Annotated in this window: 51 protein-coding genes and 1 pseudogene (1 of these 52 running past the window's edge); 36 read left to right on the top strand and 16 right to left on the bottom strand. The window is 71.5% G+C overall.

Annotated elements, in window-relative coordinates; all coding sequences use genetic code 11:
- Together ACIPSE_RS36035 and ACIPSE_RS36030 are read right to left on the bottom strand one after the other, a co-directional pair.
- Positions 1-555 carry the 5' portion of a response regulator transcription factor gene (locus tag ACIPSE_RS36035; RefSeq protein WP_004002520.1) on the bottom strand. Its footprint begins 117 nt before the window's first position, so the window shows 555 of its 672 coding nt (coding positions 1-555); it begins with the start codon at positions 553-555; its stop codon lies beyond the left edge, outside the window.
- A gap of 14 nt (positions 556-569) precedes the next feature.
- Positions 570-1,529: a RecB family exonuclease gene (locus tag ACIPSE_RS36030; protein WP_401671275.1), complete on the bottom strand. Its 960-nt coding sequence runs from the start codon at positions 1,527-1,529 to the stop codon at positions 570-572.
- Positions 1,530-1,701: 172 nt separating this feature from the next.
- On the opposite strand from ACIPSE_RS36030, the gene ACIPSE_RS36025 reads away from it, so the two are divergent.
- Positions 1,702-3,276 carry a site-2 protease family protein gene (locus ACIPSE_RS36025; protein ID WP_401671272.1) on the top strand — a complete coding sequence of 525 codons (1,575 nt, stop codon included), beginning with the start codon at positions 1,702-1,704 and terminating at the stop codon, positions 3,274-3,276.
- A 336-nt stretch (positions 3,277-3,612) separates the two neighbouring features.
- Here ACIPSE_RS36025 and ACIPSE_RS36020 read toward each other — a convergent pair whose 3' ends face one another.
- Positions 3,613-4,350, bottom strand: coding sequence for a ferritin-like domain-containing protein (locus tag ACIPSE_RS36020; RefSeq protein WP_401671269.1), 738 nt, complete (start codon positions 4,348-4,350; stop codon positions 3,613-3,615).
- A 118-nt stretch (positions 4,351-4,468) separates the two neighbouring features.
- On the opposite strand from ACIPSE_RS36020, the gene ACIPSE_RS36015 reads away from it, so the two are divergent.
- Together ACIPSE_RS36015 and ACIPSE_RS36010 are read left to right on the top strand one after the other, a co-directional pair.
- Positions 4,469-5,368: a tRNA (adenine-N1)-methyltransferase gene (locus ACIPSE_RS36015; protein WP_401671266.1), complete on the top strand. Its 900-nt coding sequence runs from the start codon at positions 4,469-4,471 to the stop codon at positions 5,366-5,368.
- A gap of 229 nt (positions 5,369-5,597) precedes the next feature.
- The gene (locus ACIPSE_RS36010) at positions 5,598-6,197 is read left to right on the top strand and encodes a hypothetical protein (RefSeq protein ID WP_401671264.1); all 600 of its coding nucleotides are present in this window, start codon (positions 5,598-5,600) and stop codon (positions 6,195-6,197) included.
- A gap of 148 nt (positions 6,198-6,345) precedes the next feature.
- Here ACIPSE_RS36010 and ACIPSE_RS36005 read toward each other — a convergent pair whose 3' ends face one another.
- On the bottom strand, positions 6,346-6,651 hold the full coding sequence (locus ACIPSE_RS36005) for a ferredoxin (RefSeq protein WP_401671261.1): 306 nt from the start codon (positions 6,649-6,651) through the stop codon (positions 6,346-6,348).
- A 433-nt stretch (positions 6,652-7,084) separates the two neighbouring features.
- Here ACIPSE_RS36005 and arc point away from each other — a divergent pair, with 433 nt between their 5' ends.
- The 6 genes from arc to prcA all read left to right on the top strand — a co-directional run bounded on the left by arc (position 7,085) and on the right by prcA (position 13,218).
- The gene (arc, locus tag ACIPSE_RS36000) at positions 7,085-8,851 is read left to right on the top strand and encodes a proteasome ATPase (RefSeq protein ID WP_401671259.1); all 1,767 of its coding nucleotides are present in this window, start codon (positions 7,085-7,087) and stop codon (positions 8,849-8,851) included.
- Between the two features lie 245 nt (positions 8,852-9,096).
- The gene (dop, locus tag ACIPSE_RS35995; protein WP_401671257.1) at positions 9,097-10,608 is read left to right on the top strand and encodes a depupylase/deamidase Dop; all 1,512 of its coding nucleotides are present in this window, start codon (positions 9,097-9,099) and stop codon (positions 10,606-10,608) included.
- Positions 10,609-10,797: 189 nt separating this feature from the next.
- Positions 10,798-11,016, top strand: coding sequence for a ubiquitin-like protein Pup (locus tag ACIPSE_RS35990; RefSeq protein ID WP_109500007.1), 219 nt, complete (start codon positions 10,798-10,800; stop codon positions 11,014-11,016).
- 9 nt (positions 11,017-11,025) lie between these two features.
- Positions 11,026-11,616: an endonuclease VII domain-containing protein gene (locus ACIPSE_RS35985; RefSeq protein ID WP_401671255.1), complete on the top strand. Its 591-nt coding sequence runs from the start codon at positions 11,026-11,028 to the stop codon at positions 11,614-11,616.
- Positions 11,568-12,413 carry a proteasome subunit beta gene (gene prcB / locus ACIPSE_RS35980; protein ID WP_401671252.1) on the top strand — a complete coding sequence of 282 codons (846 nt, stop codon included), beginning with the start codon at positions 11,568-11,570 and terminating at the stop codon, positions 12,411-12,413. Before ACIPSE_RS35985 ends, prcB begins: the two co-directional genes overlap by 49 nt.
- Before the next feature lie 64 nt (positions 12,414-12,477).
- Positions 12,478-13,218: a proteasome subunit alpha gene (gene prcA, locus ACIPSE_RS35975; protein WP_401671250.1), complete on the top strand. Its 741-nt coding sequence runs from the start codon at positions 12,478-12,480 to the stop codon at positions 13,216-13,218.
- Positions 13,219-13,286: 68 nt separating this feature from the next.
- Here the strand turns inward: prcA and ACIPSE_RS35970 are convergent, their stop codons facing one another.
- Entirely contained in the window at positions 13,287-14,303 is a 1,017-nt protein-coding gene (locus tag ACIPSE_RS35970) for a LacI family DNA-binding transcriptional regulator (protein ID WP_401671247.1), read from the bottom strand.
- Positions 14,304-14,410: 107 nt separating this feature from the next.
- Between ACIPSE_RS35970 and ACIPSE_RS35965 the strand changes: the two genes are divergently transcribed.
- The 12 genes from ACIPSE_RS35965 (at position 14,411) to ACIPSE_RS35910 (ending at position 26,736) form a co-directional block, all read left to right on the top strand.
- Positions 14,411-15,670 (top strand): MFS transporter, encoded by a 1,260-nt coding sequence (locus ACIPSE_RS35965; RefSeq protein WP_401671245.1) that lies wholly within the window; start codon positions 14,411-14,413, stop codon positions 15,668-15,670.
- Positions 15,671-15,679: 9 nt separating this feature from the next.
- Positions 15,680-17,041 (top strand): Pup--protein ligase, encoded by a 1,362-nt coding sequence (gene pafA, locus ACIPSE_RS35960; RefSeq protein ID WP_153291526.1) that lies wholly within the window; start codon positions 15,680-15,682, stop codon positions 17,039-17,041.
- 169 nt (positions 17,042-17,210) lie between these two features.
- Complete coding sequence (locus ACIPSE_RS35955) at positions 17,211-18,215, top strand: FKBP-type peptidyl-prolyl cis-trans isomerase (protein ID WP_401671241.1); 1,005 nt, start codon at positions 17,211-17,213, stop codon at positions 18,213-18,215.
- A 60-nt stretch (positions 18,216-18,275) separates the two neighbouring features.
- Positions 18,276-18,647, top strand: coding sequence for an FKBP-type peptidyl-prolyl cis-trans isomerase (locus ACIPSE_RS35950; protein ID WP_401671239.1), 372 nt, complete (start codon positions 18,276-18,278; stop codon positions 18,645-18,647).
- Positions 18,648-18,795: 148 nt separating this feature from the next.
- Positions 18,796-19,749: a helix-turn-helix transcriptional regulator gene (locus tag ACIPSE_RS35945; protein ID WP_401671237.1), complete on the top strand. Its 954-nt coding sequence runs from the start codon at positions 18,796-18,798 to the stop codon at positions 19,747-19,749.
- Between the two features lie 18 nt (positions 19,750-19,767).
- Complete coding sequence (locus ACIPSE_RS35940; RefSeq protein ID WP_401671235.1) at positions 19,768-20,748, top strand: helix-turn-helix transcriptional regulator; 981 nt, start codon at positions 19,768-19,770, stop codon at positions 20,746-20,748.
- Positions 20,749-20,819: 71 nt separating this feature from the next.
- Positions 20,820-21,110 carry a hypothetical protein gene (locus ACIPSE_RS35935; RefSeq protein WP_401671232.1) on the top strand — a complete coding sequence of 97 codons (291 nt, stop codon included), beginning with the start codon at positions 20,820-20,822 and terminating at the stop codon, positions 21,108-21,110.
- A 63-nt stretch (positions 21,111-21,173) separates the two neighbouring features.
- Positions 21,174-21,368, top strand: coding sequence for a hypothetical protein (locus ACIPSE_RS35930; RefSeq protein ID WP_401671229.1), 195 nt, complete (start codon positions 21,174-21,176; stop codon positions 21,366-21,368).
- A 261-nt stretch (positions 21,369-21,629) separates the two neighbouring features.
- Positions 21,630-21,917, top strand: a complete 288-nt coding sequence (gene tatA, locus ACIPSE_RS35925) for a Sec-independent protein translocase subunit TatA (RefSeq protein ID WP_401671226.1) — start codon at positions 21,630-21,632, stop codon at positions 21,915-21,917.
- A 47-nt stretch (positions 21,918-21,964) separates the two neighbouring features.
- A complete protein-coding gene (tatC, locus tag ACIPSE_RS35920; RefSeq protein WP_401671223.1) occupies positions 21,965-22,918 on the top strand; it encodes a twin-arginine translocase subunit TatC in 954 nt (317 codons plus the stop codon).
- 31 nt (positions 22,919-22,949) lie between these two features.
- Positions 22,950-23,840, top strand: coding sequence for a diacylglycerol kinase (locus tag ACIPSE_RS35915; RefSeq protein WP_401671221.1), 891 nt, complete (start codon positions 22,950-22,952; stop codon positions 23,838-23,840).
- Between the two features lie 40 nt (positions 23,841-23,880).
- Positions 23,881-26,736, top strand: coding sequence for a DEAD/DEAH box helicase (locus tag ACIPSE_RS35910; RefSeq protein ID WP_401671219.1), 2,856 nt, complete (start codon positions 23,881-23,883; stop codon positions 26,734-26,736).
- A gap of 402 nt (positions 26,737-27,138) precedes the next feature.
- Here the strand turns inward: ACIPSE_RS35910 and atzF are convergent.
- The 4 genes and pseudogenes from atzF to ACIPSE_RS35890 form a co-directional block, all read right to left on the bottom strand.
- Positions 27,139-28,803 (bottom strand): annotated as a pseudogene (gene atzF, locus ACIPSE_RS35905) (allophanate hydrolase); the annotation flags it as partial.
- Between the two features lie 13 nt (positions 28,804-28,816).
- Positions 28,817-32,323: a 5-oxoprolinase/urea amidolyase family protein gene (locus tag ACIPSE_RS35900; RefSeq protein ID WP_401671217.1), complete on the bottom strand. Its 3,507-nt coding sequence runs from the start codon at positions 32,321-32,323 to the stop codon at positions 28,817-28,819.
- Entirely contained in the window at positions 32,320-32,916 is a 597-nt protein-coding gene (locus tag ACIPSE_RS35895; protein ID WP_401671214.1) for an urea amidolyase associated protein UAAP2, read from the bottom strand. Before ACIPSE_RS35895 ends, ACIPSE_RS35900 begins: the two co-directional genes overlap by 4 nt.
- Positions 32,913-33,737, bottom strand: a complete 825-nt coding sequence (locus ACIPSE_RS35890; RefSeq protein ID WP_401671212.1) for an urea amidolyase associated protein UAAP1 — start codon at positions 33,735-33,737, stop codon at positions 32,913-32,915. The genes ACIPSE_RS35895 and ACIPSE_RS35890 overlap by 4 nt, the downstream gene beginning before the upstream one ends.
- Positions 33,738-34,026: 289 nt before the next feature.
- Between ACIPSE_RS35890 and ACIPSE_RS35885 the strand changes: the two genes are divergently transcribed.
- The 6 genes from ACIPSE_RS35885 to ACIPSE_RS35860 all read left to right on the top strand — a co-directional run bounded on the left by ACIPSE_RS35885 (position 34,027) and on the right by ACIPSE_RS35860 (position 39,435).
- Positions 34,027-34,653 (top strand): TetR/AcrR family transcriptional regulator, encoded by a 627-nt coding sequence (locus tag ACIPSE_RS35885; RefSeq protein WP_401671210.1) that lies wholly within the window; start codon positions 34,027-34,029, stop codon positions 34,651-34,653.
- A 247-nt stretch (positions 34,654-34,900) separates the two neighbouring features.
- Positions 34,901-36,490, top strand: a complete 1,590-nt coding sequence (locus ACIPSE_RS35880; protein ID WP_401671207.1) for a sensor histidine kinase — start codon at positions 34,901-34,903, stop codon at positions 36,488-36,490.
- On the top strand, positions 36,487-36,894 hold the full coding sequence (locus ACIPSE_RS35875) for a roadblock/LC7 domain-containing protein (RefSeq protein WP_401671204.1): 408 nt from the start codon (positions 36,487-36,489) through the stop codon (positions 36,892-36,894). Before ACIPSE_RS35880 ends, ACIPSE_RS35875 begins: the two co-directional genes overlap by 4 nt.
- A complete protein-coding gene (locus tag ACIPSE_RS35870; protein ID WP_401671201.1) occupies positions 36,891-37,286 on the top strand; it encodes a DUF742 domain-containing protein in 396 nt (131 codons plus the stop codon). The genes ACIPSE_RS35875 and ACIPSE_RS35870 overlap by 4 nt, the downstream gene beginning before the upstream one ends.
- Positions 37,267-37,887, top strand: a complete 621-nt coding sequence (locus tag ACIPSE_RS35865; protein WP_401671198.1) for a GTP-binding protein — start codon at positions 37,267-37,269, stop codon at positions 37,885-37,887. The genes ACIPSE_RS35870 and ACIPSE_RS35865 overlap by 20 nt, the downstream gene beginning before the upstream one ends.
- Positions 37,888-37,929: 42 nt before the next feature.
- The gene (locus ACIPSE_RS35860) at positions 37,930-39,435 is read left to right on the top strand and encodes a cytochrome P450 (protein ID WP_401671196.1); all 1,506 of its coding nucleotides are present in this window, start codon (positions 37,930-37,932) and stop codon (positions 39,433-39,435) included.
- Here the strand turns inward: ACIPSE_RS35860 and ACIPSE_RS35855 are convergent.
- From ACIPSE_RS35855 to ACIPSE_RS35840, 4 genes are all read right to left on the bottom strand, one after another.
- Positions 39,429-40,376, bottom strand: coding sequence for an RluA family pseudouridine synthase (locus ACIPSE_RS35855; protein WP_401671193.1), 948 nt, complete (start codon positions 40,374-40,376; stop codon positions 39,429-39,431). The two genes, ACIPSE_RS35860 and ACIPSE_RS35855, sit on opposite strands and share 7 nt — an antisense overlap.
- Positions 40,377-40,480: 104 nt before the next feature.
- On the bottom strand, positions 40,481-42,025 hold the full coding sequence (locus tag ACIPSE_RS35850; protein WP_401671191.1) for an amino acid permease: 1,545 nt from the start codon (positions 42,023-42,025) through the stop codon (positions 40,481-40,483).
- 188 nt (positions 42,026-42,213) lie between these two features.
- Positions 42,214-43,056, bottom strand: a complete 843-nt coding sequence (locus tag ACIPSE_RS35845; protein WP_401671189.1) for a siderophore-interacting protein — start codon at positions 43,054-43,056, stop codon at positions 42,214-42,216.
- A 223-nt stretch (positions 43,057-43,279) separates the two neighbouring features.
- Entirely contained in the window at positions 43,280-44,209 is a 930-nt protein-coding gene (locus ACIPSE_RS35840; protein WP_401671319.1) for a 5'-3' exonuclease H3TH domain-containing protein, read from the bottom strand.
- A gap of 203 nt (positions 44,210-44,412) precedes the next feature.
- On the opposite strand from ACIPSE_RS35840, the gene ACIPSE_RS35835 reads away from it, so the two are divergent.
- The 4 genes from ACIPSE_RS35835 to ACIPSE_RS35820 all read left to right on the top strand — a co-directional run bounded on the left by ACIPSE_RS35835 (position 44,413) and on the right by ACIPSE_RS35820 (position 49,699).
- Positions 44,413-45,528, top strand: a complete 1,116-nt coding sequence (locus tag ACIPSE_RS35835; protein ID WP_401671188.1) for a glycine betaine/L-proline ABC transporter ATP-binding protein — start codon at positions 44,413-44,415, stop codon at positions 45,526-45,528.
- Positions 45,521-48,133, top strand: coding sequence for an ABC transporter permease/substrate binding protein (locus ACIPSE_RS35830; protein ID WP_401671186.1), 2,613 nt, complete (start codon positions 45,521-45,523; stop codon positions 48,131-48,133). Before ACIPSE_RS35835 ends, ACIPSE_RS35830 begins: the two co-directional genes overlap by 8 nt.
- A gap of 286 nt (positions 48,134-48,419) precedes the next feature.
- Complete coding sequence (locus ACIPSE_RS35825) at positions 48,420-48,989, top strand: helix-turn-helix domain-containing protein (protein WP_401671183.1); 570 nt, start codon at positions 48,420-48,422, stop codon at positions 48,987-48,989.
- Positions 48,986-49,699 (top strand): helical backbone metal receptor, encoded by a 714-nt coding sequence (locus ACIPSE_RS35820; protein WP_401671180.1) that lies wholly within the window; start codon positions 48,986-48,988, stop codon positions 49,697-49,699. Before ACIPSE_RS35825 ends, ACIPSE_RS35820 begins: the two co-directional genes overlap by 4 nt.
- Here ACIPSE_RS35820 and ACIPSE_RS35815 read toward each other — a convergent pair.
- The gene (locus tag ACIPSE_RS35815; RefSeq protein WP_401671177.1) at positions 49,647-50,780 is read right to left on the bottom strand and encodes a TDT family transporter; all 1,134 of its coding nucleotides are present in this window, start codon (positions 50,778-50,780) and stop codon (positions 49,647-49,649) included. The genes ACIPSE_RS35820 and ACIPSE_RS35815 overlap by 53 nt on opposite strands.
- Positions 50,781-50,850: 70 nt before the next feature.
- Between ACIPSE_RS35815 and ACIPSE_RS35810 the strand changes: the two genes are divergently transcribed.
- Complete coding sequence (locus tag ACIPSE_RS35810) at positions 50,851-51,834, top strand: LysR family transcriptional regulator (RefSeq protein WP_401671175.1); 984 nt, start codon at positions 50,851-50,853, stop codon at positions 51,832-51,834.
- 362 nt (positions 51,835-52,196) lie between these two features.
- On the opposite strand, the gene ACIPSE_RS35805 is transcribed toward ACIPSE_RS35810, so the two are convergent.
- Both ACIPSE_RS35805 and ACIPSE_RS35800 read right to left on the bottom strand, forming a co-directional pair.
- On the bottom strand, positions 52,197-52,886 hold the full coding sequence (locus ACIPSE_RS35805) for a gamma-glutamyl-gamma-aminobutyrate hydrolase family protein (protein ID WP_401671172.1): 690 nt from the start codon (positions 52,884-52,886) through the stop codon (positions 52,197-52,199).
- Between the two features lie 100 nt (positions 52,887-52,986).
- Entirely contained in the window at positions 52,987-53,721 is a 735-nt protein-coding gene (locus ACIPSE_RS35800) for a FadR/GntR family transcriptional regulator (RefSeq protein WP_401671169.1), read from the bottom strand.
- Positions 53,722-53,815: 94 nt separating this feature from the next.
- On the opposite strand from ACIPSE_RS35800, the gene ACIPSE_RS35795 reads away from it, so the two are divergent.
- From ACIPSE_RS35795 to ACIPSE_RS35780, 4 genes are all read left to right on the top strand, one after another.
- Complete coding sequence (locus ACIPSE_RS35795; RefSeq protein WP_401671166.1) at positions 53,816-55,174, top strand: glutamine synthetase family protein; 1,359 nt, start codon at positions 53,816-53,818, stop codon at positions 55,172-55,174.
- Between the two features lie 11 nt (positions 55,175-55,185).
- Positions 55,186-56,562, top strand: a complete 1,377-nt coding sequence (locus ACIPSE_RS35790) for an aldehyde dehydrogenase family protein (RefSeq protein ID WP_401671163.1) — start codon at positions 55,186-55,188, stop codon at positions 56,560-56,562.
- Positions 56,559-57,350 (top strand): 3-oxoacyl-ACP reductase, encoded by a 792-nt coding sequence (locus tag ACIPSE_RS35785; RefSeq protein ID WP_401671160.1) that lies wholly within the window; start codon positions 56,559-56,561, stop codon positions 57,348-57,350. The genes ACIPSE_RS35790 and ACIPSE_RS35785 overlap by 4 nt, the downstream gene beginning before the upstream one ends.
- Positions 57,351-57,370: 20 nt before the next feature.
- On the top strand, positions 57,371-57,671 hold a 301-nt coding region (locus tag ACIPSE_RS35780; RefSeq protein WP_401671317.1), incomplete at its 3' end, for a DUF2510 domain-containing protein.

Genomic DNA, 57,671 nt, shown 5'->3' with positions numbered 1-57,671 from the left:
GCTGACGAACAGATCCGCCGCGATCTCCGCGTTGGACAGCCCGCGCGCCACCAGCTTCAGCACCTCGACCTCACGATCGGTCAACGTGTGCAGCGTGTCCGGGACGGGCTCCTCGCCGGACGGCAGATGCGTGGCGTACTTGTCCAGCAGCCGCCGCGTGATGCTCGGCGCGAGCATCGCCTCACCTGCGGCCACCACCCGGATCGCCTGCACCAGCTCGTTGGCCGGGGCGTCCTTCAGCAGGAAACCGCTCGCCCCCGCCTTCAGCGCCTCGACGACGTACTCGTCCAGGTCGAAGGTGGTCAGCACCAGGACCTTCGCCGGGCCGTCCCGCCCGGGCCCGGTGATCTGCCGGGTCGCCTCCACCCCGTCCATCCGGGGCATACGGATGTCCATCAGAACCACGTCGGGCTGAAGAGCCCGCACCTGATCGAGGGCCTGCAGACCGTCACCGGCCTCACCCACGACCGCGATGTCCTGCTCGGCCTCCAGGATCATCCGGAAACCGGTGCGCAGCAGGGGCTGGTCGTCGACCAGTAGGACGCGGATGGCCACGTAATTCTCCTTCGCTAGTCCGGCCCCATTCTGCCCTGCTCGCCCACCCCGGCCCCGGCCGCCCTCACCGGCAGCGGATAGGGCGGGGGAGTACCGCCGAACTCCGGGCAATGCGCCTGGTGGTCGCACCAGCCGCACAGTTTCGTCTGCCGGGGCCGCCACTCGCCCGACTCCGTCGCCAGCCGGATCGCCTCCCACAGCGCCAGCAGCTTCCGCTCCACCCGCTCCAGATCCGCGAGGACCGGGTCGTACGTCAGGACGTCACCACTGCCGAGATAGACCAGCTGAAGCCGGCGCGGGATCACGTTCTTCAGCCGCCACACCACCAGCGCGTAGAACTTCATCTGGAACAGCGCGCCCTCGGCGTACTCCGGTCTCGGCGCCTTGCCCGTCTTGTAGTCGACGATCCGCACCTCACCCGTGGGCGCCACGTCCACCCGGTCGATGATCCCGCGCAGCCTCAGCCCCGAGTCCAGCTCCGCCTCGACGAACAGCTCCCGCTCCGCCGGCTCCAGCCGCGTCGGATCCTCCAGGTTGAACCAGCGCTCCACCAGCCGCTCGGCCTCCCCGAGCCAGCGCGCCAGCCGCTCACCCTCCGGATCGTCGGCGAACAGCTCCACGACCTCGGGGCGCGACTCCCGCAGCCGGTCCCACTGCCCCGGGATCAGCGACTTGGCCCGCGGCGGCGTCCGCTCCGCCGCCGGAGCGTCGAACAGCCGCTCCAGCACGGCATGCACCAGCGTCCCCCGCGTCGCCGCCTCGCTCGGCTTCTCCGGCAGCCGGTCGATCACCCGGAACCGGTACAGCAGCGGGCACTGCATGAAGTCACTGGCCCGCGACGGAGACAGCGAAGCGGGCGCCACCGCCGCGACCGGCGCTATGGCCACGACCGGCCCGTCCACGCCCGCCGTGTCCTGTGCCGCCGCGATCTCCTCGCCGGCGGCATCCGTGCTGCCCTCGGTGCTCGTCTCCATGCCCCAGACCATACGGCCCACCACTGACAGTGACCCACCCACGGCCGCACCCCCGTGACACCTGAGGAAACTGAGGGGGTGCCGGGGCGGAACGCGCCACCGCCGCCGCATACCATCGACCCCAGACGCTTCCGCCGCCAGGCGCGGAAGACGCTTCGAACGAGGGGACACCGTGGACGAGAGCGGCGGGAGCGGGCAGCCGCGGCCGGACGACACCGAGCCGCCCCAGCCCCACGCAGGCCGTACGACACAGGCCGCCGACCCCGACCCCACCACGACCCCCGAACCGGCGTCCAAGACGTCCGAACCGGCGTCCACGGCCCCCGAATCGGCGTCCAAGACGTCCGAACCGGCGTCCACGGCCCCCGAATCGGCGTCCAAGACGCCCGAACCGTCGGACGCGCCGCGCGACCCCGCGGCCGGGACACCCGCCCCGGAGGCCGACCCCGAGGGCAGGGCCCCCGCCCCGGCGGACCCCCCGAAGGACGGCACCCCGCCCGAGCACCCCGGCGGCACCCACCCCTTCGGCGACGCGCACGGCGAACGCTCCCTCGCCCACTCCGCCACCCCCAGGAAGCGCCCGCCGCAGCGCCGCGAACCCGGCGGCGGACTCCTCATGGGACGCCCCTTCGGCGTCCCCGTGTACGTGGCACCCAGCTGGTTCCTCGTCGCGGCCCTCATCACCTGGGTGTTCGGCGGCCAGCTCGACCGCGTCCTGCCCGAACTCGGCGCCGCCCGCTACCTGGTCTCCCTCTTCTTCGCCGTCGCCTTCTACGCCTCGGTCCTCGTCCACGAACTCGCCCACACGGTCGCCGCCCTCCGCTTCAAGCTGCCCGTCCGCCGCATCCAGCTCCAGTTCTTCGGCGGCGTCTCCGAGATCGAGAAGGAGGCCGAGACCCCCGGACGCGAATTCGTCCTCGCGTTCGTCGGCCCGCTGCTCTCCCTCGTCCTCGGCGGCGTCTTCTACCTCGGCGTCCAGGCCGTCGAACCCGGCACCGTCCCCGGCGTCCTCCTGGCCGGCCTGATGATCTCCAACCTGATCGTCGCCGCCTTCAACCTCCTGCCCGGCCTGCCCCTCGACGGCGGACGCATGCTCCGCGCCGTCGTCTGGAAGATCACCGGCAGGCCCATGAGCGGCACCATCGCCGCCGCCTGGGTCGGCCGCGCCCTCGCCGTCTCCGTCCTCATCGGGCTCCCCCTGCTCACCCAGTCCGGCGCCCTCGGCTCCAACGCCGAGGACAACGTCGGCATGGACACCGTCATGGACGCCCTGCTCGCCGCGATCCTCGCCGCGATCATCTGGACCGGCGCCGGCAACAGCCTCCGCATGGCCCGGCTGCGCGAGCACCTCCCCGAACTGCGCGCCCGCAACCTCACCCGCCGCGCCGTCCCCGTCGAGACCGACACCCCCCTGTCCGAGGCCCTGCGCCGCGCCAACGAGGCCGGCGCCCGCGCCCTCGTCGTCGTCGACGCCGACGGCGAACCCCTCTCCCTGGTCCGCGAGGCCGCCATCGTCGGCGTCCCCGAACACCGGCGCCCCTGGGTCGCCGTCAGCGGACTCGCCCAGGACATCACCGACGACATGCGCGTCTCCGCCGAACTCGCCGGCGAGGACCTCCTCGACGCCCTGCGCGCCGCCCCCGCCACCGAATACCTCGTCGTCGAGGAGACCGGCGAGATCTACGGCGTCCTGTCGGCGGCCGACGTGGAACGCGCCTTCGTCAAGGCGATGGCCCGCCCCAGCTGACCGCGCCTTCGGCGGGCCGACGGCTCGCTCCGACTTCCTGCGCCTTCGGCGGGTGACGGCTCGCTCCGACTGCCTGAGCGTTCGGTGGGTGTCGGCTCGCTCCGGTTGTCCGTGTCCTCGGCGGGGCGACGGCTGGCTCCGGCTGCCTGCGCCTTCGGCGGGGTGATGACGCGCTCCGGGTGTTCGTGTCGTCTGCGGGTGTCGGCCCGCTCCGGCTGCCTGCGCCTTCGGCGGGGCGATCACGCGCTCCGGGCGTCCGTGTCGTCGGCGGGGTGACGCCCCGCCCCGGCCGCCCGCCCCGCCGTCAGGCCGATGCCCGGCCCCGGCCGCCCGCCCTCACCCCACCCCGCCGCGCGGGGACCCGCCAGGACCGGACCCCAGCACCGCCGACGTCACCCCACCGGCCGAGGCCATGACATCGGCCAGGAAACGCAGACGGCCGACCCCCAGCCGGCGCAGCCCCCGGCCGTGGTCGACGACCACGACCGCACAGGCCACCAGGAGCACCAGCCGCCACACGGCCATCACCGGACGCCGCACCAGGCGCGGGAGTTCCCCCAGGGACACGTTCAGACGGTCGCAGTGGAACGGCACATGACGCTCCTCGTCCGCCAGGATCCGCGCCGCCACCTCGCACGCGAGCGGATCACCACCGCCGTCCCGCAGCGCCCGGTAGTACCGCAGCGCCACCACCTCCGCGATCATCAGCACCAGCAACTCCGTCCGCAGCCCCATCAGACGCCGCAGCCGGACGAAGACCGTGTCGCTCCAATGACCGCTCAGCCCCGGCCGTTTCCCGGCCGCCAGCAGCAGCGCGAGCATGCGCGCATGGTTGCGCTCCTCCGCCACGAAGAGCCGCACCGCCTGCGCGTAGTCCGTGTCACCGGCCCGGTCCGCCTTCGCGAGCAGGTTCGCGCCGTCACCGTCCTCACCGACCTGGAACCGCTGCACCCCGGCCCACACCGCGGGATGCAGCCGTGCCCCCAGCGACCAGTCCGGATCGCCCCGCACACGCCGGCGCTCCCGCTCGTCCTCGAACCGCCGCGTCCACTTGTCGAAGCCTCCCGGACCCACCCCGCACACCCCTCTCCCGGCACGGCCACCGTGCCCCGGACAGGGACGACGCCACCCGGCGCCGAACCGTTCCCCACCCGTGGTCGGCGGACCCGGGAACCCCCGGTAGGCTGTTCACATGTCCGAACCGACCGGTGCCGCCCGCAGGCGCGGGCCCTTCAAGGTCGGGGACCAGGTTCAGCTGACCGACCCCAAGGGCCGTCACTACACGTTCACGCTCGAAGCCGGGAAGAACTTCCACACCCACAAGGGTTCCTTCCCGCACGACGAACTGATCGGCTCGCCCGAGGGCAGCGTTGTCCGCACCACCGGTAACGTCGCCTACCTCGCGCTGCGCCCCCTGCTCCCCGACTACGTCCTGTCCATGCCCCGCGGGGCAGCCGTCGTCTACCCGAAGGACGCGGGGCAGATCCTCGCCTTCGCCGACATCTTCCCCGGCGCACGCGTCGTCGAAGCCGGCGTGGGCTCCGGCTCGCTCAGCAGCTTCCTGCTCCGGGCCATCGGCGACCAGGGCATGCTGCACAGCTACGAGCGCCGCGAGGACTTCGCGGACATCGCCCGGCAGAACGTGGAGCGCTACTTCGGCGGCCCCCACCCCGCCTGGCAGCTCACCGTCGGCGATCTCCAGGACAACCTGTCCGACACCGAGGTCGACCGCGTCATCCTCGACATGCTCGCCCCCTGGGAGTGCCTGGAGGCCGTCTCCAAGGCCCTCGTCCCCGGCGGCATCGTCTGCTGCTACGTCGCCACCACCACCCAGCTCGCCCGGACCGTCGAGTCCATCCGCGAGATCGGCTGCTTCAACGAGCCGAGCGCCTGGGAGTCGATGATCCGCAACTGGCACATCGAGGGCCTGGCCGTACGCCCCGACCACCGGATGATCGGCCACACCGGCTTCCTGCTCACCGCCCGCCGCCTCGCGGACGGCGTCGAGCCGCCCATGCGCCGCCGCCGCCCCGCCAAGGGCGCCTACGGCGAGGACTACGAAGGCCCCAACGCCGCCGGAGGCGGTCGCTGAACCGGCGAGAGCCCTCACCGCACACGACGTGACCGCGCCGTGGCCGAGACCCCGACACCAGCTCCGGGACCCGGCCACGGCGCGGTTTCGTAGCGGTCGCCCCGCCGCACCCGGGCCCCGCCTCCCCGCTCGATCCCACGGTTCCCGACCCCGCCGTTCCCCACCCCTGTGACGTGTGGCACCATGCGGGACACCCCCACCGGTACAGCCCTCACGGGAGACACTCCTAGTGCAGCAATCCGCCGTTCCGGAACTGGCACACACGCACACCCGACCGATCCACTGGGTCGCCACCGCAACCGCCGTCGCCGGTGTCGTCGCCCTGTCCTCGATCCTCCAGCCCGACCCCGCCACAGCCGCCCAGGCCGCAGGCCCCGGGCCCGCCACCGGCAGCAGCGCGCCCGCCGCCACGGCACCCGCCGCCACCGCACCGGACCCCACCGGCGTCGACTTCCCGATCGACTGCGGCCCCGTCAAGGCCCTCGTCGTGAAGAAGGCCACCGGCGACCTCGACGGCGACCACACGCCCGAGACCGTCGTCGTCGTCCACTGCGACGCCCCCATGGGCACCCCGCCCGACGGTGTCTACGTCCTCACCCGCACCACCGGCACCAAGACCCCCCGGGTCGTCGCCACCCTCGTCGACCCCAAGGACCGCATCACCGTCCAGGCGCTCACCGTCAGTGACGGCACCGTGAACGCCGACATGGTCGGATACTCCTCGGACTCCGTGCCCAGCTGCTGCCCCGACGTGAAGTCGAGCGCCGCCTGGCAGTGGAAGGACGGCACCTTCGTCCGCTCCACTCCGGCCGACACCCAGAGCGTCTGAAACCCACGGTCAGCCGAAACCCACGGTCCACTGAAACCCGCGATCGGCTGAAACCTGCGGTCCGCTGAAACCCGCGGAAATCCCGCGGCACGACGAGCCGGGCGCTCACCCCGAGCGCCCCCCTCGCACGACCCGCACCCGCCCCTCGCTACTCCGCGTCCGGCCCGTACACCTCGACCCGGTCCGACACCCGGCGCACATGGATGCACTCACCCGGACACTCCCGCGCGGAATCCACGACATCCGTCAGCAGCGGCAGCGGAACCGGCGTCGTCGCGCCCTTGTCCTGCAACAGCAGCTCGTCGCCGCTCTTCACATACGCCAGACCGTCGATGTCCAGTTCGAAGACCTCGGGGGCGTACTGGACGCAGATGCCGTCACCGGTACAGAGATCCTGATCGATCCAGACCTCCAGCGCCTCGCCGTCGGTCCCGGCCTCCTGCCGCACGCTCATCTCTCCCGCCAATCCCACTCGAGAACACCTCGACCCTACCCCTGGAGGCGGCCCCCGGACGGGGCGCTCAGGCCCTCCTCGAGCGTGACGCAACCGGCACTCCCGCACACGCTCCGTCAGCGCCTCACCAGCCCTCGCACGCCCGTACGGTCACCCGGCAGAGTGGCCGCCGGACCCGCCCGGCCGGCCCGTCCCGAGGCCCTCACCGGCGGCGCTGCGCGCAACTCGCGCACCCCGTGGAAGATTTCGAGCACTCCTGCCTTGGAACAGTCGGCTTCTGAATCACGTTGACTGGGTATTCAGACGGCAGTGAGGGATGGCGCAGGGTGACCGACGACACACCTTGACACTCTTTGTGATCTAGGGGTTTCAATGGCCACCCACCCAGGTAGGGTCTGGAAGCGTCCAGCTCCCCTTGGAGGAGGTGAGGACCGTGGCAGCCCACGACGACGACATGAACCGCGGCATCCGCCCGGGACGAGGGTCCGACGACCCGGCCGGGCAGATCGCTTACCTTGAGCAGGAGATCGCCGTCCTGCGGCGCAAGCTCGCCGACTCTCCGCGGCACACGAGGATCCTCGAAGAGCGGATCGTCGAGCTGCAGACGAACCTGGCCGGCGTGTCCGCCCAGAACGAGCGACTGGCGAACACGCTCCGCGAGGCCCGCGACCAGATCGTGGCCCTCAAGGAAGAAGTCGACCGCCTGGCACAGCCACCGGCCGGCTTCGGAGTCTTCCTGCAGGCCAACGAGGACGGCACGGCCGACATCTTCACCGGGGGCCGCAAGCTCCGGGTGAACGTCAGCCCCAGCGTCGACCTCGAAGAACTCCGGCGCGGCCAGGAACTGATGCTCAACGAAGCGCTCAACGTGGTCGAGGCCATGGAATTCGAGCGCGTCGGCGACATCGTCACCCTCAAGGAGATCCTTGAGGACGGCGAACGAGCCCTGGTGCTCGGACACACCGACGAGGAACGCGTCGTACGGCTCGCCGAGCCGCTCCTGGGCGTCAACATCCGCCCCGGCGACGCCCTGCTCCTCGAACCCCGCTCCGGATACATCTACGAGATCGTCCCCAAGAGCGAGGTCGAGGAACTCGTCCTCGAAGAAGTCCCCGACATCGGCTACGAGCAGATCGGCGGTCTCGGCGGCCAGATCGAGGCCATCCGCGACGCGGTCGAACTGCCCTACCTCTACCCGGACCTGTTCAAGGAGCACGAACTCCGCCCGCCCAAGGGCGTCCTGCTCTACGGACCCCCCGGATGCGGCAAGACGCTCATCGCCAAGGCCGTCGCCAACTCGCTGGCCAAGAAGGTCGCCGAAGTCACCGGCCAGGCCCAGGGCAAGAGCTTCTTCCTCAACATCAAGGGCCCCGAACTCCTCAACAAGTACGTCGGTGAGACGGAGCGCCAGATCCGCCTCGTCTTCCAGCGCGCCAGGGAGAAGGCCAGCGAGGGTACACCCGTCATCGTCTTCTTCGACGAGATGGAATCCCTCTTCCGCACCCGCGGATCCGGCGTCAGCTCGGACGTGGAGAACACCATCGTCCCGCAGCTCCTCGCCGAGATCGACGGCGTGGAAGGCCTCCAGAACGTGGTCGTCATCGGCGCCTCGAACCGCGAGGACATGATCGACCCCGCCATCCTGCGCCCCGGCCGCCTCGACGTGAAGATCAAGATCGAGCGTCCGGACGCCGAAGCGGCCAAGGACATCTTCGGCAAGTACCTCACCGAACGCCTCCCGCTCCACGCGGACGACCTCGGTGAGCACGGCGACAGCAGGTCGACCACCGTCGAGAGCATGATCCAGACGACGGTCGAGCACATGTACGCCGAATCCGAGGAGAACCGCTTCCTGGAAGTCACCTACGCCAACGGAGACAAGGAAGTCCTCTACTTCAAGGACTTCAACTCCGGCGCCATGATCGAGAACATCGTCGGCCGCGCCAAGAAGATGGCCATCAAGGACTTCCTCGACCACAACTCCAAGGGCCTCCGCGTCTCCCACCTCCTCCAGGCCTGCGTGGACGAGTTCAAGGAGAACGAGGACCTCCCCAACACCACCAACCCCGACGACTGGGCCCGCATCTCCGGAAAGAAGGGCGAACGGATCGTCTACATCCGTACCCTCATCACCGGAAAGCAGGGCGCCGACACCGGACGCTCCATCGACACGGTGGCCAACACCGGTCAGTACCTGTAAAAGACAGGGCGGCTGCGGGTGCCCACAGCGGGTACCCGCAGCCGACTGTTTTCCAGGACACGAACCCACCAGCAGCCATACAAGGCAATGACGCAAATGATCTCCCCACCAGCGCAAAGGCGTTCTAGGCTCTTCGGTACCGCCGAGTCGCGCAGTGCGGGGACGGGCACCGCACACGCACCGGAGCGCCAGCGGTACTTGAGCGCCGCCCCCGACCGAGGGCGCCGCCGGGCAAGGAGGGCCGCATGACCGTACGGCGAGTAATGGGCATCGAGACGGAGTACGGGATCTCCGTCCCCGGTCACCCCAACGCCAATGCCATGCTCACCTCGTCCCAGATCGTCAACGCCTACGCGGCGGCGATGCACCGGGCCCGCCGGGCCCGCTGGGACTTCGAGGAGGAGAACCCGCTGCGGGACGCGCGAGGCTTCGACCTCGCCCGCGAGGCGGCCGACTCCACCCAGCTCACCGACGAGGACATCGGCCTCGCCAACGTCATCCTCACCAACGGCGCCCGTCTGTACGTCGACCACGCACACCCCGAGTACAGCGCCCCCGAGGTCACCAACCCCCGGGACGCCGTCCTGTGGGACAAGGCCGGCGAACGCATCATGGCCGAGGCGGCGGAGCGGGCCGCCCAGCTGCCCGGGGCCCAGCCGATCCACCTCTACAAGAACAACACCGACAACAAGGGCGCCTCCTACGGCACGCACGAGAACTACCTGATGAAGCGGGAGACCCCCTTCTCGGACATCGTGCGCCACCTCACGCCCTTCTTCGTCTCCCGCCAGGTCGTCACCGGCGCGGGCCGCGTCGGCATCGGTCAGGACGGCCACGAGCACGGGTTCCAGATCAGCCAGCGCGCCGACTACTTCGAGGTCGAGGTCGGCCTGGAGACCACCCTCAAGCGCCCCATCATCAACACCCGCGACGAGCCGCACGCCGACGCCGAGAAGTACCGCCGCCTCCACGTGATCATCGGCGACGCCAACCTCTCCGAGATCTCGACCTACCTCAAGCTCGGCACCACGGCCCTCGTCCTGTCCATGATCGAGGACGGCTTCATCGCCGTCGACCTCGCCGTGGACCAGCCCGTACGCACCCTCCACCAGGTCTCCCACGACCCCACGCTCCAGCGCCTGGTCACGCTCCGCAGCGGCCGTACACTCACCGCGGTACAGCTCCAGATGGAGTACTACGAGCTCTCCCGCAAATACGTCGAGGAACGCTTCGGAGCCGACGCGGACGACCAGACCAAGGACGTCCTCGCCCGCTGGGAGGACACTCTCAACCGCCTGGAGAACGACCCCATGAGCCTCGCGGGCGAACTGGACTGGGTCGCCAAGCGCGAGCTCATGGAGGGCTACCGGCGCCGCGACGGCCTCGACTGGGACGCCGCCAAGCTCCACCTCCTCGACCTCCAGTACGCCGACGTACGCGCCGAGAAGGGCCTCTACAACCGTCTGGCGGCCCGTGGCCGCATCAAGCGGCTCCTGGACGAGACCGAGGTCGAGCGAGCCAGGTCCAAGCCCCCGGAGGACACCCGCGCGTACTTCCGCGGACGCTGTCTGGAGCAGTACGCCGACGACGTCGCGGCGGCCTCCTGGGACTCGGTCATCTTCGACCTCCCCGGCCGGGACTCCCTCCAGCGCGTTCCAACCCTCGAACCGCTTCGCGGAACGCGAAATCACGTCAAGGAGCTCCTGGACCGCTGCCGCACGGCAGAAGACCTGGTCAGGGTGCTTTCGGGCAACTGAAACGACCCCCGGACGGCGACCGCCCCGCAGGGTGGAAAACCCGCCGTCCGGGAATCATCGAGGTGACCCCCGTACGTTGAGCGAACTGCGGGGCCGATGTCAGACCTGGCTTGTAGGGTCTGATCATCACCGATCGGCGGATAAGCCGACCTGGCGACCATGTCGGGCGAAACGAGCGGGGTGAAGGTTATGGCAACCAAGGACACCGGCGGCGGCCAGCAGAAGGCGACGCACTCCACCGAGGAGGTCGAGGAGCAGACCGCGGAGGCGCAGGGCTCGGAAGACCTCAAGGAACGCCACGAAAAGCTCAGCGACGACGTGGACTCGGTCCTGGACGAGATCGACGACGTCTTGGAAGAAAATGCCGAGGATTTCGTTCGAAGCTTCGTTCAAAAGGGTGGACAGTAAGTCACATCCGTGAACGACGGGGGATCGAAGAAGTGCTCGGCCTGTCAGCAGTTCCTGTCGGCCCGCGCATTCGCGAGCAATCGGTCGCGGCCTGACGGTCTGCAGGCCAACTGCCGTGAATGCGCGGCCGAGTACTACCGTCGGCGACAGGAGGCGCGGGGCAAGACGGTTCGGGGGAAGGTGGACGTGCCTGACGGGCACAAACTCTGCCGAACCTGCGGCGAGATCAAGCCCCACGCCGAATGGCATCGCAACGCGACCGCGTCCGACGGCCTGTCCACACGCTGCAAGGCGTGCAGGGCGATCCAGGGTCGGCAAGGGCACCTGAGGCGCCAGTACGGCATCACCGAAGCCGAGCGTGACGAGTTGATCGCGTCTCAAGGGGGTGTCTGCTGCATCTGTTTGGCGGCTCTGCCGGAGCATGTGGATCACTGCCACAAGACGGGTAGGGTCCGAGGCGTACTGTGCTTCAGCTGCAACGCCGCACTGGGGCAGTTCAAAGACCGGCCCGATGCCATAAGGCGGGCTGCCGCATACGTGGAAGGAATCGCGTGGAAGCCAACACTCGTAGCACCGGGCGTCTACCAGCTGCCTTCCTGACGCCTGGGTCCTCGTCCTTCATGGACTTCCTCTCCGAGCACCAGCCCGAGCTGCTGCCCGGCAAGCGTCAACTCCCGCCCACGCAGGGTGTGATCGAGGCGCCGCACGGGACGACGATCGTGGCCGTCACCTTCCCCGGCGGTGTCGTGCTCGCCGGTGACCGGCGGGCCACCATGGGGAACGTCATCGCGCAGCGGGACATCGAGAAGGTGTTCCCGGCGGACGAGTACTCGGCCGTCGGCATCGCCGGCACGGCGGGTCTCGCCGTGGAGATGGTGAAGCTGTTCCAGCTGGAGCTGGAGCACTTCGAGAAGGTCGAGGGCGCGCAGCTCTCCCTGGAGGGCAAGGCGAACCGTCTGTCGACGATGATCCGGTCGAATCTGGGGATGGCGATGCAGGGCCTCGCGGTCGTGCCGTTGTTCGCCGGGTACGACGTGGACCGTGAGCGGGGCCGGATCTTCTCGTACGACGTGACGGGCGGCCGTTCCGAGGAGCACGGGTACGCGGCGACCGGTTCGGGTTCGATTTTCGCGCGCGGTGCGATGAAGAAGCTGTTCCGCAGGGACCTGAGCGAGGCCGAGGCCACGACGCTCGTGGTGCAGGCGCTGTACGACGCGGCCGACGACGACTCGGCGACCGGTGGTCCCGATGTCGCCCGTCGGATCTACCCCATCGTCACCGTGATCACCGAGGACGGCTTCCGCCGGCTCGGCGACGACGAGTCCTCCGAGATCGCGCGTTCCATCCTGGAGCGGCGTCTGGAGCAGCCCGACGGTCCGCGGGCGGCGCTGCTCTAGCGGGGCGGCGCGTCGTCTTGTCAAGGTGATCGCAGTGACTTCGACAGAAAGGGACGGATAACCGGTGTCGACGCCGTTCTATGTCTCCCCCCAGCAGGCGATGGCGGACCGGGCGGAGTACGCCCGTAAGGGCATCGCTCGTGGTCGCAGCCTCGTGGTGCTGCAGTATGCCGACGGCATCGTGTTCGTCGGTGAGAATCCGTCCCGTGCGCTGCACAAGTTCAGTGAGATCTATGACCGGATCGGTTTCGCGGCCGCCGGCAAGTACAACGAGTACGAGAATCTGCGGATCGGCGGTGTGCGGTACGCGGATCTGCGTGGATACACCTATGACCGTGACGATGTGACGGCGCGTGGTCTGGCCAACGTGTACGCGCAGACGCTGGGCACGATCTTCTCCTCGGCGGCCGAGAAGCCGTACGAGGTGGAGCTGGTCGTGGCCGAGGTGGGTGACACGGCGGAGGGTGATCAGATCTACCGGCTGCCGCATGACGGTTCGATCGTGGACGAGCACGGTTCGGTCGCGGTCGGTGGCAATGCCGAGCAGATCAGTACGTATCTCGATCAGCGGCATCAGGACGGGATGAGCCTGGCCGAGGGGCTGAAGCTCGCGGTCCAGGCGTTGTCGCGGGACACCAACGGTACGCAGCGGGAGATTCCCGCGGAGCGTCTCGAGGTGGCGGTGCTGGACCGTACGCGTCCGCAGCAGCGGAAGTTCAAGCGGATCGTGGGCCGTCAGCTGTCCCGGCTGCTGGAGGCCGAGGGTGCGGCGACGGAGGCGGAGAGCGCCGACGACGAGGAGTAGTCCGCGGTTCGAGGTGTGACCCTTTCTATGTGCCCCGGCCGGGTTGATCCGGCCGGGGCACAGGGCGTTCAGGGGGTGCGGGGCGGCGCGGTGGAGCCGCGGACGATGAGTTCGACGGGGATGTCGCCCTGGTCGGGTGTGCGGCCGTCCAGGACGGCGAGGAGGGCGCGCATGCCGTGTTCGCCGAAGCGTTCGGCGTCGAGCCGCAGGGTGGTGAGTTCGGGGTCGAGGGCGGTGGCGAGGGTGATGTCGTCGACGCCGGTGACGGAGACGTCCTCGGGGATGCGCAGCCCGTGGCGGCGGAGGGCTTTGTAGACGCCGGCGGCGAGTTTGTCGTCGTCGCAGATGACGGCGGTGGGCCGGGGTCCCGGGGCGGTCAGGGCGGTGTCGGTGGCGGTGACCGCGTCCTCGATGGTGAGGGGTGCGGCGGTGGTGGTGAGGGTGGTGCCGGGGGTGGCCCGGATGCGTCGGTGGAGGGCGTCGGCGCGGACGTCGAAGGTCCAGGAGGGCACGTCGGCGGCGAGGTGGAGGAAGCGCCGGTGGCCGAGGGCCAGGAGGTGGTCGGCGATCTGGCGGGCGCCGTCGGCGATGTCGAGGTTGACGGTGGCGGCGCCGTGGCTGCCTTCGGGGTCGCTGTCGAGCATGACGAGGGGGAGCTGGTCGCCGCGGATGGCGGTGAGGGCGTCGGCGGCCATGGAGGAGGCGATGACGCCGTCGAGGGCGGCGGAGGCGGAGGCGAAGGGGTCGGGGGCGGGGCCGACGCCTTCGGGGGAGGGGTAGAGGACGACGCCGAAGCCGTGTTCGGCGGCGACGCGGGCGGCGCCGGTGTAGACGCCGGGGAAGAACTCGGTGGTGAGCGCGGGGACGACGAGCAGGACGGTGCGGGTGCGTCCGAGGCGGAGGTTGCGGGCGGCGAGGTTGGGGCGGTAGCCGAGGTCGCGGGCGGCCTGGCGGACGCGTTCGGCCGTGGTCTCGGAGACGCGTCCGCGCCACTTGTCGCCGAGGACGAGGGAGACGGCGGCCTGGGAGACGCCCGCGGCCTGGGCGACGTCCCGGCTGGTGGGCCGGGTACTGCTGCGTGCCACCGTGTGCCTGCCTTTTCGCCTGGACTGGTGAACAGCGCACATGGTACGTATGACCGTGGACGTTATACGTAAAACTTGAGCCGGTGGCGGTGCGGGAGAGGCGGATCATGGCTGCGGGGTACCTGGAGATCCTCCGGGCGAGGCATGCGACACGGCTGCTGGTCGGGACGCTGGTGGGCCGGCTGCCGAACGCCATCGCCGCGATCGCGATCGTGCTGTTCGTGCGCGAGGAGGGCGGTTCGTACGCTCTCGCGGGGGTGCTGGCGGCGGTGTACGGCGTCGCCAACGCCGTGGGGCAGCCGGTGCTGGGGCGGCTCGTCGACCTGTACGGGCAGCCGAGGGTGCAGCTGCCCGCGGCGGTGGCCTCGGCGCTTGCGATGGCCCTCTTCGCGTTCACGGGGCCGGACCGGCTCGTGCTCGCCTCGGTCGCGGTGGCGGCGGCCGGGCTCTTCACGCCGCCGCTGGAGGGCGGCCTGCGGGCGCTGTGGCCGGGTGTGCTGGGCAAGGAGGAGCGGGTGCACACGGCGTACGCGATGGACGCCGTGGCCCAGGAGGTCATGTTCACCGTCGGGCCGGTGCTGGTGACGGTCTGCGTGTCGCTGTGGTCGGCGCAGGCGGCGCTGCTGGTGCTGAACGTGGTGGGGGTGCTGGGGGCGCTCTCCGTGGTCGTGTCGCCGCCTTCGCGCGCGTGGCGTTCGGAGCCGCGCGAGGCGCACTGGCTGGGGGCGCTGCGCTCGCCCGGGCTGCTGGCGCTGCTGGGCGCGTTCCTGTTCGTCGGGATGGCGATGGGGTCGATCACGGTGGCGTCGGTGGCGTACGCGGACGCGCACGGCGGGGACGCGGTGTACGGCTGGCTGATGGCGGCGATCGGGCTGGGCGCCCTGCTGGGCGGGTCCGTGTACGGGGCGCGGCAGTGGACGGGGGAGGCGTCGCGTCGACTGCGGGTGCTGGTGGCGCTGCTGGCGGTGTGTTATCTGCCGTTGATGCTGATGCCGGGGACGGTCGCGATGGTGCTGCTGACGGTGCTGGCGGGTGTGTTCCTGGCGCCGGCGATCGCGTGCGCGTTCGTGCTGGTGGACCGGCATGCTCCGGGCGGGACGGTGACGGAGGCGTTCTCGTGGCTGGTGACGACGTTCACGGTGGGCGCGTCGGTGGGAACGGGCCTGGCGGGGCCGGTCGTGGAGGCGGGCGGGGCGGTGTGGGGGTTCGCCGTGCCGGGTGTCGCCGGCGGGGTGTCGCTGCTGGTTCTGCTGGCCACGGGTCGGGTCCTCGCAGCTCCCGGTGGACGCGGGGTGGTTGCGGCTTCATCGGAAAATGATCCAAACCGTGCGGCCGAACCCCGTTTCAGCGCAGGGGATCGGGCGTAATGTTCAGTCATGGACCGCCGCATTTTCGGGCTGGAGAACGAGTACGGCGTCACGTGTACGTTCAGGGGACAGCGGCGCCTGTCTCCCGACGAGGTGGCGCGGTACCTCTTCCGCCGTGTCGTGTCATGGGGCCGCAGCAGCAATGTCTTTCTGCGAAACGGCGCCCGCCTCTATCTCGATGTCGGGTCACATCCGGAATACGCGACACCCGAATGTGACAACGTGACCGAACTGGTCACGCACGACAAAGCAGGCGAGCGCATTCTCGAAGGACTCCTGGTGGACGCCGAACGACGCCTGCACGAGGAAGGAATCGCGGGCGACGTCTACCTCTTCAAGAACAACACCGACTCGGCGGGCAACTCCTACGGCTGCCACGAGAACTATCTCGTCGCACGCCATGGTGAGTTCTCCCGGCTCGCGGACATCCTCATCCCGTTCCTCGTCACGCGACAGCTGCTCTGCGGCGCCGGCAAGGTGCTCCAGACGCCGCGTGGCGCGGTGTACTGCGTCAGCCAGCGCGCCGAGCACATCTGGGAGGGTGTCTCCTCGGCGACGACCCGCTCGCGTCCGATCATCAACACGCGTGACGAGCCGCACGCGGACGCCGAGCGCTACCGCCGGCTCCACGTCATCGTGGGCGACTCGAACATGTCCGAGACGACCATGCTGCTGAAGGTCGGCGCGACCGACCTGGTGCTGCGCATGATCGAGGCGGGCACCGTGATGCGTGATCTGACCCTGGAGAACCCGATCCGGGCGATCCGTGAGGTCAGCCATGACATCACCGGCCGGCGCAAGGTGCGTCTGGCCAGCGGCCGGGAGGCCTCCGCGCTGGAGGTGCAGCGCGAGTACTACGAGAAGGCCGTGGACTTCGTCGAGCGGCGCGGTATCCGTACCGGCACCGTGGACCAGGTCCTGGAGCTGTGGGGCCGGGTGCTGGACTCGATCGAGGCGGAGGACCTCGACCGGATCGGCACCGAGATCGACTGGGTCATGAAGTACAAGCTCATCGAGCGGTACCGGGCCAAGCACAACATGACCATGTCCCACCCGCGGGTCGCGCAGATAGACCTCGCGTATCACGACATCCACCGCCGTCGCGGGCTCTATTACCTTCTGGAGAGGAAGGGGCAGGCGGCCCGTATCTGCAACGACTTGAAGATCTTCGAGGGCAAGTCGGTGCCCCCGCAGACCACTCGGGCGCGGTTGCGCGGCGACTTCATCCGCAGGGCGCAGGAACAGCGCCGGGACTTCACGGTTGACTGGGTGCATCTGAAGCTCAACGACCAGGCGCAGCGCACCGTGTTGTGCAAGGACCCGTTCCGTTCGGTGGACGACCGGGTGGAAAAGCTGATCGCCGGTATGTGATCGGGTGAGTGCGATCGCCCGTGGGTGATCGCCCGTTGTCGAGCGTTGTGTTCCGGCCGGGTTCCGGAACGCAACACGGGCGCCGTACGTTTCCCGTACGGCGCCCTTCGCACGCCGTAGAGTTGCGCGCACGCCAACAACAAGATCGACCGATTACGAGGCCTTTACCGTGCGCCGACGCTCACTGCTCATCGCCGTGCCCGCAGGACTGACCACGCTCGCCGCCTGCGGTGAGGACAAGTCCGACTCGTCGAGCGGGGCGAGCGACAGCGCGTCGCCGTCGACGTCGGCGACCTCCGCCGCGCCGGCGCCGAAGATCGTCGACGGTCCGCTGCCGAAGATCACGGCGGGCACGAAGTTCGACGAGAAGCCGACGATCGCGAAGGGCAGCGGTGACCCGTCCGACCAGCTCGCGGTGCAGACGGCCATCGCGGGCAACGGCCAGACGGTCGCGGAGAACGACTTCATCCAGGCGAACTACCTCGGTCAGATCTGGACGACGGCGAAGGTCTTCGACAACTCCTACGACCGCAAGACGCCACTGGTGATCCAGCTCGCGCAGAACAGCATCATCGACGGCTGGCGCTACGCCCTCACGGGCAAGAAGGCCGGCAGCCGGGTCCTTTTCTCCGTGCCGCCCACGTGGGGCTACGGCACCGAGGGCAACTCCCAGGCGGGCATCAAGGGCACGGACACGCTGGTGTTCGCCGTCGACATCCAGGGCACCTTCAACGCCAAGAGCTCCGCCAAGGGCACCGACGTGGCGCAGGACGACGCCGATCTGCCGAAGGTGGGCACCAACACCGACGGCAAGGCGCCCAGCATCGACGTGCCGAAGGCCGACGCGCCGAAGAAGCTCGTAGCGAACTACGTCATCGAGGGTGACGGTGACGAACTGACGGCCGAGAGCACGGTGCTGGTCCAGTACAAGGGCGTGCTGTGGGACTCCGGCAAGGAGTTCGACTCGACGTACGGCCGCAAGGCGCTCACCTCGTTCTCGTTGCAGCAGGTCGTCAAGGGCTGGTCGCAGGGGCTGACCGGCAAGAAGGTCGGCAGCCGGGTCCTCATCGTGGTCCCGCCGGACCTGGGCTACGGCGACAACCCGCCGAGCGGCAGCGGCATCGAGAAGGACTCGACGCTCGTCTTCACCGTGGACATCCTCGCGAAGATGTGATGCCCCGAAGATGTAAGACTGTGCGTGTTGCCTTTCAGCGGACAAGCAGGAGCTAGTGACGTGAGCATCGACAAGCCCGAGATCGACTTCCCCGACGGCGCGCCCCCGGCGGACCTCGAGATCAAGGACATCTGGGAGGGCGACGGCGAGGTGGCCCAGGCCGGCCAGACCGTCACCGTGCACTACGTGGGCGTGTCCTTCAGCACCGGCGAGGAGTTCGACGCGAGCTGGAACCGCGGCGCCCCGTTCCGCTTCCCGCTGGGCGGCGGCCGGGTCATCAAGGGCTGGGACCAGGGCGTGCAGGGCATGAAGGTCGGCGGCCGTCGCCAGCTGACCATCCCTGCCCACCTCGCCTACGGCAACCAGAGCCCGACCCCGGCCATCAAGCCGGGCGAGACGCTGATCTTCGTGGTCGACCTGATCGCCGTCTGATCATCCGGTCCGGCGACTGATCGTCGTACGATCACTCCCGATCGGTCGGGGCCCATGCCTGTCCAGGCATGGGCCCTCGGCTTTTGCCGCGCCACCCGGGGACGGTACGGTCGACCTTGTCAAGGACATAGGGAGGCGAAGGGCGTCGATGGCCATTGCCAAGGCCGAGCGGCTGATGAACCTGGCGCTGTGCCTGCTGGGGACGCGCAGGCCGCTCAGCAAGCGTGAGCTGCGGGAGTCGATCGAGGCTTACCTCGAAGCGGGCTCCGACGACTCCTTCAACCGGATGTTCGAGCGGGACAAGGACGATCTGCGCGAACTCGGCCTGGTCATCGAGACCGTGGAGAACCTCGACGGCGAAGTCGGCTATCTCGCCCGCCGGGACAGCAACCGGCTGCCCGCCATCACGCTCGACGCCGAGGAGGCCGCCGCGCTCGGCCTCGCCGCCAAGGTGTGGCAGCAGGCGCGGCTCGCGGGCGCGGCCAGCGGGGCGTTGCAGAAGCTGCGCGCGGCCGGGCTGCCCGAGGACGTCGACCCGTACGAGGCGCACGGTGCGCTCGAACCCCGGATCCCCGTGCACGAGGTGGCGTTCGAGCCGCTGATGCTGGCCTGCCGGGACCGTCGGCCGGTCGTCTTCGACTACCGCAAGGCCACCGCCGCCCGCCCCGAGACCCGGCAGGTGGAGCCGTGGGCGCTGGAGTGCTGGCGCGGCCACTGGTATCTGGCGGGCTGGGACCGTGACCGGGGTGCCGAGCGGGTGTTCCGGCTGTCGCGGATCACCGGCAAGGTGCGCTCGCGCGGTGCGGCGTTCACCGCGCCGATCCCGGATGTGGTCACCGTCCGCGAGACGGTGGCGAGCTGGGCGGGGGAGACCGCCGACCGCAGCGCGCTGATCCGGCTGCGCACGGACGCCGGGTACCCGCTGCGGGCGAAGGCCACCGCGGTGCGGGAACTCGGCGGGGGCTGGGACGAGTTGGAGATCCCGTACGGCCATGGTCTGGACGCGTGGCTGGTGGAGTTCGGGCCGGACGTGGTCGTCCTGGAACCGGCCGAGCTGCGGGCCGACGTGGTGGACCGGCTGCGTGCCGTGGCCAAGGGCTGAGGGGGAGCGAGCAACACAGTGGCAGGCAAACCGGTCAGGCCCGCGAGCGCCATCGACCAGACCCGGCGGATGCTGTCCCTGGTGACGTATCTGAAGGAGCGGCCCGGCGCCCGCGTCGAGGACGTGGCCCGCGCGTTCGGGATCACCGAGGACGAGCTGGTCTCCGACCTCGACGTGCTGCCGATGTGCGGCACCAGTTTCCGCGGCGGCGACCTCCTCGACATCGACACCGACGGCGAGCGGATCTGGTGGCACAACCCGGACGACGTCGCGGCGCCGCTGCGGCTGGCCGCCGACGAGGCGACCGCGCTGCTGGTCGCCGCGCGCGCGGTGGCCACGCTGCCGGGGCTGCGCGAGGGCGACCGGCAGGCGCTGCTGCGGGCGACGGCGAAGGTGGAGGCCGCGGCGGGCGAGCAGGCAGGGGCCAGCGCGCGGCTGTCGGTGACCTTCGAGTCCGAGGGCGGGGTCTTCGCGGACGTCGACCGGGCGATCTCCGAGCGGCGCCGGCTGTGGATCCGCTACTACTCGCCGGCCCGTGACGAGCTCTCGGAGCGGGAGATCGACCCCATCCGGCTGGTCAGCGTCGGGCACACGTACGTCGAGGCCTGGTGCCGGCGTTCCGAGGCGCGCAGGACCTTCCGGCTGGACCGGGTCGCCGAGATCAAGATCCTCGACGAGCCGTCCGCGCCGCCCGAGATGGAGCTGCGGGACCTGTCCGAGGCGCTGGTGCAGCCGGCCGCCGAGGATCCCGAGGTCGTCGTCGAGGTGGGGCCCGGTGGGCGCTGGGTCGCCGAGTACTACCCGCACGACAGTGCGGATGAGCTTCCGGACGGCGGGCTGCGTATTACCCTCCGCACCCCTGACCCGGCGTCCCTGCGCCGGCTGGCGCTGCGGCTGGGCGCCGACGGCCGTATCGTCTCGCCGCCCGAGCTGGCCGACAGCGCGCGCAGCGCGGCCCGCGAGGCGCTGGCGGCGTACGACGGGGCCGCACAGGCGTGAGCGGTACGCCCTGCCCGGCGCCGACCGTGGCGGCCCGGAGGCGAACGACCCATGGAAGGAGCGCGAGGGCTTTGAGCGAGTCGGTCATGTCTGGGGTGCAGGGGATGTCGGTGGCGGCTGCCTTCGCGGGGATGAGAAGCGTGGCGCCCACGTTGTTCCGGGCCGGGTGCCCCGACTGCCGCGGCCGGTTCGAGCTGGCCGCGAGCGCGCTGCGGCTGGCGATCGGCGGCAGCAGCAGGACGACGTTCTACTCGTTCACCTGCCCCGAGTGCGGCTCCGCCGTGCGCAAGCCGGCGGGCGAGCGGGTCGTGGAGCTCCTCACCGGCGGCGGCGTGCGGACGCTGCGGCTCCACACGCCCTAGGGCATCTGTGGCGGACGGGTCCTGGTCGTCCGGCTTCGGTCGGGAGCCTCTAGGCTCATCCTCATGTTCTGGTCGATGCTCGCCGTAGCTGTGGGTTTCCTGGGTCTCGTCGTGCTCGGTGTGCTCGCCGTGCGGGTCTTCGTGGAGGCGCGGCGGCTCGGGCAGCAGGTCGCGGACTCCGCGCAGCGCATCAGCCGGGCCGCGGAGGACCTGGAGCGGGCCGCCGGGAGCGCCGCCCGTTCTGTGGACGCGCTGTGAGCCCCGCTGTGCGCTCCGTGTGAGTCCTGCGTTCCATGCGGTTTGGGCCACTTCGCCCTGTCACCCTGGTGGTGTGGGCAGGTACGCTGCTGGTCGCGGCTCGGAGAACGAGGCCCGGACCGCTGACCGGGAGTACGCACAGGGATTGCCTCGCGTTTACCCCTGAGCGTTACGATCGCTGTCGACACGATCGTTCGGACACATGTCCGACCGGTCGGACAGCACCCCACCCCAGCCGCCTCGGTGAGAAGGTAAAGACTTATGTTCGGAAGGCTCGGCGCCCCCGAGATCATTCTCATCCTCGTCGTCATCATTCTGCTGTTCGGCGCGAAGAAGCTTCCCGACATGGCGCGCTCGCTCGGCAAGTCCGCCCGCATCCTCAAGAGCGAGGCGAAGGCGATGAAGGACGACGGCAAGGCCGCTGCCCCGGCCGACCCCCCGCAGCCCGCGGACGAGCAGGCCCCGGCTCAGCGCATCATCCAGGCCGCCCCCGGTGACGTGACGAGCTCGCGCCCGGTCACCGAGCCGACGGACACCACCAAGCGCTGACGCAGGGCCGGTGAACCCCGGCCCGCCGCACGAGATGGGAACGTGGGTTGCTGAAGTCTGCCCGCAAGCAGGAGAAGGATCCCGAGGGGCGGATGCCCCTCGCGGAGCACCTTCGTGAGCTCCGCAACCGGCTCGCGAAGGCGATGCTGGCCATCGTCGCCGTCACGATCGTCGCAGCCTTCTTCTACAACGACATCATCAACTTCTTCACCAAGCCGGTACTGGACTCGGTCGGATGCCCGACCTCGTTCTCCGAGCTGGCGAAGCAGTCGGAGACCGGCGAGAGCTGCGCGAAGATCACCATCAACGGTCTTCTCGCGCCGTTCACCCTCGCCCTGAAGGTCTCCCTGATGGCCGGCGTCGTCCTGGCCTCGCCGGTCTGGCTCTACCAGCTGTGGGCGTTCATCGCCCCCGGTCTGCACCGCAGTGAGAAGAAGTACGCCTACGCCTTCGTCGCCTCCGGCGTCCCGCTCTTCCTCGGTGGCGCCTACTTCGCGTACAAGGTGCTCCCCACGACGGCCAAGGTGCTGATCGAGTTCACGCCGTTCGGCGTCGACAACCTGCTGCCGCTGGACGATCTCCTCGACCTCGTCACGCGCATGGTCGTCGTCTTCGGTCTCTCCTTCGAGCTGCCGCTGCTGCTGGTCTTCCTCAACCTGACCGGCATGATCACCGGCAAGCGCATGCTCGGCTGGTGGCGCGGCATGATCATGGGCATCACCGTGTTCGCGGCCGTCGCGACGCCGAGCACGGACCCGCTGACCATGATGGCGCTCGCCGGACCGATCTGGGTCCTCTACTTCGGCGCCGTGGCCTTCTCCCTGGCCAACGACCGCCGCAGGCAGCGCCGTGACGCCGCGGGCCCCGCCGACGACGAGGCCTCCGACCTCGACCTCACGCCCGAGGACATCGGCGACGTCGAGTCGGTCTCCGCGCACCGCGCCCTGCCCGAGCAGTCGACGGGCGTGGACCGGGTCAACGGTTATGACGACGTGACCTGAAGATCAGGGAGCGACTCGTAGGGTCAGTGACGTGACCAGCGAGATCACCCTTTTCGTGAACCCCGCAGCGGGTCGCGGCCGGGGCGCCCACGCGGCGCAGCCGGCCGCTTCCGCGTTGCGGGCGGCCGGCTTCGTCGTCCGCACCGTCCTCGGTGCCGACGCCGCCGACGCCCTCGCCCGCGCGCGGGCCGCCGTCGCGGGCGGCACCGCGGCCCTGGTGGCCGTCGGCGGCGACGGCATGGCCCACCTCGCCCTCCAGGCCGTCGCCGGCACCCGCACCTCCCTTGGCCTGGTCGCCGTCGGCACCGGCAACGACCTCGCCCGCACCCTGGGACTCCCGGTGCGCGACCCGGCCCGCGCGGGACGGCTGATCGCCGAGGGGCTCGCGGCGGGCCGGACGACGGACATCGACCTCGGGCGGGTGGGGGAGCGCTGGTTCGGCACCGTCCTGGCCTCCGGTTTCGACTCCCGCGTCAACGACCGCGGCAACCGCATGCGATGGCCCGCCGGCCGCCTCCGGTACGACCTGGCGATGCTCGCCGAACTCGCCGCGTTCCGCCCCTTCCCCTACCGGATCCGGCTCGACGACGGAGAGGTCCGCGAGACCGAGGCCACGCTCGTCGCGATCGGCAACGGGTCGTCCTACGGTGGCGGGATGCGGATCTGCCCCGGAGCCGACCCGGCCGACGGCCTGTTCGACGTCACCGTCGTCGGCGACTGCACGCGCGCGACGCTGCTGAGGGTCTTCCCACGCGTCTACCGGGGCACCCACGTCGACCACCCTCGGGTGAGCGTGTACCGGGCCGCGAAGGTCGAGATCAGTGCCCCCGGCAGCACCGGGTACGCCGACGGGGAGCCGCTCGGGCCGCTGCCGCTGACGGCGCGCTGCATCGCCGGAGCGGTCCGCGTCGCAGGTCTGTGAGCTGCGTGAAGTCGAGGTTTCACGGGCTCTGATCCGGATAATGATCGTCCTGTTGTCAGTGGGGCCCGGTACGCTCGAAAGCACGATGACAGAGGACCTCTCACCGGCCGAGCGGTACGCGGCTGCCCGGAAACGGGCCGCCGAGCAGGCCACCGCGCTCGCCTCCTTCCGCGAGATGTACGACTTCGGCCTCGACCCCTTCCAGATCGAGGCCTGCCAGGCACTCGAGGCGGGGAAGGGCGTCCTGGTCGCCGCCCCCACCGGTTCCGGCAAGACGATCGTGGGCGAGTTCGCCGTCCACCTCGCCCTGCTCCAGGGCAAGAAGTGCTTCTACACGACACCCATCAAGGCGCTGTCGAACCAGAAGTACGCCGATCTGTCCCGCCGTTACGGCGCGGACAAGGTCGGTCTGCTCACCGGTGACAACAGCGTCAACTCCGACGCCCCGGTGGTCGTGATGACCACCGAGGTGCTGCGGAACATGCTGTACGCGGGCTCGCAGACCCTCCTCGGCCTCGGCTACGTGGTCATGGACGAGGTCCACTACCTCTCCGACCGCTACCGCGGTGCCGTCTGGGAGGAGGTGATCATCCACCTCCCCGAGTCCGTCACCCTGGTCTCCCTGTCGGCGACCGTCTCCAACGCCGAGGAGTTCGGCGACTGGCTCGACACCGTCCGCGGCCACACCGAGGTGATCGTCTCCGAGCACCGGCCGGTGCCGCTGTTCCAGCACGTCCTCGCCGGACGCCGCATGTACGACCTGTTCGAGGAGGGCGAGGGCCACAAGAAGGCCGTCAACCCCGACCTCACCCGCCTCGCGCGGATGGAGGCGAGCAGGCCCTCGTACCAGGACCGCAGACGCGGCCGGGCCATGCGGGAGGCCGACCGGGAGCGCGAGCGCCGGCAGCGGTCGCGGGTGTGGACGCCGAGCCGGCCCGAGGTCATCGAACGGCTCGACTCCGAGGGCCTGCTGCCCGCCATCACCTTCATCTTCAGCCGCGCCGCCTGCGAGGCCGCCGTCCAGCAGTGCCTGCACGCGGGCCTGCGGCTCAACGACGACGAGGCCCGGGTCAAGGTGCGCGCCCTGGTCGAGGAGCGCACGGCGTCGATCCCCACCGAGGACCTGCACGTCCTCGGCTATTACGAGTGGCTCGAAGGCCTGGAACGCGGCATCGCGGCCCACCACGCGGGCATGCTGCCGACGTTCAAGGAGGTCGTCGAGGAGCTCTTCGTCCGCGGCCTGGTGAAAGCCGTGTTCGCCACCGAGACCCTCGCCCTGGGCATCAACATGCCCGCCCGGTCGGTGGTGTTGGAGAAGCTCGTCAAGTGGAACGGCGAACAGCACGCCGACATCACCCCCGGCGAGTACACCCAGCTCACCGGGCGTGCCGGGCGGCGCGGCATCGATGTCGAGGGCCATGCCGTCGTCCTGTGGCAGCGCGGCAGCAGCCCCGAGCACCTGGCCGGTCTCGCGGGCACCCGCACCTATCCGCTGCGCTCCAGCTTCAAGCCGTCGTACAACATGGCCGTCAACCTCGTCGAGCAGTTCGGGCGGCACCGCTCGCGGGAGCTGCTGGAGACGTCGTTCGCGCAGTTCCAGGCCGACAAGTCGGTCGTCGGCATCTCCCGGCAGGTGCAGCGCAACGAGGAGGGGCTGGACGGCTACAAGGCCTCCATGACCTGCCACCTCGGCGACTTCGAGGAGTACGCGCGGCTGCGCCGCGACCTGAAGGACCGGGAGACCGAACTGGCCCGCCAGGGCGCCAGCCAGCGGCGCGCCGAGGCGGCCGTGGCCCTGGAGAAGCTCAAGCCCGGTGACGTCATCCACGTCCCCACCGGCAAGTACGCGGGCCTCGCGCTGGTGCTGGACCCGGGGCTGCCCGCCGGGCGGTCCAACGGGCATCGCGGCTTCGACCACCACGACGGTCCCCGCCCGCTGGTCCTGACCGCCGAGCGGCAGGTCAAGCGGCTCGCCTCGATGGACTTCCCCGTGCCGGTCGAGGCCCTCGACCGGATGCGGATCCCCAAGTCGTTCAACCCGCGGTCGCCGCAGTCCCGGCGCGACCTGGCCTCCGCCCTGCGCACCAAGGCCGGTCACATCCCCCCGGAGCGGGCCCGCAAGCAGCGCTCGCAGGCCGCCGACGACCGGGAGATCGCCCGGCTGCGCACCGCCATCCGCGCCCACCCCTGCCACGGCTGCGACGACCGGGAGGACCACGCGCGGTGGGCCGAGCGGTATCACCGGCTGCTGCGCGACACCTCCCAGCTGGAGCGGCGCATCGAGGGCCGCACCAACACCATCGCGCGGACCTTCGACCGGATCGTCGCCCTCCTCACCGAGCTGGACTACCTGCGCGGCGACGAGGTCACCGAGCACGGACGCCGCCTCGCCCGGCTCTACGGCGAGCTGGACCTGCTCGCCAGCGAGTGCCTGCGCGAGGGCGTCTGGGAGGGCCTCGGCCCCGCCGAACTCGCCGCGTGCGTGTCCGCGCTGGTGTACGAGGCGCGGGTCGGCGACGACGCGATGGCGCCGAAGCTGCCGTCGGGCAAGGCCAAGGCCGCGCTCGGCGAGATGGTGCGGATCTGGGGCCGGCTGGACGCCCTGGAGGAGGACTTCCGGATCACCCAGACCGAGGGCGTCGGGCAGCGCGAGCCGGATCTCGGGTTCGCCTGGGCCGCGTACATGTGGGCCAGCGACAAGGGTCTTGACGAGGTGCTGCGCGAGGCCGAGATGCCCGCGGGCGACTTCGTCCGGTGGTGCAAGCAGGTCATCGACGTGCTCGGGCAGATCTCGGCGGCGGCGCCCTCCAGGGAGGGATCGACGGTGGGCAAGGCCGCGCGCAAGGCGGTCGACCAGTTGCTGCGGGGGGTCGTCGCCTACTCGTCCGTCGGCTGACGTCCGTCGGCTGACGGCTGACGGGGGCGGGGCGGGAGGGGGTACGGCGAGGGCGGGGAGTGCGTGGACGGTGGCGTCCACGCGTCCGCGTGTGCACGGCGCCAGGCCCGCGCGTGTGCACGGCGGTAGCCCTCCGCTTGTCCTCGCCTCGCCGCCTCCGCGTGTCGATGTGGCCGGCCGGGGAGCGGCACGGCACCGTGCCCCGGCCCGCCCGGAAGAAGGACGCAGCGTCCCGCGCCCCCCCCGAAGGGAGCGGGGACCTCACCCGGTCCGGTGATCCAGGTAGCGGCGCCCTCCAGGGAGGGTTCGACCGTGGCCAGGAACGCGCGCAAGGCGGTCGACCAGTTGCTGCGGGGCGTGGTCGCCTACTCGTCGGTGGCGTGACCGACGCCCCGGGCGCCCTCACACCTCCCGGTGCCCGAGGTAGTGCCGCCAGCCTCCGTGTGCGGTGATGTCCTCGGCGTCCTTCAAGGCGCCGGGTTCGCACAGGAAGCCCGGCACCGCGGTGCCGTCCGCCAGCCGTACGCTGCCCAGGGCCATCGGGCGGGGCAGCGCGGCCAGCAGCCGGCCCAGCCCCTCCGCCGGGAGGCTCCAGACCTCCGCCTCGACGGACGCCCCGCCCTCGCCCACGTACTCCAGGCCCGGCTTCGGCGGCCGGGTGGTGAGAGCGTGCAGGCGGTACACCGGTGCCGTGGCCGTCGTACGGTCCAGGCGGGCGCCCAGGGCGAGGAGCTGCGGGTTGAGCGGCTGGCCGGTCAGATGGGCGCCCACCACCGCCACCTCGGTCCGCGGCTGGAGCAGGGCGGCGATCCGGGTGAGCCGGTCGTCGGTGTGCGCCGGGCCGATGAGCATGACGCCGAACGGCAGGCCGTCGACCTCGCCCGCCGGGACCGCTGCCGCCGCCAGGTCGAAGAGGTTGGTGGAGTTGGTGAAGCGGCCCAGCCGGGCGTTGGCGCCCAGCGGGTCCGCGGCGACCTCCGCCAGGGTCGGGTGCCCTGGGGCCGTGGGGAGCAGGAGAGCGTCCGCGTCGGCCAGTTCGGCCAGCGCGCGGGTGCGCAGGGCGGCCAGGTGAGCCTGGTCCGCGAAGAGACGGTGGGCCGGGACGTCACGGCCCCGGGTGATGATGCCGGTGACCGTCGGGTCGAGCCCCGCGGCGGCCTCGCCGCCCTCGGCGAGCGCCTTGTCGACAAAGCTGCCCACGGCGGTGTAGCGCTCGGCGACGAACGCGCCCTCGTAGAGCATCGCGGCGGCCTCGGTGAACGGGGACAGGTCGATCGGGCGCAGTGACGCGCCGGCGGCCTCCAGCCGGGCGGCGGCCTCCTCGTACGCCTCGGCCCAGCCCGCGTCCAGCTCGCCCAGCTGCTCCGTCGGCGGGACCGCGATCCGCCACGGGCCGGGAGTGCGCCCGGGCAGCGCCGGAGCCGCCACGGTGACCATGTGGGCGAGGGCCTGCTCGGCCTCCGGGAGGGTGCGGGCGAAGACCGTCACGCAGTCGATGGACGCGCACGCCGGGACGACGCCCTCGGTCGGGACCAGGCCCCGGGTCGGCTTCAGGCCGACGACGCCGTTGAAGGCGGCCGGGACCCGGCCCGAGCCCGCCGTGTCCGTGCCCAGCGCGAGATCGACCAGGCCGAGCGCGACCGCCACCGCCGAACCGGCGCTGGAGCCGCCGCTGATCCGCGCCGGGTCGAGGGAGTTCCGCACGGCCCCGTAGGGGGAGCGGGTGCCCACCAGGCCGGTCGCGAACTGGTCCAGGTTGGTCGTGCCGAGGACGAGCGCGCCGGCCGCGCGCAGCAGGGCGACGGCCGGCGCGTCCGCCGCGGGCCGGTAGGCGTACGCCGGGCAGCCCGCGGTCGTGGGCAGGCCCGCCACGTCGATGTTGCCCTTGACGGCCAGCAGCCGTCCGGCGAGCGGGAGCCGGGCGCCGGACGCCACCCGTTCGTCGATCGCGCGGGCCTCCGCCTCGGCCTCCGCCCGCGCCCGCAGGTCGATCCAGATCTCGGGACGGTCCACGGCCTCGATGCGCGCGTAGGCGGCACGGACCCGGTTCACCACGGTCATGTCTCTGCTCCTCGCTGTGTCAGCCCGCCGCGGGGGCCAGGACGAGCAGGGCCGTGCCCGCCTCCACCTGGTCGCCCGGCCTGGCCAGGACCCGCTCCACCACGCCGTCGGCCGGCGCGTGCACCCTGGACTCCATCTTCATCGCCTCCAGCGCGAGCAACGGCTGCCCGGCCGTCACCTCGTCGCCGGGGGAGACGTTCACCTGCCACACGGACGCCGCGAACTCGGCCTCGACGAGGCGCCCTCCCGCGGGGACCGTCACCTCGGCGGGCGCCGCGGGCGCGGCCGTCACCGACTCCGCCCGTGCGAACTCGCCCGCGGCCTCCCACGCGTCCCGCTCCGCCGCGAAGGCGGTCTGCTGGCGGGCCCTGAACTCCCCTATGGAGTCCGCGTGTTCGGCGAGGAACTCCTGGTACCCGGCGAGGGAGAAGGTGCCCTCCTCGATCCGGGGCACGAACCGTCCGGAGGTGATGTCGGCCCGCAGGTCGAGGAGTTCGTCCGCGTCGACCGGATACCACTTGATGCGGTCGAAGAAGCGCAGCAGCCAGGGCGAACCGGCCTCGAAGGCGCCGCGCTGCTGCCACGGCGACCACACCTGCGTCGTGCGCCCCACGAACTGGTAGCCGCCGGGGCCCTCCATGCCGTAGACGCAGAGGTAGGCGCCGCCGATACCGACCGAGTTCTCCGCCGTCCAGGTGCGGGCCGGGTTGTACTTCGTCGTCACCAGCCGGTGGCGGGGGTCCAGCGGGGTGGCCACGGGGGCGCCCAGGTAGACGTCGCCCAGGCCCAGGACGAGGTACTCGGCGTCGAAGACCGTGCGGTACACGTCGTCGACCGAGTCCAGGCCGTTGACGCGGCGGATGAACTCGATGTTCCACGGGCACCAGGGCGCGTCGTCCCGCACCCCGGCCATGTAGCGGGCGATGGCCTCACGGGTCGCCGGGTCGTCCCACGACAGCGGGAGGTGGACCGTCCGGGAGGGGACGACGAGTTCGTCGGTCGGGGGCAGTGAGGTGACGATCTCCCGTACCGTCTCCAGGAGTTCGCGCTGCGGCAGCCGCCCGGGGTCGGTCTGGATCTGCAGGGAGCGGATGCCGGGGGTGAGGTCGGTGACCCCGTCCAGGCACTGTCCGGCGACCGCCTCCATCAGGGCGTGCACCCGCATCCGCAGGGCCAGGTCCAGCTGCATGGGCCCGAACTCGACGAGCAGGTTGTCGTCGCCGCTGCGCCGGTAGGTCACGTCCCCGTCGCGGGCCAGGATCCCGCCGTCGACGATCTCCGCGCGGGCCGATCCGTCGACGTCCACCGGGGTGAACCGGACGGTGTCTCCGGGGCGCAGCTGCCCGAGCTTCCAGCGTTCGCCGCTCAACACCGTGGCCGGGCAGACGAATCCGCCGAGCGAGGGGCCGTCCGGGCCGAGCAGCACCGGCATGTCGCCCGTGTAGTCGACCGCGCCGACCGAGTACGGGGTGTCGTGGATGTTGGACGGATGCAGCCCCGCCTCGCCGCCGTCGGCGCGTGCCCAGCGCGGCTTCGGGCCGACCAGCCGGACCCCGGTGCGCGCCGAGTTGAAGTGGACCTTCCACTCGGCGGCGTAGAAGTCGCGGATGTCGTCCTCGGTGAAGAACTCCGGTGCCGCGTGCGGTCCTTCGACGGCGCCGATGTGCCACACGGAGCCGTACGAGGGCGGGTCGGCGACCGGTGCGCCCTCGGCGGTGCCGCCGCCGTGCAGCACGTCCCCGGTGCGCAGCGCCCGGCCGCCGTGGCCGCCGAACCGGCCCAGCGTGAAGGTGCTGGCGCTGCCGAGGAACAGGGGCACGTCCAGGCCGCCGGCGAACAACACGTAGGTGCGCAGGCCGTGTTCGAGGGGTGCGCCGACCGAGAGCTCCGCGCCCGGGGGTACCGTCACCGGCTCCCACTGCGGTACGGGGGCCCCGTCGACCGTCACCTCGGCCGGGGCGCCGGTCACGCACACGGTCGTCGCGTGGGTGAACCTCAGCACCGGTCCCTGGAGGGTGCATTCGAGTCCCGGCGCGCTCTCGGGGTTGCCGAGCGCCTCGTTGCCGAGCCGGAACGCCAGGTCGTCCATCGGGCCGCACGGCGGCACCCCGACCTGCCAGTAGCCGGTGCGGCCGGGATGGTCCTGCACGGTGGTGAGGGTGCCGCCGGAGACGACCTCGATGCGCGGGGTCGGGTCGGTGACCGTCGCCAGGGTGGCCGTCGAGTGCGAACCCGCCGTGAAGCGGGGGTCCTTGAGCGCCGCCCGCACCAGCCCCAGGTTGGTCTCGATGCCGTCGACCCGGGTGCGGGCCAGGGCCTCGTCGAGGCGGGCCAGCGCGTGGGCGCGGTCGGGGCCGTACGCGATGACCTTCGCCAGCATCGGGTCGTACGCCGTGGTGACCTCGGTGCCGGTCTCCACCCAGCCGTCGACACGGACGCCCTGCGGGTATGCGACCCGGGTCAGCAGGCCCGCGCTGGGCCGGTGGTCGCGGCTCGGGTCCTCGGCGTAGACGCGGGCCTCGACGGCGTGACCGCGCGGCGCGCCCGGCTCGCGGACGACGTCGCGTTCGCCGCGGGCCAGGCGGAGCATCCAGGCGACCAGGTCGACGCCGTAGATCTCCTCGGTGACCGGGTGCTCCACCTGGAGGCGGGTGTTGACCTCCAGGAAGTAGGCCTCCTCGCGGGCGGCGTCGTAGACGAACTCGACGGTCCCCGCGGAGCGGTAGCCGACCGAGGCGCACAGCTCACGGGCGGAGGAGGCGAGCCGTTCGCGGACGCGGTCGGGCAGGCCGGGGGCCGGGGCCTCCTCCAGGACCTTCTGGTTGCGGCGCTGGAGGGAGCAGTCGCGGTCGCCGAAGGTGACGACCCGGCCCGTGCCGTCGCCGAAGACCTGGACCTCGACATGGCGGGCGTCGTCGACGAGCCGCTCCAGGAAGACGCCGGCCGAGGAGAAGGAGGCCGCCGCGACGCGCTGCACCCGCTCCCAGGCGTCGGCCAGTTCGGCGGCGGAGCGACATGCCGACATACCGATGCCGCCGCCCCCGCCGGTCGCCTTGAGCATGACCGGGTAGCCGATGCGCTCCGCCGCCGCCAGGGCGTCCGCGGGGGAGGCCAGCAGGCCCGTGCCGGGGGCCAGGGCGACGCCCGCCGCCTCGGCCGCCGCGCGGGCCGTGTGCTTGGCGCCGAACAGCTCCAGCTGCTCCGGCGTCGGGCCCACGAACACGATCCCCGCCTCCTCGCAGCGGCGCGCGAACGCGGCGTCCTCGGACAGGAACCCGTACCCGGGGTGGACGGCGCCCGCCCCGGTGTCCTTCGCGGCCCGCAGCACCAGGTCGGCGTCGAGGTAGGACTCCTTGGCGGGCGCCGGGCCCAGCCGGACCGCCTCGTCGGCGAGCCGGACGTGCGGGGCCGAGCGGTCGGGGTCGGAGTACACCGCGACGGTGCGCAGGCCCAGTTCACGGGCCGTGCGGATGATGCGGACGGCGATCTCGCCCCGGTTGGCGACCAGCAGCGTGTCGAAGGTCATCCGGCGGCCTCGATCGTCATCTCCACGGCGGTCGGTTCGAAGCCGTTGCAGGGGTTGTTGATCTGGGGGCAGTTGGAGACCAGGACCAGGACGTCCCGTTCGGCGCGCAGCGTCAGCGCGAGCCCCGGCGCGGAGAGCCCGTCGACGATGCCGAGAGTGCCGTCCTTCTCGACCGGCACGTTCATGTACCAGTTGATGTTGGAGACCAGATCGCGTTTGCCGAGGCCGTGCTTCGCGCCCTCGGCGAGGAAGTTGTCCACGCACGCGTGCTGCGACCAGGTGTGGTGGCCGTAGCGCAGGGTGTTGGACTCCTTGGAGCAGGCGCCGCCGACCGTGTCGTGGCGGCCCACCGCGTCGGCGACGACCGTCATCAGCGCGGTGTGCTCGTTCGACAGCAGCACGCTGCCCGTCGTCAGGAAGATGTTCCCCTGGGCGTGGATCGTGTCCGGCGCGCTGTAGCGCACGGACGTGTCGTGGGCGTCGTAGACGAGGAAGTCGACGGCCTGGTTGCCGTGCAGATCGGTGACGGTGAGCGTCTCGCCCGCGCGGACGACCGCCGACCAAGCGGCGCGCTCCGGAACGACGGTCTTCATGCGAGCCCCCTGGCGGCGAGGAATTCGGCGGTGTTGAGGAAGGCGCGGCGGCCCTCGGGCGTGGCCTGCCACAGCGGGTCGTCCGCGGTGGTCGGCGCGGCCCGCCAGGCGAGGACCTCCAGCGGGGTGCTGACGTACGCGGCCCGCGGATCGGCCGGGTGCGGCACGTTGGCGATCAGCACGGTCAGGTCCTGTTCGGCGCGCAGGGTGACGCTGCCGCCCGGACCGGCCGAGCCGGTGAAGTCCAGGGCGCCGTCCTCGCGGACCTCCACGCCCTGGAAGAAGGAGAGCGACGGCGGCAGGTCGCGCGGGCCCAGGCCGTTCTTCGCCGCCGCCAGCTTGAACAGCTCGCGTCCGGCGGGGGAGGCCGACTGGGGGGTGCCGTCGCCGTACCGCGCGGTGTTGCGCACCAGGGTGGAGGTCCCGCACAGGGCGTCGTGCCGCCCGGAGGTGTCGGCGACGACCGAGGCCAGCACCCTGCCCTGGTCGGACAGCAGGAGCCGGCCCTCGCCGAGGTAGGCGTTCCACTGCACCTTCACCGTGTCGGCGACGTTGAGGCGCTCCCAGGGCCGGTCCGCCACGTACAGCAGCAGATGCGCGCAGGCGTCGCCGTGCGCGTCCGTCAGGCGCAGCTCGGTGCCGCGTGCCAGCACCCGGTGCGTGTAGTTGCCGCCCGCGACGGTCTCCGCCCACACCAGGTGCCCGGCCTCGCACGGTGGCGCGGGCCAGTCGGCGGCCGGGACGACGGGCATGGCCTCGGCGTGGGCGCCCTCCTGGGCGCGGGCGTGATCGCGGGCTCCGTACGTGGTCTGTGTCGCCATCGCGGGACCTGCCTTCGGCTGCGGTGTCCGGTCGGACACTCGTCGTTTGTCTTGCTGTGTCTCTGTCGCTCGGCGCTTGCGCCGCTCGGCGTCCGCGTCGGTCGGCGCTACTGCCATCCGGCGTCCGGGTCGCTCGGCGCTTCCGCCGTCCGGTGTTTCTGTCGCTCGACAGAAATTAGGCAGTGGCCGCGTCACCGGCGTTGCCGCCGCGTTGCCCGTCGGTTACCGACGGCTCACCGCGCCCGGCGCCCGCGATCACCGGACGGGGCGGTGTGCGAGGATCGACCGCATGGGAACGAGCAGTGGCCGCCGCGTCGGACGGCCCCGGGCCGCCGGGCGTCCGGACAGCGGGCTCCAGCCGCGCGACGAACTGCTCACGGCCGCCGCCGAGTTGTTCACCACCAGCGGCTACACGGCCACCACCACCCGGGCCGTCGCCGAACGCGCGGGCATGCGCCAGGCCTCCATGTACCACTACGTCTCCGGCAAGGAGGAGCTGCTCGCCGCGCTCCTGGAGTCGACGGTCACGCCCTCGCTGGCCTATGCGCGCGAACTGCTCGCCGACGACACCGCCCCCGCCGGGGAACGTCTGTGGCGGCTGTGCCGCGCTGACGTGGAGCTGCTGTGCGCCGGTCCGTACAACCTCGGCGGGCTCTATCTGCTGCCCGAGGTGCGCACCGAGCGGTTCGCGGGCTTCCATGCCGTGCGCGCCGAACTCAAGGACGCCTACCGGCAGTTGCTCGCCGCGACCCCGGCCGGCGGGGCGCTGGTCAAGACGGAGCTGGACCTGCGGACCGACCTGGTGTTCGGGCTGATCGAGGGGGTCATCCTCGTCCACCGCTCCGGACCCGAACGCCCCGTGTCCGCGTTTGCGGAGGCTACGGCGGACGCGGCCCTGCGGATCGCCGGAGTCTGATCTTCACCCTTTACGGTGAGTCATCTCGGGATGCCCCCACGCCGTGACGCACCGTGTGCAAGCGTTGCCGCAGCGTGCAAATGGGGCTGAGGTTACTCCTGCCTCACGTCCGATTTCAGGTGCTTGCTGAATATGACACAGCGATGATCCGGTCGGACTAAGCTCGCCCGCAGCGCACCGAGTTGAGATGGATTCGTGCGCTTGTTCCCTAATTGTGCTCCTCCCAGCCGATTTTCAGAGGGCCTACATGGTGAGTGTTCAATCCCCACCCGGACGCCGTGAACTTCCCTACGCGCGCGTGCTGTTGCTGCCCGCGATACTGATGGCCGCGGCGACCGGAACCGCAGCCGCCCTGGTGTCGGAGCCGGCCCGTGCGGCCGTCGGCTGGACCGGCGCCGTCGCCACCCTCCTGGTGCTGGCGGCAGCGACCGAAGCGGTGCGCCGCGGCCGGGCCCTGCGTGACGCGCGGGCCCGACACGCTCGTGACAGTGCGTATCTGGAACGGCGGGTCGCCTCCCACGAGGAGGAGATGCTCCGCTTCGCCCAGGAGGTCACCCCGCACGCGATCTACCGGTTGCGATCCGGAAACAGCCCCTCGGAGGTGATCCGCGACCTCGGCCTGATCGACCCCTCCTACCGCGAACTGCCCCAGCCGCAGCTGATGCTGCTCCACACGGTCCTCGACCTCATCGACCGCGAGGACATCCTGCGCGACTCCGCGCAGCGCTCCTTCGTCAGCATCGCCCGCCGCGTCCAGGCCATCGTCCACCAGCAGGCCAAGGAACTGCGGGAGATGGAGGAGGACCACGGCCGCAACCCCGAGGTCTTCGACGACCTGCTGCGCATCGACCACGGCACCGCCCTGATCGGCCGCCTCGCCGACTCCATCTCCGTCCTCGGCGGCGGCCGGCCCGGCCGCCAGTGGCCCGAGCCCGTCCCGCTGTACAGCGTGCTGCGCGGCGCCATGTCCCGCATCCTGGAGTACCGCCGCATCAAGCTGGAGTCGATCGCCCAGGTCAACATCCGCGGCATCTCCGTCGAACCGGTGATCCACGCCGCCGCGGAACTCCTCGACAACGCCACCCGCTACTCACCGCCGCAGACCAAGGTGCACGTCACCGCCACCGAGGTGCAGACCGGCATCGCCATCGAGATCGAGGACGCCGGCGTCAGCTTCAGCGAGGAGGCCCGCGCCCGTGCCGAGGGCATGCTGGAGCGCGCCCTCGCCGGCCACGACCTCCAGGACCTCGGCGACTCCCCGAGGCTCGGTCTCGCCGTCGTCGGCCGCCTGTGCACCCAGTTCAACATGCAGGTCTCCCTGCGCAGTTCGGCGTACGGCGGTGTCCGCGCCGTCCTCATCGTGCCGCGCGAGATGATGACCAGCGAACCCGCCCCCGGACTCGCCCACGGCATCGGCGCCACCGCCCTGCCCAAACCCCAGCCCGGTGCGCTCGAAGGTCCCAAGCGCGCACCGAAGCGCCGCCGCCCCACCAGCCCCCGCATCCCCGCAGGTGTCTCCATGGAGGACGAGGTCCCCGAGGTCACCGAATGGACCGCGGGCGGCCTGCCCCAGCGCCGCAGCCGCGTCAAGGTCCCGCTCAGCCAGCGGCTCGCCGAACAGGCCGCCGAGGAGCAGGCCGCGCGCGAGGGCAAGCCGTCGATCTGGTCGACGCCCGCGCCCACGCCCGAACCCGAGCCCGAGAAGGAACCCGAACCCGGCCTGTGGGTCGAGGCGTTCTGGAACGGACTCAAGGGCGACCCGGACCCGACCGCGGTCACCCAGCCGACCACCGAGCCGGCCCATGTCGAGGCCGACGACGAGAGGGACCACCAGTGATCCAGCAGCGAGCCAACTTCGACTGGATGCTCAAGGATCTCGCCGACGGGGTGCCCGGCATCGAGATGATCGTGGTGCTCTCCGCGGACGGCCTGCGCATCGCTCGCTACGGAGGCGACCCGGACGCCGCCGACCGCGTCGCCGCCGCCTGCGCCGGGCTGCAGAGCCTCGCCGGCGCGGTCGCCCACGAGATCCCCGGCAGCGACGGCCGCATGAAGATGGTCCTCATCGAGATCAACGGCGGCTACTTCTACCTGATGGCCGCGGGCCCCAACGCCTATCTCGCCGTCCTGTCCGACGTCGTCGCCGAACCGGGCCTGATGAGCAACCGGATGCGCGACCTCGTCGTCCGGATCGGCGCCCATCTCACCAGCCCGCCCCGGCGCAACGGCCAGACCGTATGACTCCTCCGCAACGCCAGAGGCGCCTCCCCCAGCACCGGCCGCCTCCCCCGCCCAAGGGCGAGCGGGACCGCAAGGCCCCCGAGCGGCTGTACGTGGTCGCGGGGCCGGACGGCGAGCGCGCCGACCTCGACCTGGTCACGTTAATCGTGGCGCGCGCCGAACCGCCGCACTCCGCCTCGCCCGAGCAGACGGCGGTGCTCCGGCTCACCGTGGCGCCGCTCTCGGTGGCCGAGCTGTCGGCCTATCTGAACCTCCCGTTCAGTGTGATGACCGTGCTGCTCACCGAGATGCTCACCGGCGAACTGGTGCAGGCGCGCGCCCCGATCGTCCGCCAGGCGCTTCCCGACCGTTCCCTCCTCGAAGCGGTGATGCATGGACTTCAAAGGCTCTGACACCCTCCCCGGCCCACGGTCCGAGGACCATCTGCCGCAGACGGCCCAGGCCGCGGTGAAGATCGTGATCGTGGGCGGCTTCGGAGTCGGCAAGACGACGATGGTCGGCTCCGTCAGCGAGATCAGACCGCTGACCACCGAGGAGACGATGACCCAGGCCGGGATCGGGGTCGACGACAACTACGGCTCCGACACCAAGACCGCCACCACCGTGGCGATGGACTTCGGCCGCATCAGCATCACCGACCAGCTCGTCCTGTACCTGTTCGGCACCCCCGGCCAGGAGCGCTTCTGGTTCCTGTGGAACGGCCTGTTCGAGGGCGCGCTCGGCGCGGTGGTGCTGGTCGACACCCGCCGCCTCGAAGTCAGCTTCGACGTCATAGGCCGGCTGGAGGAGCGCGGCGTGCCCTTCGTCATCGCCGTCAACACCTTCCCCGACGGCCCCCGTTACCCCCTCGCCGACCTGCGCACGGCGCTCGACCTGGCACCCGACATCCCCATCGTGGAGTGCGACGCGCGCCGCCGGGCCTCCAGCCGGGACGTCCTGATGACCCTGATGCGCTTCCTGCACTCGCTCGCCATGACGGGCGCCCTCAGATAACCCGAACTCCCCGCAACCGGAACCCTCTTCGGAGCGACCACTGTGACGCCTGAATCCCACTCCCCGACCAGTGCCGGCCCGACGACCGGCCCGCCCCCCGGCTGCCCCGCCCACGGCCTCGGCCCCGGCGGACTGCACCGGCTCTACGGTCCCGAGGCGGAGGACCTGGAGGGCCTGTACGAGCAACTCCGCGAGCAGCACGGCCCGGTGGCACCCGTCCTGCTCCACGACGACGTGCCGATGTGGATCGTCCTCGGCCACGCCGAGAACCTCCATCTGGTCGGCACGCCCTCGCAGTTCTGCCGCGACAGCCGGGTCTGGGGCCCGCTCGGCGAGGGCATGGTCAAGCCCGACCACCCGATGATGCCGCACATCGCCTGGGCCCCCATCTGCTCCTACGCCGAGGGCGACGAGCACCTCAGGCTGCGCGGCGCGGTCACCGGCGCCATGTCGACCATCGACCACCGCGCCATCCGCCGCCACATCAACCGGCACACCCAGCGCCTGGCCAACGAGTTCTGCGAGACCGGCGAGGCCGAGCTGATCAGCCAGTTCAGCGAGCATCTGCCGATGGCGATCCTGTGCGAGATCCTCGGCATGCCGGACGACTACAGCGACCGGCTCGTCCAGGCCACCCGCGACCTCCTCAAGGGCACCGAGACCGCCAACGCCAGCCAGGGCTACGTCATGGGCGTCCTCAAGGGCCTCGCCGAACGCCGCCGCGAGCAGCCCCTGGACGACTTCGCCAGCCATCTCGTCCTGCACCCCGCCAAGCTCACCGACGACGAGGTCACCACCCACCTCTGGCTCGTCCTCATGGCCGCCTACGAGGCCACCGTCAACCTCATCGGCAACGTGCTGCGCATGGTCCTGACCGACCCCGGCTTCCGCGCCCAGCTCAACGGCGGCCAGATGACCGTGCCGGAGGCGGTCGAGCAGTCCCTGTGGGACGAACCGCCGTTCAGCACGGTCTTCGCCTACTACGCCAAGCAGGACACCGAACTGGGCGGCCAGCGCATCCGCAAGGGCGACGGACTCCTCTTCGGCATCGCCCCGGGCAACGTCGACCCCCGGGTCCGCCCCGACCTCGACGCCAACATGCAGGGCAACCGCTCCCATCTCGCCTTCGGCAGCGGCCCGCACGAATGCCCCGGCCAGGACATCGCCCGAGGCATCGCCGACACCGGGGTCGACGCGCTGCTGATGCGGCTGCCCGACATCCGGCTCGACTGCGACGAGGACGAGTTGCAGTGGCGCCAGTCGATCTCCTCACGGCACCTGGTGGAACTCCCCGTCCGCTTCGAGCCCAAGCCGCAGCAGGACATCATGGAGAAGCCCGCCCCCGTCGCCGTCCCGGCGCAGCGCCCGACCTGGCAGGTCGGCACCCCGGAGCCGTCCGCGCCGGTCGCCGCCCCGCCCCGCCCGGCCGTCACCGCCCCGCCGGTGTCGCCCGAGCCCGCTGCCGTGCCCCGGCCCGCTGCCGCGTCGGAGCCGGTGCGGCCGATGGGGGCCTGGCGGCGGTTCCTGCTGTGGTGGCGCGGCTACTGACCGGCCCACTCGCGGTACGAGGACCAGGCCCCGAGCGTCCTCGTACTGCGGAAGCGGTGCTCGACCCCGGTGACCGGATCGGTGAACTCCAGTGACCGCGCCAGCAGTTGGAGCGGTCGCCGGAAGTCACCGGCCGGCACGGCGGCGGTCACGACCGGGTACAGCGGATCACCCAGGATGGGCACGCCGAGGGTGTTCATATGGACCCGCAGCTGATGGGTCTGCCCGGTGGTCGGGGTGAGCCGGTAGCGGCCCAACGCCCCCTCGCGCTCGACGAGTTCGACCTGGCTCACCGCGTTCGGCTCGCCCTCCACCTCGTAGGCGGCCAGCACCCCGCGTTCCTTCACGATCCGGCTGCGCACCGTCCGCGGCAGACCGAGCGAGGGATCGTACGGCGCGATCGCCTCGTACTCCTTGCGCACCCGCCGCTCGCCGAACAGCGACTGGTAGGCGCCCCGTTCCGCGGGCCGCACCAGGAACAGCACGAGCCCCGCGGTGAGCCGGTCCAGGCGGTGCGCCGCGCCGAGTCCGGGGATGCCCAGCTCCCGGCGCAGCCGCGCGAGCGCGGTCTGGGTGACATGGCTGCCGCGGGGCGTGGTGGCGAGGAAGTGCGGCTTGTCGGCCACCACGATGTGCTCGTCCCGGTGCACCACGGTCATCGGGAACGGCACGGGCACCTCGTAGGGCAGCTCCCGGTGGAACCACACATACAGACCCGGCACGTACGCCGCGTCCCCCGCCACGGCCCGGCCGTCGGCCCCGACGACCTCCCCGGCGGCGAACATCGCGTCGACCTCGCCGTCCGCCGCCCCGCTCAGCCGCCCCACCAGGTACTCCCGTACGGTCGGCCACCCGCCGTCGGCGGGCAGCCGCACCCGCACGGGGTCCACCCCCTCGCGCTGGGGGAGGGGGGTCGGCGGGATCCGGTTCTTACGTCTCATCACCCGCCAGCGTAGATCGTCACGCCGCGACCGAAGTCACCTCGCCCGTCAGCCGTCAGCCGTCAGCCGTCAGCCGTCAGCCGTCAGCCGTGACCCGTGACCTGTCACCCGGCGACGGCGGTCACCTCACGCTCGCCGTCCGCCGCGACCGCCGTGCCCGTGCGGGACCTGTATGCCCGGTAGGCGATCCCGGCCGCCAGGGTCACGCCGAGGAACAGCACGGTGAACCACTGGAAGTACCAGTGCCCGCCCGCCGGGTCGTACACCGCGGCGCGGGGCCACGCCAGGTTGACGGCCATCAGGAGGCCGTACAGCAGGGCGAGGGAGTTGACGGGGACGCCCCAGCGGCCCAGGGAGAAGAGCGGGGCGCCCTTCTCGTCGGTGCCGGACGCGGGCAGCCCGCCGCGCAGACGGGTGATCAGGAGCGGCCCGGTGACCATCGCGTAGGCCAGGTACAGCATCACGATGCACGTCGTGCCGATGGCCAGGAACGCCTCGGGGGAGGCGAAGTTGAGGAGCAGCAGGGCCGCCGCCAGGGTGCCGACGACGAGCGCCGGGCCGGCCGGCATGCCGGTGCGGGGGTTGACGCGGGCGAGCCGGGAGGCGAAGGGCAGTTCGCCGTCGCGGGCCATGGAGAACAGCATCCGGCAGGCCGCCGTCTGGATCGCGAGGGTGGCCACCGCGATCGCCACCACGACGTCGGCCAGCAGCACCTTGCCGACCCCGTCGCCCAGGCTGCTCGTCAGGACGTAGCTCAGTCCGTCGACCGCGAGGTGCCCGTCGCTCAGGCTCGGCGCCGCGAGGAGCCCGCCGAGCACGATCAGGCCGCCCAGCAGCCCCGCGGCGCCCAGCGCGGTGAGGATCGTCCGGGGCGCGGTCCGGCGGGGATCGCGCGTCTCCTCGCTCATCTCGCCCGCGCTGTCGAAGCCGATCATCACGTACGCCGCCGTGAACGAGCCGACCAGCAGCGCCCCGAGCAGACCCGACTGGGCCGCGCCCTCGGTGTGGAAGGTGATGCCCGGGGTGCGCTCGGAGTGGGTGAGCAGCAGGACGACGATCAGGACCGCGCCGATGATCTCGGCGGTCACACCGACCCGGTTGATCACCGACATCACCCGGTTGTCGAGGACGTTCACCAGGGTGGTGAGCGCGAGCAGGACCACCCCGAGCAGGGCCGCGTTGGCCGCGCCGTCCGGTGAGGTCGGTGCCGGGTCGGTGCCGACGATCTGGAAGCCGGACCAGATCGCGGGCAGGACCATCTGGAGCGCCAGGGCCGCCGCCGCGACGACCACGATCTGTCCGATCACCATGATCCAGCCGGCGAACCAGCCGAAGGTGGCGTTCGAGAGCCGGGAGGACCACTGGTAGATCGCGCCGGAGATGGGGTAGCGGGCGGCCAGTTCCGCGAAGCACGCGGCCACCATGAGCTGGCCGAGCAGCACCACGGGCCAGGCCCAGAAGAAGACGGGGCCGCCGAACGCGTATCCGAAGGCGAAGAACTGGAAGACGGTCGTCAGAACGGAGATGAAGGAGAACCCGGCCGCGAACGACGCGTACCGGCCCAGGCTGCGATGGAGTTCCTGGCGGTAGCCGAACTCCGCGAGGGAACGGTCCTCCGGACGGACCGGAGAGGGGGACGTTGTCGTCACGCGGCACCTGCCTCGGATGATTCCTGTCGGGTGACAGAAATTAGGGAGGGCCTGTTTCGCGGGCGTCACGCGAGCGTGTCCGGGCTGGGCCCAAGTGCTCACGCGGGGAAACGGGTGCGCGCACACGGAAGAGGGAGGGCGCCGGGGCGCCCTCCCTCATGCCGTGCTCGTGCCGGTGTCGCGACCGCTCACGCGGCGGACGGCTTCTCCTGCTCCGCCTCGATGCGCGCGTTCCACTCCGGCTTGGAGGCCTGCCAGCCGTCCTCGTTGTGGCCGAGCCGCCAGTAGCCGGAGATCGACAGGTCGTCGCGCGGGATCCGCAGGTCGACGCGGAGCAGCTGGCGCAGCTCCTTCACGAAGTGCGCCTCGCCGTGGACGAAGGCGTGCACCCGGCCCTCGGGGAAGGCGAGCGCGCGGACCGCCTCGATCAGGGGCTCGCCGACCGGCCGGTCGCCGCGGTGCAGCCAGACGACCTCCACGTCGGAGTCGATCTTCTGCTCCTCCTCGGGCCCGGAGACCTCGACGAAGGCGAACGCGCGGGCGCCGTCGGGCAGCGCCTCCAGGGAGCGGGCGATCGCGGGCAGCGCGCTCTCGTCGCCCACGAGCAGATGCCAGTCGGCCTCCGGGTCGGGGGCGTAGGCGCCGCCGGGGCCCATGAAGTGGACCGTTTCTCCGGGCTGGACGCGCTTGGCCCACGGGCCGGCGAGGCCCTCGTCGCCGTGGACGACGAAGTCCAGCGTCAGCTCGCGCTGCTCGGCGTCGAAGTGGCGCACGGTGTAGGTGCGGGTCACCGGCCACTGCTCGCGCGGGAACTCCTCGCGGATGCGCTCCATGTCGAAGGGCTCGGGATAGACCGCGCCCCCGGACGGGAAGAGGATCTTGATGTAGTGGTCGGTGCAGGTGTCGGCCGCGAAGGCGGCGAGCCCGTCACCGCCCAGCACCACGCGCTGCATATGGGGGGTCAGCCGTTCGGTACGGACGACCTGCGCGGCATGGGGCTTCCGCGGCTTGCGGGCAGGGCGTTCTGCCATGGCTGCCTCCCTCTAATAAAACTTAGGCTTGCCTAAGTTAGCACCTCCCCCTGTGGATTGCCTCCCCTGGCAAAGTGGTTGAAGGAGAATTTAAGGGACGAATTACCGTTCCGCCGAACCTCATTCACTCGTTGGTGACAGCCGGGGGCCCCTTTCACACAGCATGAGCACATGTCACACAGCTGTTCAACGGCCTCTCACCCGACTGCCGCACGGCGCCTGTCTACGCGGCGAGCGTCGTCAGCAGCCGCTGCATCGATCCGCCGAGCCCCCAGCGCGCCGCCAGCTCCCGCACCGCCTCCGGGTCGCGCGGGGCGTGCGGCAGAGCGGGGTCCACGTCCGGCAGCGGGACGTCGTCCGCGACCCGGACGACCTTCGGGGCCACCGCGACATAGGACCGGGACTCGTCCAGCCGCTTGCGCTGCGAGGGGGTGAGCTTCGCCTTCGGGTCGTCGACCGCCGCCATGATCCCCGCCAGGTCGCCGAACGCGTCCAGCAGCTTGGCCGCCGTCTTCTCCCCGATGCCGGGGACGCCCGGCAGTCCGTCGCTCGGGTCGCCGCGCAGCAGGGCCAGGTCGACATAGCCGCGCCCGTCGACGCCGTACTTCTCGCGCAGCCACGCCTCGTCGGTGAGCTGGAGGGTGCCGACGCCCTTGAGCGGGTACAGGACGCGCACGCCGCGCCCGTCGTCCACCAGCTGGTACAGGTCGCGGTCGCCGGTGACGATGTCGACCGGGGTCCCCGCCCGTGCCGTGAACGTGCCGATCACGTCGTCCGCCTCGTACCCGGCGACGCCCACGCGCGCGATGCCGAGCGCGTCCAGCACGTCCTCGATGATCGGGACCTGCGGGGACAGGGTGTCCGGCACCTCCTCCTCGTCCGGGCCCGTCGCGCGCTCCTCGGCGACGCGGTGCGCCTTGTAGGAGGGGATGAGGTCGACCCGCCACTGGGGCCGCCAGTCGGCGTCCATGCAGGCCACCAGCTCGGTCGGCCGGTGGTCCTTGACCAGCCGGTCGATGAACTCCAGCAGTCCGCGCACGGCGTTCACCGGCGTGCCGTCCGGGGCCTTCACGGACTCCGGGACGCCGAAGTAGGCGCGGAAGTAGAGCGAGGCGGTGTCAAGGAGCATCAGTCGTCCGGTCACGCCTCGCATCATGCCGCACGGGACTGACAGTCACCCGCCGGCAGCCCGGGGGCCGTGGCGAGCCGCCACCCCCGCCCGCTGTGACCTGGGCCACGCATGTGTTTGCGCCACATGAGTCGGGGCAGGCGCGGCTGATCGGAGCGAGGCCCGTTGCTTGTTCAACTGTTTCGGGTCGCCGTCTCCCGTCCTTGTCCCCGATTCAAGAGGTACGTGTGTCAGCCAGGCTTGAGGCCGAACATCTGTACAAGGTGTTCGGCAGACGACCGGACCAGGCAGTCGAGAGACTGCGCGCCGGAGCAGACCGGGAGGAGCTGCGCGCCGACGGTGTCACCGCCGCCGTCGTCGACGCCTCCTTCACCGTGGACCCCGGCCAGATCTTCGTCGTCATGGGCCTGTCCGGCTCGGGGAAGTCGACGCTGCTGCGCATGCTCAACGGGCTCCTGGAGCCGACCGCGGGACAGGTGCGCTTCGACGGCGACGACCTGACCGCTCTCGGCGACCGGGAACTGCGTGAGGTCCGCGCCCGGAAGATCAGCATGGTCTTCCAGCACTTCGCGCTGTTCCCGCACCGCAGCGTCCTGGAGAACGCGGCGTACGGCCTGGAGGTCCAGGGCGTCGCCAAGGCCGAGCGGCTCGAGCGGGCCGCCGAGGCCCTGGAGCTGTGCGGTCTCGCGGGCTGGGAGAAGTCCTGGCCCGACGAGCTGTCCGGCGGCATGCAGCAGCGCGTGGGCCTGGCCCGGGCGCTCGCCACCGACGCCGACCTGCTGCTCATGGACGAGTCGTTCAGCGCGCTCGACCCGCTGATCCGCCGGGACATGCAGGACCAGCTCCTCGAACTCCAGCAGACCCTGAAGAAGACCATCGTCTTCATCACCCACGATCTCAACGAGGCCATGCGCCTGGGCGACCAGATAGCCGTCATGCGCGACGGCCGGATCGTCCAGATCGGCACCGCCGAGGACATCCTGGTGCGCCCCGCCGACGACTACGTCGCCTCCTTCACCAAGGACGTCGACCGCTCCCGGGTGCTCACCGCGGCGGCCGTCATGGACACCGACGTACGCGGCGACGAGGCCGACTGCGGCTGCGAGGGCGACTGCGCCACCGCGACCCCCGACATGCCGTTCTCCGAGCTCTGCGCGCTGAGCGCCCGGCTGACCCACCCGGTCGCCGTCCTCGACGACGAGCGCCGCCTCGTCGGCGTCGTCCCGGCGCAGCGGCTGATCGGCTTCCTCGCCGATCAGGACAGCGCCGATCAGGTCAGAGCTGATCAGGACGCCGATCGGGACCGCGACGTGCGGGACCGTGAGGAGGCCGCTCGTGCCTAGGATCCCTCTCGGCGACTGGGTCAACGACGCGGTCGACTGGCTGCTCGGCCACATGGCCTGGCTCTTCGACTTCCTCAAGACCGTCTGCACCGGCACCTACGACGGCATCGACGCCGTCCTCCAGGCCCCCGCGCCCCTGCTCCTCGCGGGCATCTTCGCGGTCATCGCCTTCTGGCTGCGCGGCACCCTCGCGGGTCTGCTCACCTTCGCGGGCTTCGCGTTCATCGACTCCCTCGGACTGTGGGAGGACGCGATGATCACGCTCTCCCTCGTCCTGGTCGCCACGATCATCGCCCTGGTGGTCTCGGTGCCGGTGGGCATCTGGGCGGCGCGCTCGGACCGGGTCAGCGGAGTCATCCGGCCCGTCCTGGACTTCATGCAGACGCTGCCCGCGATGATCTACCTCATCCCGGCGATCCTGTTCTTCGGCACCGGCGCCTCCGCGGGCATCGTCGCCACCCTGATCTTCGCCCTCGCGCCCGGCGTCCGCATGACCGAGCTGGGCATCCGCCAGGTCGACAAGGAACTCGTCGAGGCCGCCGAGGCGTTCGGCACCACGCCCCGTGACACCCTGCTCCGGGTCCAGCTGCCGCTCGCCCTGCCGACGGTCATGGCGGGCGTCAACCAGGTCATCATGCTGGGCCTGTCCATGGCCGCCATCGCCGGCATGGTCGGCACCGGCGGACTCGGCGGCGACGTCAACGAGGCCATCGGCCAGCTCGACGTCGGTCTCGGCTCCGAGGCGGGCGTGGCCATCGTCATCCTCGCCATCTACCTCGACCGGATGACCGGCGCGCTCGGCACCCAGGTCTCCCCGCTCGGCCGCCGTGCCGCGGCCAAGGCCCGCGCGGCGCGCGGCGGCCCGAAGGTCTGGTCCTACCGCCCGCGTCCGCAGTTCGCCGTGATCGGCGTGGTCGTCCTCGCCCTCGTCGCCGGCGGCATGGGCGTCTTCGGCGGCGGCGACGACGCGGAGGCCGTCGCCGACGGCAAGAACGTCGGCCAGGGCAAGAAGGTCAGCATCGGCTACATCCCCTGGGACGAGGGCGTCGCCTCCACCTTCCTGTGGAAGGAGATCCTCGAACAGCGCGGTTACGAGGTGGACGCCAAGCAGATGGAGGCCGGCCCCCTGTACACCGCGCTCGCCGCGGGCAACGTCGACTTCCAGACCGACGCCTGGCTGCCCACCACCCACGAGCAGTACTGGAAGAAGTACGGCGACAAGCTCGACGACCTCGGTTCCTGGTACGAGGAGACCTCCCTGGAACTGACCGTGCCCTCCTACATGAAGGACGTCGACTCCCTGGCGGACCTCAAGGGCAAGGCGTCCGAGTTCGGCGGGAAGATCACCGGCATCGAGTCCAGCGCCGGAATGATGGCCATGCTGAAGAGCAAGGTCCTCAAGGAGTACGGCCTCGACGGCGAGTACAAGGTCGTCGACAGCTCCACGCCCGCGATGCTCGCCGAGCTGAAGCGCGCGTACAGCAAGAAGGAACCCATCGTCGTCACGCTCTGGTCGCCGCACTGGGCGTACGCCGACTTCGACCTGAAGAAGCTCGAGGACCCCAAGGGCGCCTGGGGCCAGGGCGACGGCGTGCACACCGTGGCCCGCAAGGGCTTCGCGGACGACAACCCCGTCGTCGGGCAGTGGCTGAAGGACTTCAAGCTCAGCGAGAAGCAGCTCACGAGCCTCGAAGCGGAGATCAACACGGCGGGCAAGGGCAACCAGCAGGGCGCCGTGCGCGCCTGGCTGAAGAAGAACCCGGACGTCGTCGACCAGCTGGCCCCCGTCCAGAGCACCCAGGCCGCCGCCGAGACGAAGCAGCCCCTCGACGTGGCCTGGTTCCCCTGGGACGAGGACATCGCCGTGACGTACCTGTGGAAGAACGTCCTGGAACGGCGCGGCTATCAGATCGACCTCAAGCAGATGGACGTCGGCCCGGTCTACACCGGCCTCGCCTCCGGTGACCTCGACCTCAACTTCGACGCCTGGCTGCCCTACGCCCAGCAGAACTACTGGGACAAGGCCAAGGACAGACTCGTCGACCTCGGCACCTGGTACGAGCCGACGTCCCTGGAGATCGCCGTCCCCTCGTACGTCAAGGGCGTGAAGTCCTACGAGGACCTCAAGGGCAAGGCCGACCTGTTCGACGGGAAGATCATCGGGATCGAGCCGGGCACCGGCGAGATGACCCTCCTGAAGAACGAGGTACTGCCCGGCTACGGCCTCGACAAGGAGTACAAGGTCGTCGACGGCTCCACGCCCGCGATGCTCGCCGAGCTCAAGCGCGCCTACGCCAAGAAGGAGCCCGTCGCGGTCGTCCTGTGGTCGCCGCACTGGGCCTACAGCCAGTACGACCTGACCAAGCTGACGGACGACAAGAAGCTCTTCGGCGAGGGCAACACGATCCGCACCATCGCCAACGAGAAGTTCCCCGAGGAGTATCCGCAGCTCACCAAGTGGATCAAGGGCTTCAGGATGAGCGAGGACGAGCTCGGCACGCTGGAGGCGGAGATCAACCAGCGCGGCAAGGGCCAGGAGGACGAGGCCGTCGCCGCCTGGCTGAAGGAACACCCGGACATGGTGGAGCGGATGACTCCGCAGTAGCCTTTCCGCCCTCCTCCCTACGGAGGAATCCGGACAACCACAGAGCGCCACGCTGACCCCCGAGCCTCACCAGGCCCCGGGGGTCAGCTCGTCGGTCCTGCCGGTGCGGTCCCCGCACGGCACTCGCGCGGAGCTGATCTACTGGAGGGAGTTGGCGAAATGAGGCGTACCGGGTTTACGGCAATGTGACGGACGCATGAAACGGTTTGCCGAACATGCGTAGGGTGCAGACAACTCATCAGAGGACGTGCGCAACCACCGACGAGCGAAGGAGGGAGCCGGAGCGATGGGCGACCACAAAGAACAGCCCCCGCGGGTGGGCGCGGCCGTACGGCGGCGGCGTCGCACGCTGGAACTCACCCTCGCCGCCGTGGCCGAACGCAGCGGCCTGTCGGTGCCCTTCCTGAGCCAGATCGAGAACGACCGCGCCCGGCCCAGCCGCAGCTCCCTGGAGAAGGTGGCCGACGCCCTGCGCACCACGGCCGTCGAGCTCCTCGCCGCGGCCGACCCCGCGTGCAGCGTCGACGTCGTGCGCGCGGAGCCCGCCGGGCCCTGCCCCGGACCGCAGGTGCGTTCCCTGGTCCGCGGCCACCATCAGATGCACGCCCAGGAGTTCACCGGCGACCATGACGCCGGCCGTGAATTCCAGTACCGCAACGACCAGTTGATGTACGTCGCCGACGGCGCCGTCGAGATCGAGGCCGAGGGGCGCGCCTACCGGCTGGGCCGCGGCGACACCCTGTACCTCACCGGTGGGGTGCGGCACCGCTGGCGGGCGACCGTGTCCGACACCCGGCTGCTGGTCGTCGCGGTCGCGGAGCACGTCGAGGCGGTCCAGGACCGATCACGTCCGTGAGGGTCGTCTCCCTCGTCCCGTCCCTCACGGAGACGGTGGCCGTCACCCTTCCCGGAGCGCTCGTCGGCGCCACGGACTGGTGTCCCGCCGACGTCGACGTCCCGCGGGTGGGCGGCACCAAGAACCCGGCGCTCGACCGTGTCCTCGCCCTCGCGCCCGACATGGTCCTCGCCAACGAGGAGGAGAACCGGGCGCCCGACCTGGCCGCGCTCACGGAGGCGGGCGTCGAGGTCCTGGTGACCGAGGTGCGGAGCGTCCCGCAGGCCTTCCCGGAACTGGCCCGGGTGGTCACGGCGTGCGGGGCCCGGACCCGGCCGCGCTGGCTCGACGAGGCCGAGGAGACGTGGGCGCGGCTCCCGGAACCGGAGGAGCGGCGGCAGGTGGTCGTGCCGATCTGGCGCCGCCCCTGGATGGTCCTCGGCCGCGACACCTTCGCGGGCGACGTGCTGGCCCGCCTCGGCCACGACAACGTGTACGCGGATGCCGCCGAGCGCTACCCGCGCGTCCCCGTGGGCGAGCTGAAGGCGGCGGCGCCCGACGTCGTCGTCCTCCCGGACGAGCCGTACCGCTTCACGGCGGCGGACGGCCCGGAGGCGTTCGAGGGGCTGAGGTGCGCGCTGGTCAGCGGCCGGCACCTCACCTGGTACGGCCCCTCGCTCACCGAGGCGCCCCGGGTGCTGGGCGGGGCGCTGCGAGCAGCTCGCCGCTGACCAGACCGCGCAGGGTGTGCCGGGCGGCGGTGGCCCAGGCGACGACCAGCACCACGTACAGGCCGGCCGCGAGCCACTCGAAGGCGACGAGCCCCGTGTGCCGGGCCAGGCCCTCCGCACCGGTGACACAGGTCCCGACGGGGAAGGTGAACGCCCACCACGTCATCGCGAAGCCCATGCCGGCCCGGCGGGCCCGGAGCACGTGCGCGGTGGCCAGCGCGAGCCAGAGCAGGGCGAAGCCCGTCACCGGCACGCCGTAGAGCACGGCGAACGCGCCGAACGCCGTGCCGTGCGGGACGGTGCCGGGAGCGGCGTCCGCGAAGTTGCTCACCGCGGTGGTGGACTGGCCCAGCGGCCCGAGGACCAGGAACAGGGTCGGGGTCAGGGCGAGCGGCAGCGGCCCGCCGGTGAGCAGGCGGCCGAACACCAGCGGCAGCGTCAGCAGGGTCGCCAGCAGCGAGAGCCCGAACATCGCCACACACGCCAGCAGCAGCGTCTCCCGCGCCTGACCGGCCGGAAGATGCGGCACCAGCAGCGGGCCGAGCGCCGCCGACACCATCGGCGCGACGAGCGGCAGCAGCCACACCGGCGTCGCCTGCCCCGGCTCGACCCGGTGCCGTACGGCCATCAGGTACGGCACCGCGACGGCCGCCGCCAGGCCCACCGCCGTACCCGCGGTGAAGAGGACCACGTCCAGGGCGAGGGCCGCCCCGGTGCCGATCCAGTCCGCGCCGACGTTCAGCGCGCCGCCGCCGACGGCGAGCAGGGCCATGGACAGACAGCCGTAGAAGGGTGCGACACCGGGGTCGAGGAGATGGGCGCGGGCCTGGTCGCGATGGCGGGCCCAGTGCAGGGCGCGGGCGCACAGCAGGGTGACCAGGAGGACGAGCGAGAGCGCCCAGACGGCGGTCAGGGCGGTGCGCAGACCGGGCAGCCGGACGGGGAGCGCGGCTCCGGCGGTGGCGACGGCGGCGGTGCCCATGACGGCGGCGTACCAGTTGGGTCCGAGGTGGCGGACGCCCGCGGTGCGCGAGGGCCGTGCGGTGGCACGGGCGGGGAGGGGCTGGGCTGCGGTGACCATGCCTCGACCTTCGCGCGCCGGGGGAGCGGGCACCAGGGACCACCGTCTGATGAGGACATAAACTGGATTTATGAGCGGTGCGCGGCGGGCGGGTGCGGGAGGCGGTTCGGGCGGCGCCCCGGGCAGTGACTCGGGTGGTGGCCCGGGTGGTGGCCCCGGGGGTGGTTCGCTGGCGCACCGGGTGCCGGACCTCGGGGCGCTGGAGCTGCTGCTCGCGGTGGCGCGGCTCGGGAGCCTCGGCGCGGCGGCCCGCGAGCTGGGGATCACCCAGCCCGCCGCCAGCAGCCGGGTCCGCTCGATGGAACGCCAGCTCGGCGTGGCCCTGGTCGACCGCTCCCCGCGCGGCTCGCGGCTCACGGACGCCGGCGCGCTGGTGACGGACTGGGCGCGGCGGATCGTGGAGGCGGCGGAGGCGTTCGACGCGGGGGCGCAGGCGCTGCGCGACCGCCGGGACTCGCGGCTGCGGGTCGCCGCCAGCATGACGATCGCCGAGTACCTGCTGCCCGGCTGGCTGCTGGCCCTGCGCGCCGGGCGCCCGGACACCGCGGTGTCGCTGCTCGCGGGCAACTCGGCGACGGTCGCGGAACGGCTCCTCGCCGACGAGGCCGACCTCGGCTTCGTGGAGGGGCTCACGGTCCCCACCGGCCTCGACTCGGTGGTGATCGCCCACGACCACCTGATCGTCGTCACCGCCCCGGCCCACCCCTGGGCGCGCCGCCGCCGGCCGCTCTCCGCGCAGGAGCTGTCGGTCACCCCGCTGATCCTCCGCGAGAAGGGCTCGGGCACCCGGCAGGTCCTGGACGCGGCGCTGGGCGGTCTGGCCCGGCCCCTCATCGAGCTGTCCTCCACCACGGCCGTGAAGGCCGCCGCCGTCGGCGCGGCCGGCCCCGCCGTCCTCAGCGAACTCGCCGTCGGCGACGAACTGGCCCTGCGCCGTCTGGTCCGGGTGCCGGTCGAGGGCGTCTCCCTGGCCCGGGACCTGCGCGCGGTCTGGCCGACGGGCCACCGCCCGGTGGGCCCGGCCCGCGACCTGCTGTCGCTGACACGGGGCTGAGGGGCCGGCAGCCTCCGCCGCCGGCATCCGCGGAAGGCCGGGGCCCGGCGTCCCGCGTGCCGGGACCGTCGGCGCCGACGCCGACGCGGGGCTGCGGGCCGGGTGCGCGCGGCGGCCGTTCGTGCTCGCCGTGCCCGGACCGGCCTCGCCCAGGGGTCCGGTCGTCGCCGGTGCGGAGGGCCGGGCGGCCGGCCGGCGCCGACGTGGCGGTGCGGGGGCGGGCGTGGTGGCCGCGCCGCTCGGAAGGGCCTCGCCCCGTGTGCCCGGCACTGGGCCGGGTGTCGCCGACGAGGGGCTGAGCGCTCGTCACCCCCGCAGGGGCCTCGCACCGGGCCCGATGTCACCGATGCGCGGCCGAGGGGTCAGGCGCTCGCCGTGGTCACCAAGGCGCGGACGACCCGTACGTCCTCGCCCATCTCCGGGTGCCACTGCACGCCCAGCGCCCAGCCGCCGCCGGACAGTTCGATCGCCTCGACCGTGCCGTCCTGCGGTGCGTGCGCGGAGGGGACCAGGCCCGAGCCGAGTCGGTCCACCGCCTGGTGGTGGTACGTGGGGACGGAGGTCTCCTCGGGGACGATCGAGGCGTAGAGCGTCCCGGGGACCGGCTTCACCGGGTGCCGCCCGAAGACGCCGACGGCCTCCGCGTGGCCGTCGATGTGCTGGACGAGGGTGCCGCCGACGGCGACGTTCAGCAGCTGCATGCCCCGGCAGATGCCGAGGAGCGGGACGCCCGCCGCCAGCGCGGCGTCGATCAGGGCCAGTTCCCAGTCGTCGCGGGCCCGCGCGGGCGGGCCGGTGCGCGGCTCGCGCTCGGCGCCGTAGCGGACCGGCTCGACGTCCGGGCCGCCCGCGATCACCAGCCCGTCCAGGCGGGCCACCGTCGCGGCGGCGAGCCCCGGGTCGTCCGGCGGGAGCATCGCCGCGAGCCCGCCCGCCCGCTGCACGAGCCGCGGATACCCCGCGGGCAGCAGCGCGGCCTCCAGCTCCCACGCGCCCCAGCGCGCCCCGGCCTCCAGATACGTGCTGATCCCGATCAGCGGCCTGCCCGCCATACGTCCTCCAGCCCATGTGTCGTCGTACCGCATGTGCCGTCATCACCATGGCAATGGGTCGTGCCCATACCTTTGCCCAGACGCCCCCGGAAGGGCAAGGTCATGCCAGGAAACCCCGCAGCAGCGCCGCCGTCCCGGCGCAGTGCTCCCGCATCATCTCCCGCGCCCCGTCCACGTCCCCGTCGAGCACCGCCTCCACCAGCGCGACATGCTGACGCTGCGAGTGCTCCAGGTTGCGGACCAGCAGGGGGATGCAGTCGAGCAGGTCGTTCACCGACGCCCGCACCGCCGCGTACTGCGCGGTCAGCGACGGCGACCCGCACAGCTCGGCGAGCGTGAGATGGAGCAGGGTGTCCCGGCGGCGGTACTCGCCGAGCGGCGCGTCACCGGTGCGGGCCAGGGCCTCGCGCAGCCGGTCCGCCTGCTCGCCGCTCAGCCCGTGCGCCGCGCACAGGCCCGCCGCGCCGACCTCCAGGACCTCCCGGAAGCGCAGCACGTCCTCGATGTCCACCTCGGTCGTCCGGCGCCGCAGCTCCGCCTCGCCGCCCGCGTCCGCGCGCGGCAGGACGAACGTGCCGCCGTACCGTCCGCGCCGGGACTCCACCAGCCCCTGGTCCTGGAGCACCTTGAGGACCTCCCGCAGGGTGACCCGGCTGATGCCGAGCCGGTCCGCGAGCTCCCGCTCGGCCGGCAGCCGTCCGCCCCCGGGCACCAGACCCAGCCGTACGACCTGGAGGATCTGCTCCAGCGCCTCCTCGAAGCCGTTGCCGGCCCGCACCGGCCGCAGCACCGGTGTCAACCGGTCCCCGGGGCCGTCGTCCGCGTCCAGCGACACCCCGCAGCACCCCCTTCCCAAGCAATGGTTCTCGGCAATACCTTATGGCTTCCGGCCCGGCCGAAAAAAGCGCAGAAGCCGAAGGAGCTCTCCCGTGGCAGACCGCACACCCCCGCTCGGCGTCGAGGAGCTGCACTCCCTCGTAGCGAGCGGTGAGATCGACACCGTCGTCCTGGCCTTCCCCGACATGCAGGGACGGCTCCAGGGCAAGCGGTTCGCCGCCCGCTTCTTCCTCGACGAGGTCCTCCACCACGGCACCGAGGGCTGCAACTACCTCCTCGCCGTCGACACCGAGATGAACACCGTCGACGGCTACGCCATGTCGTCCTGGGACCGCGGCTACGGCGACTTCGCCATGCACCCCGACCTGTCCACCCTGCGCCGCGTCCCCTGGAACGAGGGCACCGCCCTGCTCATCGCCGACCTCGCCTGGAACGACGGCTCACCCGTCGTCGCCGCGCCCCGGCAGATCCTGCGCCGCCAGCTGGAACGGCTCGCCGAGCACGGCTACACCGCCAAGGTCGGCACCGAGCTGGAGTTCATCGTCTTCAACGACACCTACGAGCAGGCCTGGGACGCCGACTACCGCGGACTGACCCCCGCCAACCAGTACAACATCGACTACTCCGTCCTCGGCACCGGCCGCATCGAGCCCCTCCTGCGCCGCATCCGCAACGAGATGGCCGCCGCCGGACTCACCGTCGAGTCCGCCAAGGGCGAGTGCAACCCCGGCCAGCACGAGATCGCCTTCCGCTACGACGACGCCCTCGTCACCTGCGACCAGCACGCCGTCTACAAGACCGGCACCAAGGAGATCGCCTCCCAGGAGGGCGTGTCGATCACCTTCATGGCCAAGTACAACGAGCGCGAGGGCAACTCCTGCCACATCCACCTCTCCCTCGCGGACGCGGCCGGGAACAACGCCATGGCCGGGGACGAGGGCATGTCGGAGGTCATGCGGCACTTCCTCGCCGGACAACTCGCCGCCCTGCGCGACTTCTCCCTCCTCTACGCCCCCAACATCAACTCCTACAAGCGGTTCCAGCCCGGCTCCTTCGCCCCGACCGCCGTCGCCTGGGGCCACGACAACCGCACCTGCGCCCTGCGCGTGGTCGGCCACGGCCGCTCCCTGCGCTTCGAGAACCGACTCCCCGGCGGCGACGTCAACCCGCACCTCGCGGTCGCCGGACTCGTCGCGGCCGGCCTGTACGGCATCGAGCAGAAGCTGGAGCTGCCCGACCCCTGCCCCGGCAACGCCTACGCCGCCGAGTACGAGCACGTCCCCACCACCCTGCGCGAGGCCGCCGAGCTCTGGGAGAACAGCCCCGTCGCCCGGGCCGCCTTCGGCGACGAGGTCGTCGCGCACTACCGCAACATGGCCCGGGTCGAACTGGACGCCTTCGACGCCGCGGTCACCGACTGGGAGCTGCGCCGCTCCTTCGAACGTCTGTGAAAGGTGCCCCGTTGCCGTACGACGAGCATGAGCTGACCGTCCTCAACCCGGCCACCGAGGAGGTCGTCGCCACCGTCCCCGCCGCCGGCGCGGCCGACGTGGACGCGGCGGTCGCCCGCGCCGCGAAGGCCCAGACACGGTGGGCGGCGACCGCGCCCGCCGACCGGGCCCGGCTGCTGCGCCGGTTCGCCGACGTCGTCGACGGGCACGTCGAGGAACTGGCCCGCCTGGAGGTCCGTGAGGCCGGCCATCTCCTCGGCAACGCCCGCTGGGAGGCCGGCAACGTCCGCGACCTGCTCGCCTACGCCGCCGGGGGCGTGGAACGCCTGACCGGACGCCAGATCCCGGTGCCCGGCGGCCTCGACGTCACGCTCCTCGAACCCCTCGGCGTGGTCGGCGTCATCGTGCCCTGGAACTTCCCGATGCCCATCGCCGCCTGGGCCGCGGCGCCCGCGCTCGCCGCCGGGAACGCCGTCGTCCTCAAGCCCGCCGAGACCACCCCGCTGACCGCCCTGCGGCTCGCCGGACTCGCCCTGGAGGCGGGGCTGCCCGAGGACCTGTTCCAGGTGCTGCCCGGCCACGGCCCGGTCACCGGCACCGCCCTCGTCGAGCACCCCGGCGTCGCGAAGATCGTGTTCACCGGCTCCACCCGCACCGGCCGCGAGGTCATGGAGCGCTGCGCCCGCCAGGTCAAGCCGGTCACCCTCGAACTCGGCGGCAAGAGCCCCAACGTCGTCTTCGCCGACGCCGACCTCGCCACCGCCGTCGACCCCTTCTCCTTCCTCGACAACTCCGGCCAGGACTGCTGCGCCCGCACCCGCATCCTGGTCCAGGAGTCCGTGTACGACGAGGTCACCGAGCTGCTCGCCGCCGCGCTGACCGCCGTCGTGGTGGGCGACCCGGCCGACGAGAAGACCCAGATGGGGCCGCTGATCTCCGCTCAGCAGCGCGACCGCGTCCGCTCGTTCGTGCCGGACGACACCCCCGCCCTGCGCGGCACCGCACCCCAGGGACCCGGCTTCTGGTTCCCGCCGACCGTCCTGACGGGGGAGCGGCCCGACTCCGCCGCGGCCCGCGAGGAGATCTTCGGTCCCGTCGCCGTCCTGCTCCCCTTCACCGACGAGGCCGACGCCATCCGCCTCGCCAACGACACCCCCTACGGCCTCTCCGGCTCCATCTGGACCCGGGACGTGGGCCGCGCGCTCCGCGTCTCCCAGGCGGTCCGGGCCGGCAACCTGTCCGTCAACTCCCACTCCAGCGTCCGCTACTGGACCCCCTTCGGGGGCTACAAGCAGTCCGGCGTCGGCCGTGAGCTCGGCCCGGACGCCCTGGCCGCCTTCACCGAAACCAAGAACGTCTTCATCAGCACGGAGGGCCCCGCACAGTGACCGCATCCCCCGAAGAGACCGTCTGCCGCCGCCTCGTCGGCCGTACCGCCGTCATCACCGGAGCAGGCAGCGGCATCGGCCTCGCCACCGCCCGCCGCCTCGCCTCCGAGGGCGCCCACGTGGTCTGCGCCGACGTCGACGAGGTCCGCGGCAAGGCCGCCGCCGAGGAGACCGGCGGACTCTTCGTCCGGACCGACGTCACCGACGCCGACCAGGTCGAGGCGCTGTTCAAGGCCGCCTACGACACCTACGGCAGCGTCGACGTCGCCTTCAACAACGCGGGCATCTCCCCGCCCGACGACGACTCCATCCTCGACACGGGACTGGAGGCCTGGAAGCGCGTCCAGGAGGTCAACCTCACCTCCGTGTACCTGTGCTGCAAGGCGGCCATCCCGTACATGCGGCGCCAGGGCAAGGGCTCCATCATCAACACGGCGTCCTTCGTGGCGCGGATGGGCGCGGCGACCTCCCAGATCTCCTACACCGCCTCCAAGGGCGGCGTGCTCGCCATGTCCCGCGAACTGGGCGTGCAGTTCGCCCGCGAGGGCATCCGCGTCAACGCCCTGTGCCCCGGCCCGGTCAACACCCCCCTGCTCCAGGAGCTGTTCGCCAAGGACCCCGAGCGCGCCGCGCGACGGCTCGTCCACATCCCGGTCGGACGGTTCGCCGAGGCCGAGGAGATCGCCGCCGCCGTCGCCTTCCTGGCCAGCGACGACTCCTCGTTCGTGAACGCCAGCGACTTCCTCGTCGACGGCGGGATCTCCGGCGCCTACGTCACGCCCCTGTAGGCCGCCCGTACAGTGCCTGGATGAGCACGACGCCCCCGCCCGGCTGGTACCGCGACCCGCACGCCCCGCGTCTGGAGCGCTGGTGGGACGGAACCGCCTGGACCGAGCACCGGCGCGAACCCGCCCCCGCGGGACCGCCGGTGCCGGGCGCGGGGGCGGCGGGCCCCGGTGCGGGGCGCGTCAGGGCGATCGCCCTCGCCACCGCCGGGACCGTCCTCGTCGCCGCCGTCGTCACCCCCACCCCCCCCCCCCCCCCCCCCCCCCCCCCCCCCCCCCCCCCCCCCCCCCCCCCCCCCCCCCCCCCCCCCCGGCCCCCCCCAC

It is taken from the genome of Streptomyces sp. NPDC090106 (genome assembly GCF_044747265.1).
Classification (GTDB): Bacteria; Actinomycetota; Actinomycetes; order Streptomycetales; family Streptomycetaceae; genus Streptomyces.
Note: the sequence above shows the minus strand (reverse complement) of the source record. Positions and strands in the feature narration are given on the sequence as shown.

Coding starts and splice junctions, on each gene's coding strand:
- ACIPSE_RS36030 (WP_401671275.1), bottom strand. CDS start 1,529: ATGGAGACGAGCACCGAGGGCAGCACGGATGCCGCCGGCGAGGAGATC.
- ACIPSE_RS36015 (WP_401671266.1), top strand. CDS start 4,469: ATGTCCGAACCGACCGGTGCCGCCCGCAGGCGCGGGCCCTTCAAGGTC.
- ACIPSE_RS36005 (WP_401671261.1), bottom strand. CDS start 6,651: ATGAGCGTGCGGCAGGAGGCCGGGACCGACGGCGAGGCGCTGGAGGTC.
- dop (WP_401671257.1), top strand. CDS start 9,097: ATGACCGTACGGCGAGTAATGGGCATCGAGACGGAGTACGGGATCTCC.
- ACIPSE_RS35990 (WP_109500007.1), top strand. CDS start 10,798: ATGGCAACCAAGGACACCGGCGGCGGCCAGCAGAAGGCGACGCACTCC.
- ACIPSE_RS35965 (WP_401671245.1), top strand. CDS start 14,411: ATGGCTGCGGGGTACCTGGAGATCCTCCGGGCGAGGCATGCGACACGG.
- pafA (WP_153291526.1), top strand. CDS start 15,680: ATGGACCGCCGCATTTTCGGGCTGGAGAACGAGTACGGCGTCACGTGT.
- ACIPSE_RS35945 (WP_401671237.1), top strand. CDS start 18,796: ATGGCCATTGCCAAGGCCGAGCGGCTGATGAACCTGGCGCTGTGCCTG.
- ACIPSE_RS35930 (WP_401671229.1), top strand. CDS start 21,174: ATGTTCTGGTCGATGCTCGCCGTAGCTGTGGGTTTCCTGGGTCTCGTC.
- tatA (WP_401671226.1), top strand. CDS start 21,630: ATGTTCGGAAGGCTCGGCGCCCCCGAGATCATTCTCATCCTCGTCGTC.
- ACIPSE_RS35910 (WP_401671219.1), top strand. CDS start 23,881: ATGATCGTCCTGTTGTCAGTGGGGCCCGGTACGCTCGAAAGCACGATG.
- ACIPSE_RS35900 (WP_401671217.1), bottom strand. CDS start 32,323: ATGACCTTCGACACGCTGCTGGTCGCCAACCGGGGCGAGATCGCCGTC.
- ACIPSE_RS35895 (WP_401671214.1), bottom strand. CDS start 32,916: ATGAAGACCGTCGTTCCGGAGCGCGCCGCTTGGTCGGCGGTCGTCCGC.
- ACIPSE_RS35890 (WP_401671212.1), bottom strand. CDS start 33,737: ATGGCGACACAGACCACGTACGGAGCCCGCGATCACGCCCGCGCCCAG.
- ACIPSE_RS35885 (WP_401671210.1), top strand. CDS start 34,027: ATGGGAACGAGCAGTGGCCGCCGCGTCGGACGGCCCCGGGCCGCCGGG.
- ACIPSE_RS35880 (WP_401671207.1), top strand. CDS start 34,901: ATGGTGAGTGTTCAATCCCCACCCGGACGCCGTGAACTTCCCTACGCG.
- ACIPSE_RS35870 (WP_401671201.1), top strand. CDS start 36,891: ATGACTCCTCCGCAACGCCAGAGGCGCCTCCCCCAGCACCGGCCGCCT.
- ACIPSE_RS35865 (WP_401671198.1), top strand. CDS start 37,267: ATGGACTTCAAAGGCTCTGACACCCTCCCCGGCCCACGGTCCGAGGAC.
- ACIPSE_RS35855 (WP_401671193.1), bottom strand. CDS start 40,376: ATGAGACGTAAGAACCGGATCCCGCCGACCCCCCTCCCCCAGCGCGAG.
- ACIPSE_RS35845 (WP_401671189.1), bottom strand. CDS start 43,056: ATGGCAGAACGCCCTGCCCGCAAGCCGCGGAAGCCCCATGCCGCGCAG.
- ACIPSE_RS35840 (WP_401671319.1), bottom strand. CDS start 44,209: ATGCGAGGCGTGACCGGACGACTGATGCTCCTTGACACCGCCTCGCTC.
- ACIPSE_RS35825 (WP_401671183.1), top strand. CDS start 48,420: ATGGGCGACCACAAAGAACAGCCCCCGCGGGTGGGCGCGGCCGTACGG.
- ACIPSE_RS35815 (WP_401671177.1), bottom strand. CDS start 50,780: ATGGTCACCGCAGCCCAGCCCCTCCCCGCCCGTGCCACCGCACGGCCC.
- ACIPSE_RS35810 (WP_401671175.1), top strand. CDS start 50,851: ATGAGCGGTGCGCGGCGGGCGGGTGCGGGAGGCGGTTCGGGCGGCGCC.
- ACIPSE_RS35805 (WP_401671172.1), bottom strand. CDS start 52,886: ATGGCGGGCAGGCCGCTGATCGGGATCAGCACGTATCTGGAGGCCGGG.